Here is a 56,417-nt window from a genome sequence, read left to right on the forward strand (position 1 = left end):
TGCTGGCCTTTGTGCTGTCGGCGGCGCTGGCCGGCCTGGCCGGGGCCACCAAGGCGCTGGTGTTCGTGTCGGCCACGCTGTCGGATGCGACCTGGCAGATGTCGGGGATGGTGATCCTGATGACGCTGATCGGCGGCCTGGGTACGTTCACGGGTCCGGTGCTGGGCGCTTTCATTGTGGTGATGCTGGAGAACAAGGTGGGCGAGTTCGGCCGCTTCCTTAGCCAAGCAACGGGGGTGCAGTGGTTCCAGGTACTGGGCGAGTCGGTGACGATTGTGATCGGACTGATCTTCATCATCTGCGTGATGGCGTTCCGGCGCGGGATTATCGGGGAACTGGTGCATCGGTACAAGAAGGCCTGACTTTTACGTTTCCATAAGCCAATGATTAGGGGCGCCTGTTTTTAAATGGGCGCCTCTTTTCTATTTGGAATGTCTTCTGGATTGAGTTTCTACTTTTTGGTCCTCAGTGGTTCTCAAATGGGCGTTCCCGGCGCGGCTAGCAGGTCGGTAGGCCTTCGCTATTGCGTTGCGTTTTCCTGGTTTCTTAAACGGCGTGGCGGGTAAGCCGGGACCGTGCTCCCATCGCCGCGGCCCCTGCGGGGCTGCCCTTGCCATTGCCTCAAGACGGAGGCCGGGCGTGAACTCATGAATTTTCAGCCGCCTGTGGGCTGAAAATCCATTCAAACAGCACGCCCTCTTACGCCTCCGTCTTGAGGCAATGGCCGCGGCTTGCTCAAAGGTCGCCCGCCCCCGGCTTACCCGCCACGCCTTCAAGGTCCATGAAGTGCAAACATCCATGGCGAAGGCTGGGAGCTTATTCGCATCAGTATGATGCATAGGGGTGGGAGCGCGACGACTTGAATCATGCGCTTCCACTAAATCCGGTTGAAGTGTGCCCCCATGCTTGCGGCACCGCAGTGTTGAGGGCTTTCTGATTCCTCGCGCGGGCACGGCTGGCGGGCCTGGGGACGGGCGACCTTTGAGCAAGCCGCAGGCCTTGCTTCGGGGCGGGAGCGTAAGAGGGCGTGCTGTCTGAGCCGGATATCAGCCCACAGGCGGCTGATATCCGGCGAGTTCACGCCCGGCTCCCGCCTCGAAGCAAGGACAAGGGCAGCCCCGAAGGGGCCGCGGCGATGGGAGCACGGCCCCAGGCCCGCCAGCCGTGCCTTGAAGAACGACATGATGCGAGACCGGTAATGTCCGTAGCTGCGACTATTTCAGGCGCGAGCGGCTTCCTTCTTGGCGTTACCAAGGCCCAGATAGCTTTCAATAACGCGCGGATTGCCGCTAAGCTCCTTGGCCTTGCCTTCCAGAACGACCTCGCCCGTCTCCAGCACATAGCCGTAATCGGCCACCTGCAAGGCGGCGCGGGCGTTCTGTTCGACAAGCAGGATGGCCACACCTGTACTGCGCAGGCGGGCGATGATCTGGAATATCTCGCGGACAATGCGCGGTGCCAGGCCCAGGCTGGGCTCGTCGAGCATCAGCAACTGGGGTTGCGCCATAAGCGCGCGGCCCACGGCCAGCATCTGGCGTTCGCCGCCGGACAGGGTGCCGGCCTGCTGCGCCTTGCGTTCACGCAAACGCGGGAACAAGTCGTAGACTTCGTTGATGGTTTCCTTCCAGCCGTGCTTGCCGGCCCGGTACAGGCGGAAACCGCCCAGCAGCAGGTTGTCTTCGACGGACATGCTGCCGAACAGCTCGCGCCTTTCGGGCACCAGCGAGATGCCGTCGGACACGCGGCGTTCGACTTGCCATGAGCCGATTTCAGCGCCCAGATACTGGACGGATCCGGAGCAGTTGCCGGTGGCCGGCAAGGATCCCATGATGGAATTGAGCAAGGTGGACTTGCCCGCCCCGTTGCCGCCGATGACGGTGACTATGCTGCCGCGCGTGACGGCAATGTTGGCGCCGACGACAGCGTTGACCTTGCCGTAGCGGGCCGAAAGGTCGGTCACCTGCAAGATGGGATGCTTGGGTTTGCCGGTGCTCATGCCATGCCTCCCGCGCTGGATGCCGTGGCGGCGCCGTGGCCGGGAATGGGCAGGTCGTCAAAATTGAAATCGTCGTCAATGCCGCCCAGGTAGGCCTCCAGCACAGCGGGGTTGCGCTGGATGTCGGCGGGCAGGCCTTCGGCCAGCTTGATGCCGAAGTCCATCACGACCAGGTGATCGGTAAGATTCATCACAAAATCCATATCGTGCTCGACCAGCAGGATGCTCATGCCTTCCTGGCGGAGCTGATCCAGAACTTTGGCCAGTTCCTGCTTTTCTTTGTAGCGCAAGCCTGCGGCCGGTTCGTCCAGAAGCAGCAGGATGGGGTCGGCGGCAAGCGCCCGCGCAATCTCGAGTATGCGCTGCTGGCCCAGTGCCAGGTTGCCTGCCTGCTCGTACAGGTAATCGCCCAAGCCTACGCGCTGCAACTGCTTGGCGGCTTCGTGCAGCAGCTCGGCTTCGTCGCGCCGCTCGGTGCGCAAGGCGGCGGCCAAGACCCCCACCTTGTTGCGCAGATGCGCGCCCAGGGCCACGTTTTCGAGCACAGTCATGGTGGGCAGCAATTGCACGTGCTGGAAGGTGCGTCCGACGCCAAGGCGGGCGATCTCGCGCGAGGGCAGGACATCCAGCCTTTCGCCAAGGAAGCGAACCTTGCCCCGCGTGGCGGGCAACACGCCGGTGATCAGATTGAAGGTGGTGCTTTTACCAGCGCCGTTGGGGCCGATCAGGCCCATGATTTCGCCCGCCTTCAGCGAGAAGCTGATGTCGTTCACGGCGACCAGCCCCCCGAATTCCTTGCGGATGGAGTCGACTTCGAGCACCAGCGAACCCTTCTTGGGCCTGGGCCGCTGAAGCAGGTCCGGGGCCTGGGGCGGAGCCGCGATGCGCCGCCGTTCGGACTTGCCGGTCAACGCCAGCCACCACGAGGACAGTATGGGCCAAACGCCGTCGCGCGCATATTGCAGCACCAGTATCATCAGGACGCCGAATACGATCAGTTCAAAGTTGGAGCTGGTGTCGAGGATCTTAGGCAGCACGTTCTGCAACTGATCCTTGAGCGTAAGGATAAGCCCCGAGCCCAGCACGGCGCCCCACACGCTGCCCGCGCCGCCCACCACCGCCATGAACAGATACTCGATGCCGTAGTTCAGGCCGAATGGGCTGGGGCTGACCGCGCGCTGCATATGCGCATACAGCCATCCTGAGACACACGCCAGCAAGGCGGCGTACACAAAGATGATGACTTTGTATCGGGCCATGTCGATGCCGAAGGACTCGGCCATGCCGCCGCCGCTTTTCAGGGCGCGTATGGCGCGGCCCGGACGGGAATCGAGCAAATTGCGGGTCGCCAGCATGGAAAGCAGGACGAAGATCCAGATCAGGTAATAGATATGGCGGCCCTTGCCCAGCGACCAGCCGAAGAATTCGATGGGTGCGATGCCGGCAATGCCATCGTATTGGCCCAGGAAATCCAGGTTGCCGAACAGGTAGTACAGGGACAGGCACCACGCTATGGTGCCCAGGGGCAGATAGTGCCCCGACAACCGCAGAGTGATCGCGCCCAGGACATAGGCCACCAGGAAGGTAAGCAATAGGCCGATCAGCAGCGCCACCCAGGGCGACCAGCCCACAGAGGTGGTCAGCCAGGCCGTGGTGTAAGCGCCGATGCCGACGAAAGCGGCCTGGCCGAACGATGTCAGGCCGCCTATGCCCGTCAGCAAGACCAGGCCAAGCACGACCAGGCTCGCCAGTCCGATGTAATTGAGGTGCGTGATCCAGAACTCGGGAGTTCCCGGAATCAGGGGAAGCGCGGCCAAGGCCAATACGACGACGGCGAGCAATAAACGATTCATCTGCTTACTCCTCATCATCGGCATGATGCACGCCGAAAGAACGCCACAACAGCACGGGGATGATCAGCGTAAACACGATGACCTCTTTGTATGCGCTGGCCCAGAACGACGAGAACGCTTCAAGTATGCCGACGAACAGGGCTCCGCCCGCGGCAATGGGGTAGCTGATGAGTCCGCCGAAGATGGCCGCCACAAAGCCCTTCAGGCCGATCAGGAAGCCGGTATCGTAGTAAATGGTGGTAACCGGTGCGATAAGCATGCCGGACAAGGCGCCGATGGCGGCCGCCAGCGTGAAGGTCAGGCTGCCCGACATATTGGTGCTGATGCCGACCAGCCGCGCGCCGCGGCGATTGACGGCGGTGGCGCGCAACGCGCGGCCATACAGGGTCTTGCCGAAGAATATCCAGAGGCCCAGTATGAGCAGGACGCAGGTGCCCAGCACAAAGAAGGTTTGCGCCGACCAACTGACCACGCCCATATGCACTTCGCCCTCCATGAAGGGCGGCGTGCGCCAGCCTTCGGCGCCGAAGAACACCAGTGCCAGCCCCGTCAGGGCAAAATGGACGGCTACCGAAATAATAAGCAGGACCAGCACGCTCGCCTCGGCCACCGGCTGGTACACCAGGCGGTAAAGCATGGGTCCCAGCGGCACGACCAGGGCCATGGAAAACAGGACGTTGATCCACAGCGAGGTATCCTTGCTGACGATATAGGGCGCAAGCAGGTAGAGCCCCAGGGGCAGCAGGACAGACCATGAAAACGTCTTGGCCATGCCGTTCCAGTTGCTGCCGCGCAGCGCCGCCAGGACTTCGACCAGGAAGACCAGCACACCCACGATAAGCAGCAAATTGACCGTTCCCGGAATGCGTCCATTTACCATGAACGCCAGAGTCAGCGCGCCAAAGGCGACGAATTCGCCTTGCGGTATGAAGATGACGCGGGTCACCACAAACACAAGCACGAGCGCCAGGCCCAATAGCGCATAGATGGCGCCATTCATGACGCCGTCCTGCAGCAGTATCAATACTATTGTTGTATCCATTTCCGGAAAGCCAAGAAGTCGGGGCGCAAGAAACGCCTTGCGCCCCTACAACGAATCGACGTGGAATGCATGCCGGCGCCGCGCGGCGCCGGCATGCGTCACGGTATTACAGGTCGGGCTGGTATGTCCATTTGCCGTCGACCACTTTGACCATTACGCGCGCACGCTTGTCGAAACCGGCGTGATCGGTGGCCGACATGGAAAACACCCCTTGCGATGCCGGCAGGTCTTTGATCTGCTCGATGGCGTCGCGCAAGGCCTTGCGGAACTCCGCCGTGCCGGGCTTGGCGCCCGTCTTCAAAGCATGGGGAATGGCCGTGGAGATCAGCAGGCCGGCATCCCACATATGGCCGCCGAAGGTATTGATGGTGCCCGCGCCGTACTTGGCTTCATACTTGGTCTTGTATTCGAGCGCGCTTTTCTTGACCGGATTGCTGTCGGGCAGTTGGTCGGCCACCAGCAGCGGACCCGCGGGCAGGATCATGTCGTTGCAGTCTTTGCCGCAAACGCGCAGCACGTCGTTGTTGGCGGCGCCGTGCGTTTGATACATGATGCCTTTGTAGCCGCGGCTTTTCAGTTCGCGCTGCGGCAAGGCCACCGGCGTGCCCGAGCCTGCGACCAGGATGCCGTCCGGCTTGGCCGCCACCAGCTTCAGGGCTTGGCCCGTTACGCTGGTATCGGTACGGCCATAACGCTCGACCGCAACCATCTTGATGCCCTTGGCCTTGGCGGCTTCGGTCATGACATTGAGCCAGCCTTCGCCGTAGGCGTCGGTATAGCCAATGAAGCCCAGAGTCTTGACGCCCTGCTTTTCCATGGCGTCAGCCAACGCGCCGGCCATCAACTGGTCGTTCTGGGGCGTCTTGAACACCCACTGGCGCGCGCCTTCGACAGGCTCGACGATCTTGGCATTGGCGGCCACGCTGATCATGGGCGTCTTGGTTTCGCCCGCGACGTCCACCATGGCCAAGGAGCCGGGGGTAACCGAGGTGCCGACCACCACGTCGACATTGTCGTCGGTGATCAGCTTGCGCATGTTCTTGACCGCGACCGTGGTGTCGGTGCCGTCGTCCAGAACGATGTATTCGATTTTCTGGCCGGCGACCTCGGTGGGCAGCAAGGCGACGGTATTGCGCTCGGGAATGCCCAGCGACGCGGCGGGTCCGGTGCTGGCGACCGTGATGCCGACCTTGATTTGAGCAGAAGCCATCAGGGGCAAGGACAGGGCGATCGCGCCGGCCAATACCGAAAGTCGAGCTGACTGATTAATATTCATTGCTTGTCTCCATGGTAGACATGATATTCGCCGTCCCGGGAAGTGGCGAATCCTAACGTTATACAAAAACCAGCCCGTTATTCAAATAAACGTATCATTTTTGACCGGCAAAAAACAATCGTTTTTGGCTGCGATAGTTTAAGGTTCTAGCGATTATGGCGGTTGATTGGAAATTATCGACAAAAACGGATACAAAGTCTTTTAGGGGATTCCCTGCATAGACAGGCCAAAAAATAGACTTCTAACAGTTTGGGGAACCACTTGTCCCCCGCAAAGTCGATTAACATGGTAGTTAATGCAAGCCTGTTTTCCTATAGGTACACACATGGACAAGATTGAAAAGACCGACGCCCAGTGGCGCGCGGAGCTGACCCCGCAGGAATATGCCGTAGCGCGCCAAAAAGGCACGGAACGCCCGTTTACCGGACGCTATTGGGATACCCGCGAACATGGCATTTATCGCTGCGTGGGCTGCGGCACCGCCCTGTTCGCCTCCGACACCAAATTCGATGCCGGCTGCGGCTGGCCCAGCTATTTCGAGCCTCTCGATCCAGCCCATGTCCGCGAAGAAACCGACACCTCCTTGGGCATGGTGCGAACCGAAGTGCTTTGCAATGTCTGCGACTCCCATCTGGGGCATGTCTTTCCCGACGGTCCTCCCCCCACCGGCCTGCGCTATTGCATCAACTCCGTTTCGCTGAAGTTCGAGCCCGCATAAATGAAGAAATTCCTGTTTGACCTGTTTCCGCTGATCCTGTTTTTCATAGCGTTCAAGTTTGCCGACATTTTCACCGCGACGGCGGTGGCCATTGCTGCTGGCATAGGCCAGTTCATCTGGCTGAAGGCCACCGGCAAGGCCATCGAGGCCACGCACTGGATCAACCTGACCGTAATTGTCGTCTTCGGCGGCGCCACGCTGTTCTTCCATAACGATGCCTTCATCAAATGGAAGCCCACGGTGCTGTACTGGCTGTTCGCCGCCATACTGGTGGGCGGCAAGCTGTTCTTCGGCCGCAATCTAATGCAAAAGCTCATGGGCTCCAAGGTGGACATGCCTCCCGCCATATGGGACAAGCTTAACTACAGCTGGGCGGCCTTCTTCGCGCTGTCGGGCGCGTTGAATCTGTATGTGGCTTTCTCGGGTGCCTTCACCGAATCGCAGTGGGTCAATTTCAAGGTATTCGGCCTGATGGCGCTGCTGCTGCTGTTCGTGATCGCCCAATCGATATGGCTGGGCAAGCACATGAAGGAAGAGCAGCCCCAGGCCATTACGGGAACCGGGGAACCAAAGGACCGATCCTGATGTCTACAGATCGCATGAAGTTATTGGAAGAGCGCCTGGCACCCCTGGCGCCCACTTATCTGGAAATCATCGATGAATCGCATCTGCATGCCGGTCACGCCGGCAGCAAAGGCGGGGCCAGCCATTTCCGCCTGCTCATCTGGACTGAACAATTCGAAGGGCTTACCACCCTGGCGCGGCATAGGCTTGTGTATGATCGCGTTCACGATTTAATGCCTTATCCCATTCATGCCTTGGCCATCGTCGCCAAAACCAACCCTTAAAGGAATTACATGAAACGACTTGCTGTATTCGCCGCCGCCTGCGTGATAGCCCTGCCCGTCTATGCGCAAACGGTCGCCACCGTGAATGGCCAGTCCATTTCACAAGAAAAACTGGATCAGTTCGTGGCCCTGCTGATCGCCCAGGGCGCGCAGGACACGCCCGAGCTGCGTACGCAGGTCAAGCAGGAAATGGTCAACCGCCTGGTCGCCGTGCAGGCTGCTGAAAAAGCGGGCATCGACAAGCAGGCCGACGTCAAGCAGGAAATCGAACTGGCACGCCAGAGCATCCTGGTTCGCGCCCTGATGGCCGACCACCTGAAAAAGAATCCGGTTACCGACGCGAAGATACAAGCGGAATACGACCAGATCAAAAAGGAACAGGCCGGCAAGCAGGAATACAAGCTGCGCCACATCCTGGTCAAGGACCAGAAAGCCGCCGAAGACCTGACTGCGTCGATCAAGGCCAAGAAGGTAACGTTTGAAGCGGCCGCCAAGAAGGATTCGCTGGATCCAGGCAGCGGCAAGAACGGCGGCGAACTGGGCTGGGGCCCCGCCACCAACTACGTGCCCGAATTCGCCGAGGCGGTGCAGAAGCTGAAGAAGGGCCAGATGACGGACAAGCCGGTGCAAACGCAATTCGGCTGGCACATCATCCAGGTTGAAGACACACGCGATGTGAAATTCCCTGATCTGGCCGAAGTGAAGCCGCAGATTGAAGAAATGATGCGGCAGCAGCAGTTGGCCGAGTTTCAGCAGAAGCTGATCAAGGACGCAAAAATCAAGTAAAGGATGGATGGGTGGAGCTTCGCTCCACCTTTCGATCTCGTCGGCGGCGTACAGGGCTTTATTGCTTCTGTGACGCCGCTTTTTTGCTTTTGAAGCGTTGCGTTTAAGGCCGCTGGTGCTACGTGGCTGTCGAGACGGCGTGGTTTAGATCTTGGTGTCTCTTGCTGTCGAGACGCCGCAGGTGGGCGGGTGTGGCGCGGGCCGGCCCGTCAAGCGGTCGCGCCGCTACGCGGCCCGACTCCCCGCATCTGCCTCGTCCAGCCGGGCGTCGGCCGAACTCCCTACGCTGCGCTCCGGTCAGACAGCGGCCGCCGACCACCCCCGGCCTCCCTTCGTCAGCATGCGGCGCTTGCCGAAGGCCTTGCCCGCGCCACACCCGCCCACCTGCGGCTGCATCGTAGTCAATTGGAATAGCACGCTTCCTAAGTGATCGGCTTACATGGTTGCCACGCGTTGCTACGAATCGGCACTTCATAAACCGCTATCGTTGAACATACCTATCACACGCCCTTGTACTTGGACCGTGGATGATCACACTTATTCAGGTCCGTGTGCCTGGGCCCCAGACAGGCGGTTCGCAGGCGCCGCTCGATTGTGCGGAATCGAGGATGCAAGGACGCGTTGTTCGAGCGGGACGTTTTCGGACAGCCGGTGGCTGTCCGACCCGCGAGTTCGCGGACGCCTCGATTCCGTGCGATCGGGCGGGAAGTCATGGCTTGCCATGACCGCATGCGCTTAGCCTGGCTGGGGCCCAGGCACACGGACCGGGGCAAGAACCGAGTAAGAACCAAGAGCCAAGAGCCAAGAGCCAAGCAAGTGATCACATCACACGCTGAAGCAGAAAAACCGCTAAGCCAGATACGCCTGTATCCGTTCCTTCAAACCCGGCACCGACAGCGAACGGACCAGCATCGCCATGTCCCTATCGTAGTCGTGGTCCGCCAGCGCTTCGTACAACATCGCACGCGCCACGGGGCTCAGGTTTACTGACGTATCCAACGCCGCCTTCACGATCTCCGGCCAGTCGCCCTTCTCCGCGACCTGCGTGGCAAACTCCATGGCCTGTGCCTGGACCGCATCGAAGGTTTCCGAGCTGTCCAGAATCTGAGTGGCTTTTTGCACACCCACCAGGGCGGCAAACCGCGTGCTGCCCAGCACCAGGCCAAACTTCAGCCCGGGCATGCGGAATGTGGCGTCCGGCGTGCATATCCGCCAATTGCATGCGGCGAACAGGTCCACGCCGGCGCCGAAGTTCCGTCCATGCGCCAGTGCGACCGTCAGCACGGGCGACGTTCCCAGCCTTTGCAACAGCTGCTGGATGCGGACGAACCGCCAGCATGTCTGGGCATGCGTTTCGTCTTCGATGCCCGTAAAGTCGAAGCCCGCCGAAAAATTCTTGCCATTGCCTTCCAGAACGACGAGCCGCAAGGAACTTCCTTCGGCGGCATTGAGCGCAGCGTGCAACTCTTCAACCAACTCCGCGGAAAGAGCATTTCTTTTCTCGGGCCGATTCAGCTTTATGTGCAATACCGCTGCATCCTGCGTGACGATTTCAAGACTATTCATCCCGCAGCTCCTTGGCGGCCAGGGATGCTTTCAGCTCCGCAGTGTGTTCTCCCAGCGCGGGCGGCCGCAAGCACGCTTGCGGGGTTTGGCCATTGAAGCGGATCGGAGACATGAAGCTGCGCGTCATTTGGCCATTCGGCAGCTCAAGCTCTTGCACCCAGTCCATATGCTGAACCTGTGGGTCGTCAAGGATTTCAGAATAGGAGTTGATGGGGGCGCATGGTACGCCGGCGGCCCTGAATACTTCCAGCCAATGCTCGCTGCCCTCGTTCTGGAAAACGTCCTCGAGTATCTGCAGAAGTTCACCTTGATTCTTGGCGCGGTCGCCAGGCGATCCAAACCGGTTGTCGTCCAATAGGTCGGTCCGCGCTATGGCGTGGCATACATTGCTCCAGAGGGCATTGTTGCCCGCTGCCATCCCGAAATAGCCATCGCGGCAGCGAAAAACCTGGTATGGCGCATTCCTGGGATGCGCCGAACCCAACTTCCGGGGATTCTTGCCGCTGCCGAAGTACTCGGAAGTTTGCAAAGCGGCAATGGCAAGGGACGAACCCAGCATGGACACGTCGATATGCATGCCTTTACCAGTCGATTCGACCTGGCGCAATGCGCTGACTGCGGAAAAGGCGGCATAGAGCCCGGTTGCGAAATCGGAAACCGGAACCCCGCATTTGACGGGAGGCCCATCGGGCGTGCCGGTGACGCTCATGATGCCGCTCATCGCCTGCATGGTCAGGTCGAAGCCCCCTTCCTGGGATCGCGGGCCTGTTTGGCCATAAGCGGAGAGAGAGCAATAGACAAGCCGGGGATTGATTTTTTTCAGGTCTTCGTAACCCAGGCCCAGCCTGTCCATGACGCCCGGGCGGTTGTTCTCGATCAGGATATCGGCCGTGCCGACCAGCTGCAGCACAAACGATATGTCGACCGGATCCTTCAGGTTGGCGGTGACCGACTTTTTATTCCGATTAAGGGATGCGAAGTTCTCGCTATAGCCTTCGGTCAACGGCGGCCAGCTGCGCAGGGTGTCGCCACCCTGCGGATTTTCAACCTTGATGACTTCAGCTCCCATATCGGCTAATAGCATTCCGCAAAACGGACCTGCTGCCACATTACATACTTCCAGGACCGTAATTCCTGCCAGGGGTTTGCTAGACATGCTGTTATACCTTTATGCAACTTTGCGGCCGGATTTTCCTTTCCGGCCCATATTTAATTGATCTTGATATTCGCCTGCTTGGCAAGCGCTTTCCACATTGGCACTTCAGTCTTTATGACCTGATCCAATTCCGCAGGGGTGCCGCCGACGGCAACCGCTCCCTGTGCCAGGAACGCATCCTGTATTTTTTTATCTTTGGCCGCCGCCGCAACGGCAGCCTGGATTTTATTGATGATTTCCGGTGGCGTGTTGGCTGGCGCGAACATCGCATACCACGAATCCACATTGAAGCCGCTGATGGTTTCCGAGACGGATGGCACATCGGGAAGAACAGGAGTGCGGTCCTTGGTAGAGACAGCCAGCGCCTTCAGACGACCGCCTTTGATATGCTGCGTAACCGAGGGCAACGAAACCCACAGCAAAGGTATGGTGCCGCCCAATACGTCTATCGTTGCGGGACCGCCGCCCCGATAAGGAATATGCGTAAGATTCAGGCCGGTCTTCATTTTGAAGAGCTCGCCCGCAATATGGCTGGGAGAACCGGTGCCGGCCGAGCCATAGGGAACCTCGTCGGGGTGCTTCTTGCTGTACTCGATCAGTTCCTTCAGCGACGAGGGAGGAAATTTCGGATTGGCCACCAGGATCTGCGGCGCCGAAGCCACCATCGAAATCGGGCTGAAATCCTTTTCCGTGTCAAACGGCAAGTTGGAGTAAATAGCGGGATTGATCGTGTGGGAAGATAAGGTGATCAACAAGGTGTAGCCGTCGGGCTTCGCCTTGGCGACGATTGCCGTGCCGATGGTACCGCCCGCGCCGCCTTTGTTCTCCACCACCACCGGTTGCCCCAGGGCCTTGGACAAGGGATCCTGCAAGATCCGCGCCGACACATCGACGCTACCGCCCGCGGGATATGAAACTATCAGGGTTATCGGCTTGCTCGGATAGGTTTCGGCGCTCGCCGTCGAGAATGCGGACATGCCAAGGCATCCGCCCATTGCCGCGGCAAAAATAGCGCCCCGTGCCATGCGCCCCAATGGGGAACGGACTGCCTGGCGGGAATTACGCGTAGTAATGAACATAGTGTCTCCTTTTTATAATGAACGGACACAGGAATGTCCGCTTTTTCTATGCTTTAGATAGAAAGTTCGATCAGGCACTATTTTATGGGTTCTGAAATCTATAACAATGATTCTAAAATACAGAATTCGAATAAGAAAATACGCATATGAACAATACCCTTCGGGACGGCCTGAGAATCATGGATTACCTGGCCTATGCCGATCGCCCCATGTCGCTAACCGAGATTTCAGAAGCATTGGAATTGGGCAAGAGCAAAACGCATCGATTGCTTCAGACCCTGATTCAGGCCAACTATGCCTTCCAAAGCGAATCTTCGAAATACATGGCATCCATCAAGCTTTGGAAGCTGGGATCCGCCATGCTGCGCCACGCCACTTTGCGCTCCATGGCGGAAGCGGAGATGCAAAGCTTGATGGAGCAAACCGGGGAAAGCGTGCACTTGTCCGTGCTGGAAGACATGGAAATCGTGTATCTGCACAAGATAGACAGCGACAACCCCGTGCGCGCATACAGCCAGATTGGCGGCAGGATGCCCGCATTTCAGGTCGCCACCGGAAAAGCCATGCTGGCTTTCAAAAGCGATTCGGCATTGAAGGAGCTTTACAAGGCTTCGATTGCCAAGGGCTTCGCGCTGCAAAAAAGCGAAGAACAGTGCCTGAATGAAATGAAGGAAATACGCCAATCCAGAGTCGCCACCAATCGGGGGGAATTTCGGGCGGACGTATATGGCGTAGCCGCCCCTATTTTTGACCGCATCGGCAATGCGATCGCGGCTATCGGCGTTTCCGGACCCGCGCATCGCTTCAGCGCCGACCGGCTGGATTTTTTTGCTAGCCAAGTCAAACGCAGCTCCGAATTTATTGCCGACAAGCTATTCGGGCAGCCCCGGAATAGCCCCTGGCCATGAACCAGGCATAGCCGCAGGACCAGCAGCCAAGGGCTGGCCCGCCGCAGCGACGCCCCATTCCGCAGGCCAAGCAGGCCCATTCCACGCAGCAATGCAGCGAAGCGGCGATGCAGCAAACAGCTATCCCGACCATTCACCGTAGCCCGGATCGTGGATACATACCCCTATCCAGGCCCGTGTGCGTGGGCCCCAGCCGGGCGGTTCGCAGGCGCCGCTCGATTGCACGGAATCGAGGATGCAAGGACGCGTTGTTCGAGCGGGACGTTTTCGGACAGCCGGTGGCTGTCCGACCCGCGAGTTCGCGGACGCCTCGATTCCGTGCAGTCGGGCGGGAAGTCATGGCTTGCCATGACCGCATGCGCTTAGCCTGGCTGGGGCCCAGGCACACGGGCCGGGGCAAGAACCATCGATCCCTCCGCTCGAACCCCATAAGAAAAAATAGTAAAACTACATAAAAAAACAAACCCAGTGATTACACCCATCATTGCCGTACACCCTGTGCAACTGACATTACCCTCCAACTACAAAAACACAGCCATTTCTCAAGCAAACAAGCCCACCATTACGCTCCTAACATTGCCCATAATATGTAGTTAAACTACAATACCACCTCAAGCAGCCCGTCACCCTCACCGGAGGAGCACATCGTCATGGCATTGAACAGCGCCGTCCACACCGTTACTGAGCGGATCATTGCACGCAGCCGCAAGACCCGAGACCTTTACCTGGCCCGCTCGCGCGCCGCCTACGGCAAGAAAGTAGAGCGCAGCCACCTGGGCTGCACCAACCTCGCCCATGCCTTCGCCGCCATGCCCAACGCCGAAAAGCAAAGGCTGAAGGAAGCCTCGCGCCCCAACCTGGCTATCGTATCCTCGTACAACGACATGCTCTCGGCCCACCAGCCGCTGGCCGCCTACCCCGCCCTGATCAAGCAAGCCGCCTTCGCCGTCGGCGCCACCGCCCAGTTCGCCGGCGGCGTGCCCGCCATGTGCGACGGCGTCACCCAAGGGCAGACCGGCATGGAGCTCAGCCTGTTCTCGCGCGACGTCATCGCCATGGCGACCGCCGTTGCGCTCAGCCATCAGATGTTCGACGCCGGCCTATTCCTGGGCGTGTGCGACAAGATCGTTCCCGGCCTGCTGATCGGCGCGCTCAGCTTCAGCCACCTGCCGGCTGTCTTCGTCCCCGCCGGCCCCATGGGCACCGGCATCTCGAACAGCGACAAAGCCCATACCCGCCAACTGTACGCACAAGGCAAGATAGGCCGCGAAGAACTGCTGGAATCCGAATCCCAGTCCTATCACGGCCCAGGCACCTGTACCTTCTACGGCACCGCAAACTCCAACCAGATGCTCATGGAGATCATGGGCCTGCACCTGCCCGGCAGCGCCTTCATCCCGCCCAATACCGCCTTGCGCGAAGCCCTGACGCGCGCCGCGGCGCAGCGGGCGGTGCAAATCAGCGCCCAGGGCGAGGAGTTCACGCCGCTGGCCGAAGTCATCGACGAAAAAGCCATCGTCAATGGCATTGTCGGCCTGCTGGCCACCGGCGGCTCCACCAACCACACCCTGCATTTGGTCGCGATTGCCCGGGCGGCGGGCATCGCCGTCAACTGGGACGACTTCTCCGACCTGTCGGCCGCGGTGCCCTTGCTGGCGCGCGTCTACCCCAATGGCGGCGCCGACGTGAATCATTTCCATGCCGCGGGCGGCATCGGCCTGATCATTGCGGAACTGCTCAAGGCCGGCCTGCTGCACGAAGACGTAAAAACCGTGGCCGGGGACGGCTTGGCGCATTACACGCAGGAACCGTATCTGGATGAGGGCAAGCTGGCCTGGCGGCCCGTCACGCCTGTCTCGCTGGATATCCAGGTCATCCGGCCGGCCGATGATCCGTTCAGTCCCGATGGCGGATTGAAGCTGCTGCGCGGCAACCTGGGCCGCGCCGTCATCAAGGTATCGGCGGTCAAGCCCGAGCATCGTGTCGTCGAAGCGCCCGCGCGGGTGTTCAACAGCCAGGACGAGCTGCTGGACGCTTACAATAAGGGCGAATTGGCACGCGACTTCATCGCCGTCATCCGCTACCAGGGGCCCAAGGCGAACGGCATGCCGGAATTGCACAAGCTGACTCCGGCGCTTTCCGTGTTGCAGGACCAGGGATTCAAGGTGGCGCTGGTCACCGATGGGCGCATGTCGGGCGCCTCGGGCAAGGTTCCCGCCGCCATCCATGTGTCTCCCGAGGCCCTGGCCGGCGGGCCTCTTTCCCGGCTTCAGGACGGCGATATGCTGCGGCTGGACGCCGGCACAGGCGAACTGGCGGTGCTGGCTCCTGCGGACTGGGCGCGGCGCGATCCGGCCCGGGTCGATATCAGCGCTCACCAGGCGGGCTTCGGGCGCGAACTGTTCGCCTCCTTCCGCCTGCATGCCGACGTCGCCGAATCGGGCGCCGGCACCTTCGAGCATCCCGATTGGATCACCCCGGAAACCATTACTGTCTTATAGCGAGCAATGAACAAATGAATGCACTTGAACTGCTGGAACAAAGCCCCGTCATGCCGGTCATTGTCATCAAGGACATCGACACGGCCGTGGAACTGGCGCAGGCCCTGGTGGCGGGCGGCGTGCGCAGCCTGGAAATCACCTTGCGCTCCGATACCGCGCTGCAAGCCATCAGCCTAATCAGCCAATCAGTTCCTGACGCCCTGGTCGGCGTAGGCACGGTACGCAGCGCCAAACAGCTTGAGGCCGCCGTCGCCGCGGGCGCCCGCTTCGGCGTCAGCCCCGGCCTGACCGCCGAGATCGCGCAGGCCGCGCGTACCTCCGGCATTCCCTTCCTGCCGGGCGTGGCCACCGCATCCGAATCCATGTATGCGGCCGACCAGGGATTTACCGTGCAGAAGCTGTTCCCGGCCGAAGCGGTGGGTGGCGTGGCATTGCTCAAGGCCTTGCAAGGCCCTCTGCCCGATATCGTGTTTTGCCCAACCGGCGGAATCAATGCCGCCAATGCCGGGCAGTATCTGGCATTGTCCAATGTGAAATGCGTGGGCGGATCGTGGCTGACACCCGAAGCGGCGGTCGCCGGCCGGCAATGGGACGAGATCACGCGCCTGGCGAAACAGGCCTGCGCGATCCGCTAAAGACGGCCGCTGGCTTGACGCGGGCGCGGCTTACGTCGCGGCGCCCGCCGTGTCGTAAGCCGCCAGCGGCTTCTTGCCTTGCAAGGCAAGAAGCAGGTTGTCGACGGCCATCACCGCCATCGCCTGCCGGGTTTCATGCGTAGCCGAGCCGATATGCGGCAAGGGCAGCACTTTAGGGTGATCGCGCAGCGGCGAATCCTGCGGCAAGGGCTCGATATCGAACACATCCAGGCCCGCGGCGCGCAAGCGGTCCTGATCCAGGGCATCCAACAGCGCCGTTTCCTGCACGATGGGACCGCGCGCGCCGTTGATCAGTATGGCACCGGGCTTCATCAACGCAAATTCCTTCGGGCCCAGCATGCCCTCGGTCTGCGCGGTCAGGGGCAGCACCACCACAATGAAGTCGGACTGCCGCAGCAACTCGTCCAGCGTCGCGGCATGCGCCTTGCCGTCCGGCAAACCGCTGGCGACCGGAGTGCGCGTGTGATACAGCACCGGCATATTGAAGCCCAGAGCCGCGCGCTGGGCCAGCGCCTGGCCGATACGGCCGTAGCCCAATATGCCCAGCGTCTTGCCATGCACGTCCCAACCGTATAAGTCCTGGCCGATACTGCGCTTCCAACGGCCTTGCTGCACATACCGGCCCAGCTCCAGGATGCGGCGGCTGGTGGCAAGCATCATGGCGAAGAGCAGATCGGCCACGGTCTCGGTAAGAACGCCCGGGGTGTGGCACAGGACGATGCCACGACGATGCAAGGCATCGAGTTGGTATTTATCGACACCCACGGAAATACTGGAGACGACCTCCAGATGCGGCGCACGTGCCAACACCGCCTCGTCTATAGGGTAGCTGGAACCGATCAGGCCCTGGGCCTGCGGCAAAGCGTCCAAAAAGGCTTGCTCCTGCCCGGCAACGCGCGGGTCGGCCACCACGACATCGTGTTCCCGCCGTATCCGCTCCAATTGCTCGTCCGGCAAGGCCCGGTAAACCAATACCTGCTTTCGATTCATTTTCGTGGACTCCCCAATAAACAGACATGTCGGCGCCCGGCGGCCCGAACTCGGGTTCAGCGGCCGGCCTGCTCCAGCTCGTGGCGCGTGGGCAAGCCTTCGGTGTCGCCCAGCACCTGAACGGCGCGCGCGCCTATCCAGCTGCCGCGCTCGACCGCCCGCCGCAAAGGCAGGCCGGCCAGCAAGGCGCTGATGACGCCAACCGCGAATCCATCGCCGGCGCCCACAGTGTCGATAACTTTTTCAACCGGGAAGCCCGGCACATAAGCCTGCTCGACGCCATTGTCGAAGTAGGCGCCGTCGGCGCCCAGCTTGATGACGACCAGGCTGGCGCCGTGCTCGCGATAGTGGCGCGCGATTTCCTCCGGCGTATCCAGTCCCGTCAGCAAGCGCCCTTCTTCGAGTCCCGGAAACACCCAGTCGGCGCCGTAGGCAAGCGCGTTGATTCCCTCGCGCATGGCGTCGGTCGACGGCCATAAGGTGGGCCGCAGATTGGGGTCGAAGGACACGGTCTTGCCTGCCGCGCGCATCAGGCTCATGGTCTTGCGCGACACCTGGTAGCAGTTGTCGGATATGGCGGCGAATACGCCGGTACTGTGCAGATGCCGAGCGCTGGCAAGCCAGGGCTCGTCGATGTCGGCCGGCTGCATCTGGCTGGCCGCCGAACCCTTGCGATGGTATTCGACCGGGGGATCGCTGCCGTCCGTGACGCGCCCCTTGAACTGCATGGCTGTGCGCTGCTGCGGATCGCAGATCACATGCGAACAATCGATGCCCTCGCGCTGCATTTCGGCCAGCAGGTAGCGCCCCGGGGAATCGGCACCCAGGCGGCTGGCCCAGCCCACCTTCAGGCCCAGGCGCGACAGGCCGATGGCCACATTGGTTTCCGCACCCGCCGTGCGCTTGTAGAAGGCCTGCGCCTCTTCAAGAGGCCCGGGCCGATCGGCCACAAGCATCATCATGGCTTCGCCGAAGGTCACCACATCCAATGCCGTGCTCACAATCCATTCTCCAGATTTCGCAATTGTTGCACGGCCCCGCGCGTGACGGCCAGGAGATCGTCGCCAATCAGCGGATACTCGATGGCGCAAGGAAGGCCGCGAGGCATGGCGCGGAACACCGCCCGCCATGGCGCCGCCGAAGCCTCCAAAGGCACGGCGACCCAGCGTGCCGGCGTGCGTTGAACGCCCTTGCAGTGCACATACCGGACACGCGGCGAAAGAGCCTGCGCCGCCTGCAAGGGGCATTCGCCCAGCCAGTGCCAGTTGCCCATATCGAAGGTCATGCCCAAGGTGAGCCCGGCGGTGTCCAGGCCCTCGAAAAATCTCTGCAAGGCTGACAGCGTTCCGGCGCTCTCGGTCTGGTCGTTCTCGATAAGCAGACGCAGGCCCTGCAAGCGCAAGCGTCCCTCCAGGTCCGCCAGGCCGGCGGCGGAGGCGGCGTTGAATCCGCCTATGGACATTTTCAAAATCGAGGCGCCCAGGGCTTGGGCGCGCGCCACGCCCAGCTCGAGCGCCGTGGCGGAAAACCGCCCATCGGCGTCCCACAGCATATCGGGGCTGGAATAGAAGCAGGCCAGTCCGGTCTCGCGCACGACGGCCGCCAACTCCGGCAGTTCGCTGTCGGTGTCGCGCAGCAGTTCGCCACGCACTTCGATGCCATCGGCGCCCGCCGCATGGCACAGCCTGGCGAACCAGGCCTGCCCATGGCGCTTCACTTCGGAGGCGCCAAAGGATGATAAGGATACGATGATCTGATGCGACGAATTCATGGTTCCGCTTCGGCCGCCCGTGCGCGGCCCAGTCCCTGGACAGGGAAAAAGACAAAGGCAAGCCTAAGGCCTGTCGACGCTAAAGGAAAAACCGCAGTGGCCCTAGTGGTTCAGTATCTGGCCCAGGAAGTTGCGGGTCTTCTCTTCCTGCGGATTGCTGAAGAACAGCTCCGGCGTAGCCTGCTCGACGATTTTCCCGTCAGCCATGAAGATCACGCGATTGGCCACGCTGCGGGCAAAACCCATTTCATGGGTCACGCACAGCATGGTCATGCCGTCCTCGGCCAGCCCTATCATGGTGTCCAGCACTTCCTTGACCATTTCCGGATCCAGCGCCGAGGTGGGCTCATCGAACAGCATGACCTTGGGCGTCATGCACAGCGCACGCGCGATGGCCACCCGCTGCTGCTGCCCGCCCGACAACTGGCTGGGATACTTCAAGGCCTGGTCGCCGATGCGTACGCGCGTCAGGTACTTCATGGCCAGCGCCTCGGCCTCGGCCTTGCTCGTGCCGCGCGAACGCATGGGCGCCAGCATGCAGTTCTGCAGCACCGTCATGTGCGGAAACAGGTTGAACTGCTGGAACACCATGCCCACTTCCTGGCGCACGGCGTCGATGTTGCCGGCCTTGGCCGTCAGGTCGATGCCATCCACCACGATGCGGCCCTTCTGGGCTTTTTCCAGCCCGTTGATGCAGCGGATGAGCGTCGACTTGCCCGAGCCCGAAGGGCCGCAGATGACGATGCGTTCGCCGGCGGCAACGGTCAGGTCGATGTCGGTCAGGACGTGGAAGGCGTCGTACCACTTGTTGAGCGCCTCGATCTCGATAATCGTCCCGCCCAAGGCGGGACGATCCGGATCGACAGCAGGCGCGGTCTGTCTGTCTGTCATGATCAATCGCTATGCAATCAGGATTTCTTCAGCTCGGGCAAAGGAGTGCCCAGCCATTTCTGGAACAGCTTGCTGAATTCGCCGTTCTGGATGTTCTTGTCGACCAGTTCGTTGACTGTCTTGAGCGTATTGGCTTCGCCCGGACGCATGGCCACAGCCATTTCCTGCTGCAACAGAACGAATTTATTTTCAAAACGGTCCGGCGAACGCTTGGCGATCTGCGCGGCGACCGTGGTCGAGCAGCCTATGGCATCCACCTGGCCCGACAGCAAGGCCTGCATGGCCGATGCGTCGTCATCGAAGCGGCGGATATTCGCGTCCTTGGGCGCGACCTTGGTCACGGCGATATCCTGGGTGCTGGCGCGCGCCACGCCAATCCGCTTGCCGGCCAGGTCTTCAGCCTTGGCTATCTTGGTGTCCTTGCCGCCGAACACCACGATCTGGGCCGCCGAATAAGGATGGGAGAACTGCACTTGCTTGGCGCGCTCGGGCGTGATCGCCAGGGAAGCAACCAGCATGTCGACCTTGTTGGTCAGCAAGTAGGGGATGCGGTTGGGGCCGGTCACGGGGACGATGTTCACCTTCACACCCAGGTCCTTGGCCAGTTGCCTGGCCACGTCGGCGTCGTAGCCGTCGGGCTTGTTTTCGGTGTTAAGGATGCCGTAGGGCGGGAAATCGACGAGCATGCCGATGGTGAGCTCGCCCTTTTCCTTGACCTGATCGATGGTTTCCGCGGCGGCGGATGTTGCGCCAAGCGCCAGTGCGGCGCAACCGGCCAGCACAGTTGCGCCGACGAGCTTGCGCATCTTCTTCATAACGAACATATCATGTCTCCAAAGTCGGATAAAAACAGTGATAAAAAAAGGGAATGAAGGATTCCCGAACCCTAATCAACGCGACAATGACAAGGCCAGGCGCCGTTCCATATAGCCGGCCAGCAGCGACAACGGCCAGCACAGCAGGAAATAGATGACGGCAACGACCGAGAAAACCACCATGGGCTGGAAGGTGGCGTTGTTGATGATCTGTCCGGCGCGGGTCAATTCGGTAAAGCCGATAATCGCCGCCAGCGACGTGCCCTTGACGATCTGCACCAGGTAGCCCACCGTGGGCGGAACCGCGATCTTCAGCGCCTGGGGCAGCACCACGTCGCGCATCTTGTGCCGGTACGACAGACCCAGCGCCTCGGCCGCTTCCCACTGTCCGCGCGGAATGGCCTCGATGCACCCGCGCCAGATCTCGCCCAGGAACGCCCCGCTGTTCAGCGTCAGCGCCACCGCCGCCGCCGCCCACGGATTGACATCCAGGCCGATGACGGGCGCACCGAAAAACACCAGGAACAATTGAAGCAGCAGCGGCGTGCCGCGGAACAACTGGATAAAACCAACGGATAAGTTGCGCGCCAGCCGGCTCTCGGACGTGCGCGAAAGCGCCACGATCAGCCCCACCACTCCGCCGCCGGCAAAGGCGATCAGCGAGAGCAGCACCGTCCACTGCGCCGCCTCCAGGATGAACCAAAAATCGGTATAGCCAAACGTACGCATTATCGACGGTCCGGGTAGTTGAGGCTCCACTGGAACACCAGCCGGAACACATAGGAAAAAGCCAGCGTCAGCAACAGGTAGATCACCGTGATCACAATGTAGATCTCGAAGCTGCGAAAGGTCTCGGACTGCAGGTTCGCCGCCACCGAGGTCAGGTCATCGGCCGAAATCACCGAGACCACGCTGGAAGCCAGCATCAGCAGGATGAACTGGCTGGTCAGCGCCGGGTAGATGGCCTTCAGGGCGGGCTTGAGGATCACAAAGCGGAAGATGTCCAGGCGCGACAGGTTCAGCGCCAGCCCGGCCTCAATCTGCCCCTTCGGAATGGATTCGATGCCGGCGCGCACGATCTCGGTGGCGTAGGCGCCCAGATTGAACACCATGGCCACCAGCGCGGCCGTGTACGGCGACCAGCGCACCCCGACCGCCGGCAGGGCGAAGAAAAAGAAGAACAGCTGCACCAGAAAGGGCGTGTTGCGGATGACTTCGATGTAGGCGTTGATCAGCCAGCGCAACGGGGCCGGGCCCGCCGTCTTGCCCCAGGCGCAGACTATGGCCACCAGCAGCCCGAACAGCATGGCCAGGAAGGACAGCTGTATCGTCATCCACGTGCCATGCAGCAGCAGGGGCCAGGCCTCGAAGACCGGACCGAATTGAAAGGAATAATTCACGTTGTGCTTGAACCTTAGGCATTACCGGCGATAAAAGCATACCGCTGGATCTGAAAAACACCTACTTGAACCGGAGTTATGAAACCGGTTTCAAAGTTTAACCAATGAAGGCTGAAATTATATCAGGACTTACCCGAGGGAAATTTCAAGGCGGGAATTCCAGCGGGCCGCAAGCCCGCAAAGAACAGGTGGGCGTCTAGGGCTGTGTGGAGCCCCGGGCCATCAGCGTACCGGGCAACAGTATCTTGCGCGCCGCGACCATTGATCCGGCAAGCCGCTGCATGAGGCATTGCGCGGCCAGCCGTCCCAGTTCCCCGGTGGGCTGCGACACGGCGGTGATGCCCGGGCCGACATACGGCGCCCAGGGCGTATCGTCTATGCCGACCAGGCCCACATCCTTGCCCAGCCGCCATCCCAGTCTGGCGACGGCCTCGACCACGCGCAAGGTCACCACCGCGTTGCTGGAGATGACGGCCGGCCGGGCTTGCGTCCGCTTGCGCAGCGCACGCAATGCCTGGTCCAGCAACTCGGGATTCTCCGCCCTGCTTTCCATTGCGCCACCGGACACCGGGAGCCCCTGTTCGGCGACAAAGGCCTTGAACGCCTGCGCGCGTTCGATACGCGAGCTGACCGTGCCCAGGGGCTCGGTGACCAGCAGCAGATCGCGATAGCCCGCATCCAGCAAGTGCTGGCCGCTAAGGTCTATGGCCTGCCGATTATCCAAAGAGACAAAATCCACGTCCAGGCCGTCATGCAGGCGGTCGACCAGCACGACGGGCTTGCCTTGCCGAGCCGTTTCCAGCACGGCGCCGGCATCGCGGCCCATGGTGTTCAGGATGAAGCCTTCAACCTTGTACGAGGTAAGCGCGCGTATGCCTGCGCTTTCCCTTTCGCTTTCATTGCCCAGATTGAACAGCATGACCAGATAGCCCGCTTCGCGGCAGGCTTGCTCGGCTCCGCGCAATACGGCAACCGAGTAAGGGTTGGTGATGTCGGCCACAACCAGGCCTATCAGGCGCGAACGGCCGCGCTTCAAGGCTTGCGCCATGGGGCTGGGCACATAGCCCAATTCCTTCACGGCCGCCTCGACCTTGCCGGCGATTTCAGGCGAAAGCAGGGTATCGCGATGATTGAGAAAACGCGAGACGGTGGCTTTGGACACGCCGGCCTGGCGCGCCACATCGGCGATCGTGCTGCGGCCCTGGGGTTTGCTCATGGTTTCCTGTCGTAAAAACGGCGGCTTTCCCGCCGTGGCGGGCCAGCTATTGTAGCCAAGCCGTTCAGTCCGGGTCGCGCGCGTCGTCCAGACTGACCCAGGCGCTGCCGCGGCGATGGCTCTGGAGCACGGAAGCGATGAAGCGGTGGCCCGCTACGCCGTCCTCGATGCCGGGCAGGACGGGCAGATCGGACAGATCGGTTCGTCCGGCGTCCAGCGCAAGAATGCGATCGGCCGCGTCGCGATACAACTGCGCAAAGGCTTCGATATAACCCTCCGGATGTCCGGGAGGAATACGCGTCGCCCCCACTGCCGCAACGCTGGCCGCGCGGCCGCGAGTGATCCGCTGCGCGGCTCCGCCCTGAGGGGTCAGCCACAAGACATTGGGCTCTTCCTGTTCGAAACGCAATTGGGCCCGGCTGCCGTACAGCCGCAAGGACAATGCATTCTCGCAGCCCGTCGCCACCTGGCTGGCCCACAATGTTCCGCGCGCGCCGTTGGCGTAGCGCATCATGACCTGCACATGATCGTCCAGCCGGCGTCCCGGCGCAAAGGTATGCAGCTCGGCGGCGATTTCATGCGGCTCGCAGCCGCTGACGTAGCTGGCAAGCTGGTAGGCATGTATGCCGACATCACCCAGCGTGCCCGCGGGGCCGGCGATGGCCGGATCGCCTCTCCAGCCTCCGTCCGCCACGGCAGACGCCTCGGACCACCAGTCCTGCGCATACTCGACCTGCAGCAGACGCAGCTCGCCGATGGCGCCCTGCGCCACCAGCGAGCGCGCGTGGCGCACCATGGGATAGCCGGTATAGGTGTGGGTCAGCATGAAAAGCGCGCCGCTGCCGCGGGCCAGATCGCGCAGCTCCAGCGCCTCGGCCAGCGACACCGTCAGCGGCTTGTCGCAAATGATATGTATGCCTTCCGCAAGGAATGCCCGCGCAATGGACGCATGCAGATGGTTGGGCGTCACGATGGATACGGCGTCGATCCCGCCCCGCCCTTCGCGCCGCAAGCGGCCTTCCGCGCGCGCCATGTCACGCCAGTCGGCATAGCAGCGTTCCGGTTCAATGCCGACATCGGCCGCGCTGGCCGCCGCCCGCTCCGGATCGCTGGACAAGGCGCCCGCCACCAGTTCATAGCGGTCGTCCAGCCGGGCGGCCATGCGGTGTACCGCGCCGATAAACGCGCCGCGGCCGCCGCCCACCATGCCCAATTTCAATCGCTTACGCATGTCTTGCACTCATTCAGCCATACCCAATAACCGCCGATGCTGGTCCCGGGACGCGCCGCTGCTCGCAAAATCATCGAAGGCGCGATCCGCCACGCGAATAATGTGGTCGGCGATAAACGGCGCGCCCTCGGCGGCGCCCTGCTCGGGATGCTTCAGGCAGCATTCCCATTCCAGCACGGCCCAGCCGGAATAATCGTACTGTGCCATCTTGGTAAAAATGGCCTTGAAATCCACCTGGCCGTCGCCCAGCGAGCGAAAGCGGCCGGCCCGATCGGTCCAGCCGGCATAGCCGCCGTACACGCCCTGCCTGCCATCGGGGCGGAACTCGGCGTCCTTTACGTGGAAGGACGTAATGCGTTCGTGATAGATGTCAATGAACGCCAGGTAATCCAGCTGTTGCAGCACGAAATGGCTGGGGTCGTAAAGGATATTGGCGCGCGGGTGACCGCCGACCGCGTCCAGGAAACGCTCGAAGGTCAGGCCGTCGTGCAGGTCTTCGCCGGGGTGCAGCTCGTAGCCGACATCGACGCCGGCCTCGTCGAAGGCATCCAGTATCGGGCGCCAGCGCCGCGCCAGTTCGGCGAACGCCTCTTCGACCAGGCCTGCCGGACGCTGCGGCCAGGGGTACAGGTAGGGCCAGGCCAGCGCCCCGGAAAATGTCGCATGCGCCGTCAGCTCCAGGCGCCGCGACGCCTGGGCCGCCAGCAGCAATTGATCATGCGCCCATTGCCTTCGGGCGGCGGGATCCCCGCGCACGCCGGGTGCCGCAAACCCGTCGAACAGGGTGTCGTAGGCGGGATGCACCGCCAGCAATTGCCCTTGCAAGTGCGTGGAAAGCTCGGTGACTTCCAGGCCGTGGCCTGCCAGCATGCCGCGTACGTCGTCGCAATAACCCTGGCTTTCGGCCGCAAGGCGCAAATCGAACAGGCCCGTATCATTGGTGGGGATCTGCACGCCTTTGTAGCCCAGGCTTGCGGCCCAGCCGGCCAACCCGTCAAGGCTATCGAACGGCGGCTCCTTGCCGGCGAATTGCGCCAGGAAAATACCCGGCCCTTTTATGGTCTTCATGATGATGCTCGCTTTACGGCCATGCCGTCGCGTCCCGGCCGGCATCGCAAGGCGGTGCCGGCTTTCGGGCCTATCGACGGCTTAGAACGGAGAGTCGGGGAAATAAAAGTCCTTGGCGTTTTCCTTGGTGATCAGGACCGAGGGAATAATAGTGGTCGCGGGCAGCTTCTGGCCCTTCAGGCGCGCCTCGGCGGTCAACTTGATGGCGTCGTAGATGAACTTGGGCGAATAAGAGACATCGGCCTGGATCAGCGGATTGCTGCCGTCGATAATGGTCTTGACCATGCCCTTGGCGCCCGCGCCGCCGAAGACCTCCTTGATGTCGCTGCGCTTGGCCTGCTCGATGGCCCTGAGCACGCCGAAGGCCATGTCGTCATCGGCCGCCCACACCGCGTCGATATGCTTGAAGCGGGTCAGGTAGTCCTGCATGACCTTGAAGGCATCGTCGCGGTTCCAGTTGCCGTAGCGGGCATCCAGCAGCTTGATGTCGGGGTACTTCTTGATGACGGCATTGAAGGCATCCATGCGCTCGTTGTCCAGCGTCGTGGCGATGCCGCGCAGGGCCACGATATCGCCCTTGCCGTTCAGCTTCTTCACCAGGTATTCGGCGGCCAGCCGGCCGAACGCCGTATTGTCCCCCGATACATAGGCGTCCTGCGCACTGGTGTCGGTCAGCCCGCGATCGACCACCGTGACATAGACGCCCTTTTTCTTCAATTGCGCCACCGGCTGAGTCAGCGACGCCGATTCGAAAGGCATGATGACCAGCGCATTGATGCGATTGACGGTAAGCAGATCCTGCAGCTGATTGGCCTGTTCCGGCGCGCCGCTGGAGGTTTTGACCGTGACCTTCAGGTTGGGATGGGCCTTTTCCAGCTCGGCCTTGGCCTGGTTGGACCACCACACGACGCCGGCCGTAAAGCTATGGGTGGCGGCGGGTATGGACACGCCCAGGTTGACCTTCTCTTGCGCCATGGCGCCCGACGACAGGCCCATGGCGGCCATGGCGGCAATGCCGGCGGCCAGTTTACGTAGCGAATGATTCATTTCTTGTCTCCGGGTTGAATGCGAAAAAACACGACGAAACGGCGATCAGGAACGCCGGCGCTGCAGGAAAGCCACGATGATGATGACGAAACCCTGCACCGCCGCGTTCAGGTAGACGCTGATGATGCTGGTCAAGTTAAGGATGTTGCCGATGACGGACAGCAGGATGGCTCCGACCACGGTGCCCGTCATGGTTCCCGCTCCGCCCTTCAGCGCCGTCCCGCCCACGATCACGGCGGCGATGGCCTCCAGTTCCCACAGCAACCCGGTGGTGGGGCTGGCCGATCCCAGGCGCGGCACATACAAAACGGTTGCGATGCCCACGCACATGCCCAGCAGCACGTAGGTCAGCGTCTTGGTCTTGTCGACATTGACGGCGGCGTATCGCGCCACTTGCTCGTTCGAGCCTATGGCCTGCACGTAGCGCCCGAAGGCCGTGCGGTTCAGCACCAGGCCGCCCAGCAGCGCAATGGCGATGAACACCCATACCGGCACGGGGATGCCCAACAGGCTGCCGTAATACACCGGGCTGTAGGCATCGGACACGTCCATGTTCAGCGTGATGGCGCCGCCATCGGACAGGTAGGTCAGATAGGCCCGAAAGATGCCCAGCGTGCCCAACGTCACGATGAAGGGTTCGATGCGGCCGCGTGTGATGAGCAAGCCATGGGCCAGTCCCAGCAAGGCGCCCAGCGCCAGGGCGAAAAGCATGCCCAGCACAATCACCAGCATGGGCGCCATCGCGAAGGCGGTCAGCGCGTTCATGACCAATATCATGCTGCCCGCGATCAGCGCCGCCATCGAGCCCACCGACAGATCGATGCCGCCCGATATGATGACGAAGCACATGCCGACCGAAATGATGCCGATGAAAGCGGTCCGGGTCAGCACATTCATGATGTTGTCGATGTCTGCGAAGCTGCTGTTCAGCAGTGTGCCGGCGATGCACAAAAGCACCAGGCCCGCTATGGGTCCCAGCGCGTGCAGGCGTCCGCGCCATGACGGGGCGGTATGCCGCTCGGCGCGCCCGCCCGCTTGCGCGGCGGGGGCTTCAGGCAGGCTGCTCTGTTCCGGTTGCATGGGCAATCAGCTCCTTCTCATTCAGTTGTTCAGACTGGAGCACAGCCTGCAGATGTCCGGCCCGCATCACCGCCACGCGATGGCACAAGCCGATAAGCTCCATGAGTTCCGAGGAAATCACGATGACCGCCAGCCCTTGCCGGGCCAGGCCCTGGATCAGGAAATAGATATCGCGCTTGGCGCCGATATCGACGCCCCGCGTGGGCTCATCAAGGACCACGACGGATGGATCGGGATGCAGCACCTTGGCCAGTGCCAGCTTTTGCTGGTTGCCGCCGGACAGGGCTGATGCCAGATTGTTTGCATTGCCCGTGCGTATGCCGAAATCGCGTACGGCCGCGTCCAGCGCCTGCCGTTCCAGATCGGGGTCGAGCAATGGTTTTGCATAACGCTCCAGCGCCATGAGCGTCACGTTCTGCCGCATGCCGAAGGCAAGCAGTATGCCCCTGCCCTTGCGGTCTTCACTAAGATAGGTCAGGCCATGGCTGGCCGCCTGGCGGGGATTGCGCAGCTTGCGCTCCCGGCCTTGCAGATAGATATGGCCCGCGCTGCGTTCGCGCAGGCCCAGTATTCCTTCGAACAATTCCGTGCGGCCCGCGCCCACCAGGCCGGCAAAGCCCAGGATCTCGCCCGGACGCACATCGAAGCTGATGTCCTGGGCCCAGCCGGGCACCGACAGGCCTTCGACCCGCAAGGCGGGCAACGCCGCGGGGTCGGCCATCACCTTGGGCGGGAACAGGTCCGCCAGCTCGCGCCCCACCATCAGGTTGGCCATTTCCCGGCGCGACACGCTGGACGTCGGCGCCTGCGTCACGTAGCGGCCATCGCGCATGACGACGATCTGATCGGTAATGCGCTCGATTTCGTCCAGCTTGTGCGAAATGTAGATGACGGTGACACCGTCACGCTTGAATTGGCCGATAAGCGCGAACAGGCGCTCGGTCTCGCCGGGCGTCAATGTGGCGGTGGGCTCGTCCATGACCAGCAGGCGTGCACGCTTGGCCAGGGCCTTGGCGATTTCCACCAATTGTTTTTCGGCGACGATCAGACTGCCGACCCGCGTATCCGGATCGGCCCGCAAGCCCACCTGCGCCAATAGCTCGGCAGCCTGGCCGCGCATGGCCTTGTTGTCCAGGAAGGGGCCGCGCTTTTTTTCGTGGCCCAGGAAAATATTCTGTGCAATGGTCAGGTCGTCGGCCAGATTGATTTCCTGGTGAATCAGCACGATGCCCTGATGCTCGGCCTGCCGCGATGAATCGAACACGCAAGGCTGGCCATCGATCAGCACGACTCCTTCGGTCGGCTTCTCGTAGCCGCACAGTATCTTCATGAGCGTGGACTTCCCGGCTCCGTTTTCACCCAGCAAGCCATAGACGCGCCCCTTGGGCAGCGTCAGGTCGACATCGTGCAGGACCCGGACCGGACCGAAGTCCTTGCTGACAGAGCGGAATTCCACGGACAGGCTCATCAGGCGCTCTCCCTTAGCACCACTCGATGCGGCAACAGCACGCCGCTGATGCGCGAACGCGGGTCGTCCAGTTGCCTTAGCAGCAAATAAGCGGCCTGTTCGCCCAGGGTGCGCATGGGTTGGGCGACAGTGCTGAGCGCGGGGCAGGTCTGCTGCGCCAGCGAGATGTCGTCGAAGCCCATGACGGCCATGTCCCCCGGCACGCTCTGGCCCGCCTCGTGCAGGCCCCGGATGACGCCGATAGCCAGCGTGTCCGAGACGGCGAAGACGGCAGTGGGCCGCTGGTCCAGAGCCAGCAAGGCCTGGGCGGCGCGCTTGCCGGCGGCGAAATCCAGGCCGTCGACGCCGACGCAGTACTCTTTCCGGAAGGCGATATCGGCTTGCGCCAAGGCATCGGCATAGCCCAGGCTGCGCTCGCGGGCATACATGAAACGGGTATCGGAATTGACGAAGGCAATGCGACGGTGCCCTTTGCCTATCAGGCAAGACACCGCATCGCGGGCCGCCGCCCGGTTGTCTATGCCCACGTAAGGCACGGCCACCTGGCTGTCGAACTCGCAGCAGGCCACCCAGGGAAAACGCAGGGCCTGGCCATTCAGCGCCTGCTGCACGGTATCCGGGTCCAGGCAAATGGCGCCGTCGGCGCGGCGCGACTCCAGCAGATCGAAATAGCGCCGCTCGCGGTTGGCATCGCCGCCCGTTTCGCAAAGCAGGACGGAATAGCCTTTGTCCTGGACCACGCCGTTGATGCCCTGGACGATCTGCGCGTAGAAAGGGTTGCCGATGTCGGGCACCATGACCAGCAGTAGCCGGCTTTCATCGGTGCGCAAACTGCGCGCCATCTGGTTGACGCGGTAACCCATGGCCTGAATGGCTTCCGCCACGCGCAGGCGCGTGGCTTCTTTGACAGTTTGCTTGCCGTTCAGGACACGCGACACCGTGGCGACCGAGACGCCCGCCCGCGTGGCGACCTGGGCGATCGACACGCTGCGTTCGGCGCCCGCGGCGCCCGAGGAATCAACAAAAGACCTGGCCATGAAAGCTAGCGCCGAAAAATGTAATCGATTACATTATTTCATCGGCATGCCATGCATTCAATTGAGGGCTTACCCTAGAACCCTCTGGCTTTACAAGACTTAAAACATGTAGCTTAATTACATAAAACCGCGTAATGCCCGGCGCGGACAAGACTGCTGCGGAACCATTCAAAAGGAAGCGTTCATGGCCACCACCCCCCCTTTCGACATCGTGTTTTTTGGAGGCACCGGCGATCTGGCCCTGCGCAAGCTGATACCCTCTCTTTATCAGGCTCACAAAGCGGGCGCGCTGAATCAGGATGGTCGAATTTTCGCGCTGGGCCGCAAGGCCATAGGCCTGGAGGGATATATGGAGCTTCTGGAACAGCGGGTCAAGCCAAGACTGGGCCTGGACTACGACGAGGCTTCGTGGGCAAGCTTCCGGGACCGCCTGCGCTTCCATACCCTGGACGCCGGGCGCGCCGCCGACTACGCCGGACTGGCCGATACCCTGGGCATTACGCCGGAGCGGGTTACTGTTTGTTATTTGGCTACAGCGCCGCATTTGTTCATCACCATCTGCCAGAACCTGGCGAAGGCGGGACTCAATCATTCAAATGTGCGCGTGGTACTGGAAAAACCGCTGGGGCATGACCTGGAGTCGTCCAATGCCATCAATGCCGCGGTGGGGCGGAACTTCGCCGAAAACCAGATTTATCGCATCGATCACTACTTGGGCAAGGAATCGGTGCAGAACCTGATGGCCATACGTTTCGGCAATATGCTGTTCGAACCGCTGTGGCGCCGCGAATGGATAGACAATATCCAGATCACCATCGCCGAAGAGCTGGGCGTGGAAGAGCGCGGCGAATTCTACGATCGCACCGGGGCGCTGCGCGACATGCTGCAAAGCCATCTGCTGCAACTGCTGTGCATCGTCGCAATGGAACCGCCCGCCAGCCTGTCGGAAGACGCCGTGCGGGACGAAAAGCTGAAAGTGCTGAAGGCCCTTAAACCCTTCAGCAATGAAGACGTGCTGACCAAGACCGTACGCGGCCAGTACCGCAGCGGCGCCATCAACGGCATGCCGGTGGCCGGATACCGCGAAGAGCACAAGGTCGATCCCGACAGCAACACGGAAACCTTTGTCGCCTTGCAGGCGGAAGTGGCCAACTGGCGCTGGGCGGGCGTCCCTTTTTTCCTGCGCACGGGCAAGCGCATGCAGGAACGCGTGGCTGAAATCGTGATCAATTTCCGCAAGGTGCCACATGCCGTTTTCCCCATGCCCATAGGCCTGCATTCCGCCAATCGACTGGTCATACGCCTGCAGCCCAAGGAAAGCGTGCGCCTGTACTTCATGGCCAAAGAGCCCGGCGATGCCATGAACCTGCAATCGACCTATCTGAACCTGGATTTCCACACCATGTTCAAGGCCCGCTGGGCCGACGCCTACGAACGCCTGCTGCTGGACGTCATCCGCGGACGGCTGGCGCTGTTCATGCGGCGCGACGAGCAAGCGCAGGCATGGAGCTGGGTCGAACCCATACTGGAATGCTGGAGCCGGCATTCCATCGCGCCCAAAACCTATACCGCCGGCAGTTGGGGACCGGCCGCGTCCAGCGGCCTGCTGTCCCGCGCCGGCGTGGTCTGGCAGGAGGAAACCTGATATGTGGCACGAATTCAATTCCGGCGAAGAATCCGTCCAGGCCATGGCGCGCGACATATCCGCCGTCCTGCGCCAGGGCATCGCCGCCAGCGGCCGCGCAGGCCTGGCCGTTTCGGGCGGCCGCTCTCCCCTGCCCCTGTTCGAGGCGCTCAGCGCCACCGACCTGCCCTGGAAGGACGTGCATGTCACGCTGGTCGACGACCGCTATGTGGCGCATGATCATCCGGACAGCAATGAATTGCTGGTCCGGACTCATCTGCTCAAGGGCAAGGCAAGCGCCGCCGCGTTTACCGGGCTGACCGGCGATGGCCGGAGCATCGAGGACGCCGTCGCACAGGCCAACCTGCAAACGGGCGAGATCACCCTGGCGCTGTTGGGCATGGGCGAGGACGGCCATACGGCGTCCCTGTTTCCGGGCGCGCCGCAACTGGCGCGGGGCCTGGAACCCGGTCTGGCGGACCGCTATATCCATATCACTCCGCCCAGCGCGCCGCATGAGCGCATCAGCATGACGCTCGCCGCCCTTCTGCAAGCGCGGCACATCATGCTGGCCATCTCGGGCCGGAAAAAACGCGATGTCTTCGAGCAGGCCAGCCGACAGGCCACGCCGGCCATGCCTGTAAGCTATGTCATCGCCCAAAAAGGAGCCCCTTTCGATGTCTACTGGCACGCATGAACGCCCGCGCCGCCTGATCGCCGATATCGGCGGCACCCATGCCCGGTTTGCGCTTTGCACTTCGGTCGCCGATATAGAAGAAATCGGCATGGTGAACAGCGCCGACTTTCCCACCATCGTGGATGCCGTCCGCCACTATCTGGGTCGCCATGGCAACCCGCCGGTCAGGCACGCCGTCATCGGCATCGCCAACCCTATATTGGGCGATCATGTCCGCATGACCAACTTCCAGTGGGAATTTTCCATTGAGCAAGCCCGCCAGGCGTTGGGGCTGGACACGCTGCATGTGATCAATGATTTCACGGCTCTTGCACTGGCGCTGCCTTACCTGCCCGCCGATGAATTGACCCGCGTCGGGGGCGGCCCCGCCGTCCCCGGGTGTCCCATGGGAGTGCTGGGCCCGGGTACCGGGCTGGGCGTGTCGGCGCTGATTCCCGCACCCGCCGGCAAATGGATTCCCCTGGCGGCCGAAGGCGGGCATGTCAGCTTCGCGCCCGGCGACGACCGCGAGCTGATGCTGTGGCAGGCCGCAAGGCGCGAGCTCGGGCATGTCTCCATGGAGCGGCTGCTTTCAGGTTCCGGCCTGCAGTTCATTCATCGCAGTCTGTGTGAAAGCCGCGGGCTGGCCGCCCCGGATCATTCGCCCGCGGAAATCAGCCGGCGGGCGCTGACAGATGGCGATGCAAGCTGCCTGGAGGCGCTGGATACGTTTTGCGCCATACTGGGCACCGCCGCCGGCGACCTGGCCGTCACGCTCGGTGCGCGCGCCGGCATCTACATAGGCGGAGGAATCATTCCCAAGCTGGGGGATTATTTTCCGAAATCTCCATTCCGCGCGCGCTTTGAAGACAAAGGCCGTTTTTCGGGTTATCTTGCGGCCATCCCCGTTTTCGTCATTACCAGCGCCTATCCAGCCTTGCTGGGGGCTGCCGCCCATCTGGACATATATCCCAATGAATGAATCCATGCTGGCGCTCATAGAAAAGCGGCTTGCCAGCCTGAGCGCCGCCGAGCGCAAAGTCGCCCAGCTTATCCTGGCCCAGACCCGCGACGTGGCCAAGTCCGCCCTGGGCGATGTCGCCAGGCAGGCGCAGGTCAGCGAACCCACCGTCATCCGCTTCTGCCGATCGATGGGCTACAAGGGATGGCCGGACTTCAAGATCAAGCTGGCCGCCAGCCTGATGGTGGGGGTGCCCTATGTGCATTCGTCCTTGAGCGCCGGCGACGGCACCGCCGTACTGGCGGCCAAGGTGCTGGACAATGCCGTATCCGCCTTGCTGCGCATACGCAACGACATCAGCGCCGACCATATCGACAAGGCCATCGATTTGCTGATAGGAGCGCGCCGCATCGAGTTTTACGGCGTCGGCAATTCCGGCATCGTGGCCGCCGATGCGCAGCACAAGTTCTTCCGCTTCGACCTGGCCACCGTTGCGTATTCGGACAGCCACGTGCAGCTCATGGCCGCATCGCTGCTTGGAGGCAAGGACGTGCTGGTGGCCATTTCGCATTCGGGGCGATCCCGCGAACTGCTGGATGCCGTGAAGCTGGCGCGCAAGAACGGCTGCCCCATTCTAGCCATCACAGCCAGCAACACTCCCCTGGCGGAACTGGCCACGGTCCTGCTGCGCGCCGACACCCAGGAAGACACCGAAATCTACAGCCCCATGATTTCACGGCTGGCGCATCTGGCCCTGATCGACGTGCTGGCGCTGGGTGTGGCGCTGCGGCGCGGCAAGGAAGTCAGCCGCGTACTGGAGAAAACCAAGAAAAGCCTGGCGGATCGGCGGCAGGCCTAGAGCATTTTCGGTTCAGGTGCTTACGTGCTTGTTGGTTCTGTGTTCCCTGACGCGAGCTTCTTGTGTGCGACGGTGCCACTATGGACTGCGGGGCGAATTCCGTGCAAGGTATGCTCTGACGCGTGCCGGGTGGCGGGAGCCGGTCTTGCTCCTCGTGCCCGGTTCGGCGCCCTGCGCGCCGAACGCCGCTGCGCCTGGCTCCTGCGCCCCTTCGGGCTGCGTTCGCCGACGGCTCGCTCGGCCCCGAAAGTCGCCGCGTCCGGCCCCCGCCACCCGACCCGCTGCGGTGTTTTGCGTTAGCGGCGCCGCCGGGGCGGTTTGGGTGCTTGGCCTTTTTATGCGGCGCTCGGTGCTGCTGGAAGGGGTCTTGCGCCGTCCCGGCCTCGCGCGCCTGCCGCGCGGGCCAGGACATTCGAGCTTGACGGATGATCCACCGTCAACGGTGCCCATCGCCAACTGTGTCCGTCGCTAAGGGGTTCATCGCCAACTATGCTGCCAAGGCACAGCCGGTGGGCAGGGGCGGGGCGAGGTTTGAGCAAGCCGCCGCAGCGGCTTTGCGGCGGGGGCGTAAGAGGGCGCGCATGTTTGAGCCGGCCATCAGCCCACAGGCGGCTGATGGCCGGCGAGTTCGCGCCCGACCCCGGCGCAAAGCGGCTGCAAGGGAACCCCGAAGGGGCGAAGCGATAGGAGCCCGGCCCCTGCCCACCGGCTGCGCCGGTTGTACAAGCGGTTGTACAAGCTAAAGCCACACGCTCACAGACCATAAAGCCTGCAAACACCTACAACGAAAATCCGATAGGCCTGCGCAACGTCCCGTTCGACCACGGCGGCGCCCGCCGCAAAGCCGCCTACATGCAGGCCGTCATGCCGCCGTCCACGACCAAGGTCTGCCCCGTGACGAAGCCCGACTCGCGCGAGGCCAGGAATACCAGGGCCGCCGCGATGTCCTCGGGCTCGCCCCACTTCTTCTGCGGCACCCTATCATGCAGCCAGGCGGTGAATTCGGCATCGTTCCACAGGTTCCGGGTCAGTTCGGTCTTGATATAGCCCGGCGCAATGGCATTGACGGTGATGCCGTCGTCCGCCAGTTCGGCGGCCCATTGCCTGACCAGGCCATGCAGGGCCGATTTGGCGGCGGTATAGGCCGTAATGCCCTTTCTGCCGGCCAGCGCCGTAATCGATCCGGTGAAGATAATGCGCCCATAGCCCTGCCGGGCCATGCCCGTGGCAATATGCCGGCCCAGCGCCCACTGCGAGGTCAGGTTGGCAAACAGCACCCGTTCGAAATCCGCCAGTGGAAAGCTCAGCAGCGGCTCGCGATGCTGGATTCCGGCATTGGAAAAGAAAATGTCAATCCGGCCCAGCCGGTCCAGCACCTCGTCCACGGCCCGGGTCGCCTGGCCAACGTCGGCGATATCAAAGGGCAGCGCATGCGTGTCCACGCCTTGGCCGCGCAAGACTTGCGCCGCCTGCTCGAGCGCGGCGGCATCCCTGCCGTTGAGAATCACGGTAGCGCCCTTGCGCCCGAGCGCGTGGGCCGCCGCATAGCCTATTCCGCGCGACGAGCCGGTAATCAGCGCCACCCGGCCAGAGAAATCGAACATATCCGTCTCCGTGGATTGGATCAGAACGCGACCTTGTCGGCGCCCTTCAGATGCAGGATGGCGCGCGCTTCATCGGGTGTCGCCACCTGAAGGTTGAGGGCTTCCAGGATCACCCGCATGCGCTTTACCTGTTCGGCATTGGACGAGGCCAGTTCGCCCGGGCCTATCCACAAGGAATCCTCCAGCCCGACACGCACATTGGAACCCATGGCCGCCCCCATGGTCGCCAGAGGTATCTGGTTGCGGCCAGCACCCAGTATGGACCATTGGTAATCCTGGCCGAACAGCCTGTCGGCGGTGCGGCGCATATGCATCAGATCTTCGGGATCGGGGCCTATGCCCCCCAGGATGCCGAAGACCGACTGGATGAAGGGCGGGCTTTGAACCAGGCCGCGATCCATGAAGTGCGCCAGGTTGTACAGATGGCTGATGTCGTAGCATTCGAATTCGAAGCGCGTGCCGTTTTCCGCGCCCTGGCGCAATATGGTTTCGATATCCTTGTAGGTGTTCTTGAAGATCAGGTCGCGGCTGTTTTCAAGATGCTCTCTTTCCCATTCGTGCTCGAAAGTCTTGAAGCGCTGCAGCATGGGAAACAGGCCGAAGTTCATTGAGCCCATATTCAGCGACGCCACTTCGGGCTTGAAGGTCATGGCCGGCCGCATCCGCTCCTGGACGGTCATGTGCGGGCTGCCGCCCGTGGTAATGTTGACCACCGCGTCGGTGGCGGCCTTTATTTTTCCAAGAAAAGGCCTGAAGAAGTCGGGATCCTGGGTCGGCCTGCCGTCTTTCGGATCGCGCGCATGCAAGTGCAATATGGCGGCTCCCGCCTGGGCCGCCGCGATGGCCGCCTCGGCGATTTCATCGGCGCTGACCGGTAGATGGGGCGACATGCTGGGCGTGTGTATGGCGCCGGTCACCGCGCAGGTGATAATGACTTTTTTCTTGCTGGCCATGGCTTTCCTTCAGTTGACGGTGGGTTGATCCGAGCCGGCGGCATCCGCCTGGTTCTTGTGCCGCAGCAAGGCCATCAGGCGCTCGTCGCGCCACAGGCGGCGCTTCAGCAATTCCGCTTTGGGAAGCAGGCTGCGCCGCTGCTGCTCCACGGCCTCGACCAGGTCCGCTGACCAGGGGCCGGTATCGGTCTGCTCGGTGGAAATCGACTGGAACATGCCGCCGTAGCGCGCACAGTAATCCTGCAAGCCATCGGGCGCATTCAAATCGATGGTTTCGAACGGTCCCATGAAGGACCAGCGCAGGCCCAGGCCGTCCTTGACGGTTACATCCAGATCCTCGGCGCTGACGGCGCCGCTTTCCACCAGGCGGAAGGCTTCGCGCAGCAACGCGCCCTGCAGGCGGTTCAGCACAAAGCCTTCCAGTTCCTTGTTGACGGTCACCGGCTTCTGCCGCACATCCAGCATTAACTTTCTGGCCCGCTCGATAACGGTCTTGTCCGTCCAGGGCGCCCCGCACAGCTCGACCACCGGGATCAAATAAGGCGGGTTGACCGGATGCGCCACCAGGCAGCGCTGCCGGCCCGGCAGCGACTCGGTGAAGGCGGAAGCCGGGATGCTGGACGTCGAACTTGCCAATATGGTTCCGGGCGCGCTTAGCGTATCCAGCTTGCGGAAGATCTCCTGCTTGATCTCCAGGCGTTCGGGCAGGTTCTCCTGCACATACTCCGCGCCCTCCAGGGCATGCTCCAGCTGCGCCGACACCTGGATGCGCGACAGCACGTCCTGGGCATCGCTCAGCAGCTCCTGCTTGCGCAACTCGCGGACTTGGCGGGCGATGAGTTCGTGCGCGCGTGCCAATGCCTGGCTGTCGCCATCCCATACCTTGACTTGGCAGCCTCCCCGCGCAAAGACGATGGCCCATGCCTGGCCTATAAGCCCCGCGCCTATGATTGCTATTTTCATTTCCCTTCCCGCTGTAGCGTTAAACCAATGATTGAGTGTGGCCGTCCACCACCAGGGCCTGGCCGCTGACGCTGCCGGCCGCGGGACTGGCGGCGAACAAAGCCATATTGGCGATATCGCGCGCGGTAACCATGCGCCCCAGCGATGCCTGCTGCTCATAAGAACGCGCAAGCTGATCGACCGGCGTGCCCATGGCCTGCGCCTTGGCCGCAATGACCGCGCGTATGCGCGGGCCTTCCACCGCCCCCGGCAAAATGGCATTGACGCGCACGCCGAACGGACCCAGCTCTATGGCCAGTGTCTTGGTGAAGCCGACCACCGCCCACTTGGACGCCGAATATGCGGAACGGCCGGCAAAGCCAAGATGCCCCGCCGCCGACGACAGGTTGATCATGACACCCGCGTCCGACGCCTTGAGCAATGGCACCGCCAGCCTGGCGCACAGGAACTGCCCGGTAATATTGACGGCCAGCGTCTTGTCCCAATCGGCGCGGCTAAGGGTTTCGACATAGCCGGTGGGACCGGCAATGCCCGCATTGTTGATCAATACATCAAGCCCGCCAAAGGCGGACTGGACCTGCGCGAACAGCTCCGCCACGCTGGCTTCATCGGACACATCGGCGATCGCCCCGTGCACCTGTGGAAGCTCGGCTTTGACGGCGGCCAGCGCCTTTGCATCGACATCGCAAACAAACACATCGCACCCGGCCGTGGTGAACACCCTGGCCATCTCCAGCCCCAGGCCGCTGGCGCCCGCCGTGATCAGCACCTTCCTGCCCGCCATGCTTACGTCTTCGAACATAATCGCCCCCTTCCTATATCCACAGTTTTTCTTTACGGAAATCCAGGTTCACCAGCAGTTCATGGGCGCTGCCCCTATGGGCCACCTTGCCCCTATCCAGCACCAGGGCGGTATCTGAAAGTGCCAGCGCCAGGTCCAGGTTGTGGTCGACGATCAGTATAGTCAAGCGCGTCTTCAGGGCCAGGATGGCATTGAAGACTTCCTCGGTCATGGCGGGCGACAAGCCCTCGAAGGGTTCGTCCAGCAGCAAGACTTCGACGTGCCCGACCAGGGCCCTGGCAATCGCCACCATCTGCTGCTCTCCGCCTGACAGCAGTGACGCGTCCACGTTGTACCGTTCTTTCAGGCGCGGAAACACCTGGAAGATTTCCTCGTCCGTCCAGCCATTGGAATCGCGGCCCGAACGCTTCAAGCGCCCCAGCATCAGGTTGTCTTTCACCGACAGGCCTGAAAATAGCCTGCGGCCCTGGGGAACGAAGGCAATACCCAATCGCGCCATGGCCTCGGGCACGGGAGAGGCAATGTCCAGTCCCGCTATCTGGATCGAGCCCGAACCTATCCTGGCCAGGCCCAGCATGCTTTTCAGCAGTGTCGACTTGCCGGCCCCGTTCCTGCCAAGAACCGCCACTACTTCTCCCTTGCGCGCCTCGAAAGAAATATCGGACAGGATATGGCTCTTGCCATAGAAGGCATCCAGCTTGTCCACGCGCAAGGCCAGTTCCGCGGAAAGCTCGGCTTCCCGGACCCGGGCGGCCAGCGCCTCGCTGCCCGAGCCGATATAAATTTCGCGCACTTCCGGATTGCCGCGCACCATGGCGGCATCGCCCTCGACCAGCACGCTGCCCTGGTTCATGACCGTAATCTTGTCCGCCATGGAAAAAACTCGATCCACATCGTGTTCGACCAGCAGAATGCCGATGCGATCGCCCAGCTTGCGGATAAGAGTGCCTATGCGGTCGCGCTCGGCGGCCGCCAGGCCCGCCAGCGGCTCATCCAGCAGCAGGATGCGCGGCGCGGCGCCCAGCGCCAGACCCATGTCGACCACGCGCTGCCCGCCATAGGATAAATCTTCGGCCATGGCTTCTTCCATGCCTTGCACACCCAGGTACTTCACCAGCTCATCGGTCTGCGACTGGGTGTCGCGCAATGCATCCAGCCTTTTCAACAGCGAAAAACGATGCGCATCGCGGCTGAGCACGGACAGACACAGGTTATCGCGCACGGTCAGGCCCTTGAACAGATTGGTAATCTGAAAAGACCGGGCCAGGCCGCTGGCGCATATCCGCTCGGGGGGCAGCTTGTCCAGGCTGGCCTGCCCAAGCTTCAGCTCGCCCCGGTCCGCCGGGAAAAGCCCCGATATCAGATTGAATAGTGAGGTTTTTCCCGCGCCGTTCGGACCGATCAGCGCATGGACGCCTTTGCCGGCCACCTCCAGGTCGACGCCGTTGACCGCCTGGATGCCGCCGAAGCTCTTGCTGATGCCCTGGCAGCGCAAGGTCTGATCGCCCTCCGCCGCGAGAAACGAGGGAAAGAAACCCGGATCGGTCGGCATCACCCGATTGCCCATGGCGGCAGCTGTGGTTTTCTCGGGCACGACCAGACGGAACAGACGCATCCCCACACCGCTCAAGCCGGAAGGCGTCACCAGAATGAAGAAGATGAATACCAGGCCGAAGTACAGCAGCCAGTCGGCGGTATACATGGACAGGTACTCGCGGAACAGTATGTAGAACACCGCCCCGAAAATAGGCCCGGAGAAGCTGCGCATGCCGCCGATCAGGACAATCGCCAGCAGCTCGCCGGAAAATGCCAGCGACATGCTCTCCGCCGATGCAATGCGATGGCTCAGCACGGCCAGGCTTCCGGCCAGGCCGGTAATGGCTGCCGACAGGACAAAGGCCAGCAGCTTGTACGAATCCACATCGAAGCCGATGAAGCGCGTCCGCAGTTCGTTCTCGCGGATGGCGGTCAGCACCCTGCCGAAAGGCGATTGCGTCAGCCGCAGGAGGAAAGCGGCGACCAGGAAGGCGATCACGGCGACGAAAATATAGAAATTCCGGGAATTATCCAGATCCAGTCCCAGCACCGTATAGCGTTCAATTCCCCCCAGGCCGTTCTCTCCCCCCGTCAGCGCGGTCCAGCGATAGGCCACCGCGAAGCACAGCGCGGCAAAAGCCAGGGTCAGCAAGGAAAAATAAACGCCCCGGCGCCGCAATATCAGCAGGCCGATGATCAGCGCCACGGCCGCCACCAGCGCCAGCGCCGCAAGCAGCGGGACCAGGGAGGATTCTGTGAAGTAGCGCTGCTGCAGAATGCCTACGGCGTAGCCGCCGATGCCGAACCAGGCGCCGTGTCCGAAGGACACCAGCCCGGTATAGCCCAGCAAAATATTCAAGGCCAGTCCCGCCATGGCCAGGACGATGCACTCCACCGCCGTGCTGTAGGTCAGCCCGCCCAGATCCAGCGCCATGGGCAAGACGATCAGTCCCAGCGCGATCCAGCCGAGTTTCTTGAGTTCTTCCATTGCCATATGCCCTTACTCCAGCCGTTCGAACTTTTCACCCAGCAATCCGCGCGGGCGCAGCACCAGAATGAGCAGCATCAGAAGATACAGGGAAGCCTCGGATGCCGGCGGATAGAAATAAGAAGTCAGGCCGCGGATGATGCCCACCAGCATGGCCGCCACCACCACGCCCCAGAAGCTGCCCAGCCCCCCTATGACCACGACCACAAAGGCCGCCGTCAATATCTCCTGCCCCATGGCCGGCTGCACACCCGTAATGGGAGCCAGCAGCACACCGGACAGGCCCGCCAGCCCTATACCCAAACCGCAGACCGCCGTCATCACGGGGTTCAATGAAATCCCCATGGCCCTGACCATGTCGGGATCATTGATGCCCGCTTTCACGATCTTGCCGAATGCCGTCCTGTTAAGCAGCAGCCAGGTTCCGGCCACGGCGGCGACCGCCACGAACAGCATGCCTATGCGATAGATGGGATAGAAGAAATCCCCCACAATGACCTGGCCGTGGGCGAACTCGGGAATGGAAAATGAAAGAGGGGAAGCCCCGAATATCATGCGCAACGCCTGCTCGATGACCATCGAAAGGGCAAACGTGAACAACAGGCTCAAGGTGGGGTCCGCCCTGTAGAACCGGCGGAAGAAAAAGCGCTCCACGATCATGCCCAGCACGGCGACCACTACCGGCGAGACGACAAAGGCCAGTCCGTAGCCCAGGCTGTCGCTTAGAAAAACGATCAGATAGGCGCCTATGGCATAGAACGCGCCATGCGCCAGGTTCACGATACCGCCCAGGCTGAAAATTATGGACAGGCCCAAGGCGATCAAAAGGTAATAAAACCCCAGCAGCAAGCCGTTGGCCACTTGCTGAATAATGAAAATCAGTTCCGTCGGCAAAACGCAATCCCCGGCAAAAGCCAGGCACGGGATAAGCGCCGCGCCTGGAAATCAAGCAAATCAGGCAAACTTGCACATGTTTTCTTGCTGGGTCGGCGCCAGCACCTCCAGGCTTTCGCCCGCGGCGGGCACCGGCTTGCTGGTCACCATGAAGTCGTCTTTTCCGGCATTTTTATCGTTGCTGGGCTGGACCGTATACATTTCATACAGCAGCTGATGATCCCAGGGACGGAAATAGCCCTGCCGGTCGCGCAGCACATCGAACTTGTTGTCGCCTTCCAGGAAGGCAATGATTTTGTCGGCCTGCGCCGACTTGGTCTTGGTCATGGCTTCGGCCAGTATTCTGATGGCCAGATAGTCATTGACCGCCTGGTTCTCCGGCAGTTTTTTCCACCGCTTCTGGAAACGGGCGACGAATTCCTTGGCCGAAGGCGCCTGCACCTGATGCGTCCAGATGATGGGCCATACGCCGCTGAATCCATTCTTGCCCGCGCCCCAGATGCTGGTCATGTTCATGTCGGCGCCCGCGAATGGAATATCGATATTGAACTCGTTGTACTGCTTGGTGAAGTTGGTGGTCTGGTTGCCGGCCAGGTTGCTCATCACCAGATCGGGCTTTTGCTGCCGGATCTTCAGCAGCGATGCGCTGAACTCGGTCGCATCGGTGGGCAACATGTCGTTGGACACAAAGACGGCCCCGTTCTCATCCATGAATTTCTTGGTCTGCTTGAACAGGTCATGTCCAAACGCATAATCGGCGGTAAAAGCCATCCAGCGCTTGCCCTTGACCATGCCGTCGCGCAGCAGGGCCTGCCCGATGGTGCGCACGTACATGGTGTTGCAGGCCTCAAGGTGGAACATATAGCGGCTGCAATTCTTGCCGCGCAGCTCGTCGGAATTGCAGCCCGTCTGCATAAAAAGCGTCTTGGCGCGCGTGGCGACCTGTGCAATGGCCAGCCCCGACGCGGAACTGATTTCCCCCACCAGCGCATCGACCTTGTCGCGCTCCACCATGCGTTGCGCCTTGGTCGAGGCGGTCTGCGGATTGACGCTGTCTTCCGTCAGCAGCTCGATCTTGCGGCCCAGCACGCCGCCGGCCGCATTGACCTCTTCGACCGCCATCGTTGCGCCCAGCACAGCATATTCCCCCATGGGTCCCAGGAAACCGGTACGGGGCGTCAGATGACCGATGCGGATGGGATCGGCGCCCTGGGCGCGTACGAAACCCGGCATCGCCAGTCCGGCGGCAAAAGCAGCGGAACCTTGCAGCAACAGCCGGCGCCCGGGAAGGGACGCCGAAGTTTTCTTGTCAGTCATGCTTGTCTCCTGTCGTTCTACACTGTGGGATTATTAATCGTTATACTATCCAACTGTGATCACAGATCACACCTAGCAATTACCCTAATCGCCGATACATGCCTACACTTCTTAGCCCGGCGCCCCGTCGCGAAACCCTTGGTGCGAACGTCTTGTTTCAAATCAAGGAACTTCTGCTTACCGGCCAATTGATGCCGGGCGAACAGCTGTCCCTGCGATCGACGGCCGAAGCGCTGGGGGTCAGCGTCATGCCGGTGCGCGAAGCCGTCTATCAACTGGTCGCCGACCAAGCCCTGGAAGTCGCTCCAAACCGATCCGTGCGCGTGCCCATCATGAGCGCCGGGCAATTCCAGGAAATCACTAAAATCCGATTGCAGATCGAAGGCTACGCCGTCGAGCAGGCAGCACTGAATTCACCGCCGGAGCTCATCGCCGCGCTGCGGCGGCTGAACGACCAGCTTTCCGACGCCATGGAAGCGGCGGGTGAGAACAAGGCGGCCGTCGTGCTGATCAACAAGGAGCTGCACTTTCTTATTTACGCGGCGGCCGCCATGCCCATGTTGGTCAAGATCATAGAAAGCCTATGGCTTAGAATAGGCCCGGTGCTGAATTACGACTTGCGGGCCGGATCGGAACGGACTCAGAAGAAGATTGCGGTGGAGCACCACGCCCGCATGATAGCCGCGCTGGAAAAGGGCGACGCGCGAACCGCGCGCAAAGCGCTGCATAGCGATATCGAAAGCGCGTTCAAGCACATTCTGGCCAAACAATTTTCTTGATAAGGAACGCGATGGACGCGGCAGTCTCCCCAGCGGCATCTTCCTTGAGCGACTTTGTCCGCCGCCTCCCCAAGGCCGAATTGCACTTGCACATCGAAGGCACGCTGGAGCCCGACCTTATTTTCAGCCTGGCGCAGCGCAACGGCATCGCCCTGCCTTACGCCTCGGTCGACGCCTTGCGCCAAGCGTATCAGTTCAACGACCTGCAATCCTTCCTGGACCTGTACTATGCGGGCGCCAGCGTGCTGATCACCGAAGCCGACTTCTACGACATGACCATGGCTTACCTGCAACGCGCCCAGTACGACGGCGTGGCGCATGCCGAACTCATGTTCGATCCCCAAACCCATACCGGACGCGGCATCGCCATGGAAACCGTCTTCGCCGGCATGGCGCGGGCGTTGCGCGATGCGCGCCGCTTGATGGGCATCAGCGGCTATATGCTGCTGAGCTTCCTGCGCCACCTGACGGAAGACGACGCCCAAGCCACGCTCGATGCCGCATTGCCGCTACGCGAGCAATATAAGGACTTATGGATAGGCATAGGACTGGATTCGGCCGAACGCGGCAATCCACCCGAAAAATTCGCCCGCGTCTATGCGCGATGCAAGGCCCTGGGCTTTCGCCTGACGGCGCATGCGGGCGAGGAAGGCCCGGCGTCCTACGTGCGCGACGCCCTGGACATACTTGGAGTGGAGCGCATAGACCATGGGGTGCGCAGTGAAGAAGATCCCGCCCTGATGCAGCGCCTGCTTACCGGCCGAATCCCGCTGACGGTCTGTCCGCTATCCAACCTGAAGCTGTGCGTGGTGCAAGACCTGCAGCAGCACAATCTGGCCCGCCTGCTGCGTCAGGGCCTGATGGTTACAGTGAATTCCGACGATCCCGCTTATTTCGGCGGTTATATCGCCGACAACTACATTGCCAGCGCGCAGGCGCTGGACCTGAGCCGCGAGGAACTCGCCGCCCTGGCCCGCAACAGCATAGAAGCCTCCTTCTTGCCCGATGAGCAAAAGCGCGCGTTGGCCGCAAGCCTGGATGCGGCGCTGGCGGCCGCCTGAAGGGGCCCGGCAATGCAGAGAGGAAAAGAATTCCCGCCGATCAGCCCCGAGGCATAAAAGCCTGTTTGAAAATCACCGAGCCTTTAAACCTTTAAGCAACAGGCAATAAAAAACCCACCGCGAAGGTGGGTTTTTTCAATCTGGCAAGTTATTAGATAACTTGGATCGATTTGGCTTGAGGGCCCTTTTGGCCTTCGGCCGCTACGAACGAAACACGTTGGTTTTCTTCGAGCGATTTAAAGCCGGTGCCGATGATGTCGGTGTGGTGCGCGAACAAATCCTTGCCGCCCGATTCAGGCTTGATGAAACCAAAGCCCTTTTCGTTGTTGAACCACTTTACAATACCAGTTTCTGTTTCCATTTTTGCAATCCCTAAAATAAACGAGCGATATGCCCTATAGAAGACTGTCAAGGTGTAGAGATTTGAGCAAAAAAGTACTATTACTGGTACTGGATTGTACTAACTTCAACGAACTTGAAAATCTAGGTCGTATATTATAGACAAGCCAAATCCAAGTCAACACATTATTTTCGTAAAATTGCCAGGAACGTGGCATTTTGGTATCAAGTTATAACAACACCCTCCCACACAGCAGCATGCAAGCATTACCCCGCAGCTTTTACGACCGGGACACCGTACTGGTCGCCCACGATCTATTAGGTAAATTCCTGGTCCACCGCCACGAGGGCGTGGAACGTATCGGAAAAATCGTCGAAGTCGAAGCCTACCTGGGGCCCCATGACCTGGCGGCCCATACATCCAAAGGGATTACTTCCCGTACCCGCGTCATGTTCGGGCCGCCCGGGTATGCTTATATCTACCTGATCTACGGCATGCACCACTGCATGAATGTCGTCACCGAGGCCGACGGCACGGGGGCGGCCGTGTTGCTGCGCGCCCTGGAGCCGGTCGCCAATCTTTCCAACAACACGAACGGCCCCGGGCGCCTGTGCAAGGCCATGGGAATCGACCGCGGCCATTACGGCCACGATCTTTGCAGCGATGATTTCTTCATTACCGAAAATCCGGACGAGAAAGACATAAGAATTGTGGAACGCCCCCGCATCGGAGTCGACTATGCGGGGGAATGGGCGGCCAAGCCCTTGCGCTTCTATATAGAAGGCAATCGCCATGTATCCAAGAAATAGGCGGCTGATGCCTGGCGCACAAGACAAGACAAAAAAACCATGTTATAGTTACGCCTCTTTTGCAGCGGCTGTAGCTCAGTTGGATAGAGTACTTGGCTACGAACCAAGGGGTCGTGGGTTCGAATCCTGCCAGCCGCGCCAGAATTTACCAGGGTTTACAACTGGTTAGAACCGCCTAGGGGCCAACAACCTAGGCGGTTTTTCTTTGGGCGCCGCTAATGTGATGAAGGGCAAAGCCTAAAAGCGGGGCCAAGCCTAAAACCGTTCATGGCCCAGCAGATAGCGCCACTTGCCGGCAGGCAGGCCCGCCATGGGCAGGCGGCCGATGCGAATGCGCCTGATATCCAACACCCGCAATCCCACCTGTCCGCACATATCGGCAATCAGGCCAGGGGGCGGGTTCTTCAGGGCGAAGCGCAGCCGGGTTTCGCTCTGCCAGCTGACCTTGATGGGCGGCAAGGCAACGCCTTGCCAGGACAATCCATGATTCAGCCGTTTCAGTCCATCGCCAGGCAACTCCCCCGCGACCTCCACCAGGTATTCCTGCTCGATACGGGCAATGTCCTCGGTAAGCTTTCGACCTATGGCGAAGGCCTGCGTATAAATGACCAGGCCGCTCGCTCCCGGCTCCAGCGGCATGACGGATTCCAGGCCTTTGAGGTCTCTTTTTACAAAATGCCGATCCGACGAGCCGTTGGAAACCTGATTCGCCGGCACAATCAGATCCGATACCGGGCGGCCCTCCGCGGCAAGATCGTAGCCGGAAGGCTGATGCAGCAGGATGGTGGCCGGCTTGTGGTCTTCGGCGCTCGCGCCCTCGGCCAGTTCCACCGCCAGAGGGGGATGCACACGAAATCCCGGCTCTTCGACGACCTGCCCGTTCACACGCACCCAGCCGCCTTCTATATAGTTCTCGGCCTCGCGGCGAGAACACGGCAGCAGCCCCGCAAGGTATTTGCTCAAGCGTATGGATTCATTCATGGTTGGAAGCGCGCACCCGGGAAACCTTCATGCAGGCGCAGACTGTACCGCTGGCGATGGCCCGGGTCAACCGGGCCGGCTTGCGGCACAGGCCTTGCTGACGTCGATGTTGTTTGACCTCACGCCTCCAGGGAGACTCATATGGCAACATCCAGGACACCCACGTCCGGCCGCCCGCCCAAACAGGCATCCGTCGACACCGCTTTCGGCAATACCGACAGCGGCCCGGCGCTGCCGCCCGATCCCAAGAACAAGAACCCCTCTGTCGCCAAGGCCGCCGAAGTGGACGCCATGGCGCGAGCCATGCCGTACAACCCCACAAAAGAATACGAGCATGGTCATGACAACGCCCTGGCCCCGAAAGCGGGCGCCGTGTCGCCGCCGGGTTCGGCCGACGCCACAGGCAGCACGCCGTCGGAAAAGAATCAAACCGCGAAGTATGGCGGGCAGGCCCAGTCTGGCCGAAATGCCGTGGGCGGTTCGCTGGATCGGGTACGAGCCGATGCCGACGGTCAGATGCTTACGACCAACCAAGGCGTGCGCATCGCCGATAACCAGAACTCCTTGAAAGCCGGCCTGCGCGGACCGGCGCTGCTGAAAGATTTCATCCTGCGGGAAAAAATCACGCACTTCGATCATGAGCGCATTCCAGAGCGGATCGTACACGCGCGCGGATCGGGCGCGCATGGCTATTTCGAATGCTATAAGCCCTTAAGCGAATTGACCCGCGCATCGCTGTTCGCCGAGGCGGGCAAAATCACGCCGGTTTTCGTCCGCTTCTCGACGGTGGCGGGCGAGCGCGGCTCCAAGGACACCGCGCGCGACGTTCGCGGGTTCGCGGTCAAGTTTTACACCGACGAGGGTAATTGGGATCTGGTGGGCAACAATATGCCGGTGTTCTTCATCCAGGACGCCATGAAGTTTCCGGACCTCGTCCATGCGGTCAAACCCGAGCCCCACCATGCCATGCCGCAAGCCGCTTCGGCGCATGACACCTATTGGGACTTTGTGTCGCTCATGCCCGAATCCACCCATATGCTGATGTGGCAGATGTCGGACCGGGCGATTCCCCGCAGTTTCCGCATGATGCAGGGATTCGGCGTGCACACCTTCCGCTTCGTCAACGAGGCCGGCCAGTCGGTATTCGTCAAGTTCCACTGGAATCCCAAGCTGGGGACGCACTCCCTGGTCTGGGACGAAGCGGTAAAGATCTCAGGCGCCGATCCGGACTTCAACCGAAGGGATCTGTGGGAGGCCATCGATGCGGGCGAATACCCGGAATGGGAGCTGTGCGTACAGACCTTTACCGAAGAGCAGGCAGCCAGCTTCAGTTTCGACGTCCTGGACGCGACCAAGATCGTCCCCGAGGAGCTCATTCCGGTACAGCCCGTGGGCCGCATGGTGCTGAACCGCAATCCCGACAACTTTTTCGCCGAGACCGAGCAGGTCGCCTTCTGTGCCGCCCATATCGTGCCTGGCATCGATTTCAGCAATGACCCATTGCTGGCCGGCCGCATCCATTCCTATGTGGACACTCAGATCTCCCGCCTCGGCGGCCCCAATTTCCACGAAATCCCCATCAATGCGCCTCTGGCCCCCGTCCAGAACAACCAGCGCGACGGCATGCATCGCCAGACCGTGCATCGCGGCCGCGCGGCTTACGAACCCAATTCGCTGGGCGGCGGCTGTCCCTTCCAGGCGGGAACAGCCGGATTCACATCCTTTCCCGAACCGGTGGAGCAGGACGAAATACGCGGCAAGCCGGAAAAATTCGCCGAGCACTACAACCAGGCGACCCTGTTTTACGAAAGCCAGACCGCCTTCGAGAAGAAGCATATCGCGGATGCCTTCCGCTTCGAGCTCAGCAAGGTAACGGTGGCGCCGGTAAGGGAACGAGTCGTGTCCATGTTGCGCAACGCCTCCGAGGAACTGGCGGCGACCATCGCCCTGGGGCTGGGCATGGAGCTGCCGCCGGCAATGCCTCGCGCGCTACCGGACCCGCCGCAGCCGGAGATAAGCGATTCGCCCGCGCTTTCGCTTCTGGCGCGACCCGGGGACGGCAGCGTCAGGACACGCAAGGTCGCCATCCTGGTGGCGGACGGCGTGGATGCCGCGTCGACTTGGTCCATGGCGAACGCACTGCAAGCGGAAGGAGCAATTGTCCGCCTGGTCGGACCACGCGTGGGACCATTCAAGGCATCCGACGGCTCTCTGATCGACGCCGATGCGTCCCTGGAAAACCAGCCCGCCGTACTGTTCGACGCCCTGGTCGCGCCGGACGGCCCACAGGCCATCGAAACCCTGGTGTCTGATGGCCGCGCCCGGGAATTCATACAGGACCAATACCGCCATTGCAAAACCATCATGGCGGTCGGCAACGCGGCCATGCTGCTGGAGGCCGCGGGCCTTCCGGTGGACACCGAGGATGCCGGATTGATGGTCACACAGGAATGCGACGCGTCGAGCGCGGCATGGTTCGTCCAGGCGCTGGCCAAGCACCGCCATTACGAAAGGGAATCCGACCCGCCCCTGGTGTAAACAGCCTTTCGCTTTTCTTTTTCTGTTGCCTGCCGCCCTACGCCCAAAGCGCCGGGGCGGCTTTTCTTGGCGTGGCGGCGTAAAATCGTATCGAATCCCTTGGTTTTCCGGCTCTCCCTATAGCACTATGCATGCCCCGCCCCTGGCTGTGAACCGCAGCGCTTTTCCCTACGACTACGCCCGCATCGAATCCGTCGTTTCGGAATTCCTGCCTCGATGGCGCGACATGGGCTTCGATGCCGTCGTAGCCATTGCGCGCGGGGGCCTGGTTCCGGCGCTGATGGCGTCCACCGAATTAAGCGTGCCCCTGCATGCGCTTTCGTATTCCCGCGCGGACCGCCGCGTATCGTGGTTCACCGTCAGCCAACCCCCGGCAAAATCCAGACTGCTGCTGGTTGAAGATATCGCGGGACGGGGCACGACCTTGTCCGACTGCATCGAGTTCCTGCGCCGGCAGGGATACGAGTTCAGCGTCTTCACCCTGGCCTACGATGCCGACTCGCGCGTCCAGCCCGATTTCGGCATGGAGATCCCCATGGGGTTCCGGGCCTGGTTTCCATGGGAAAGAACGTCAATAACAGAGTCGTTCGGGCAAACCCGCAACTGCCCGGACCAGCCGGAGTATCGCTACGCGTCATGGGCCATCGATCTGGACGGCGTGCTACTGATGGACTTGCCCGAACAGCAATACGCGCAGGCGCTGCACGAAACTCTGGCGCAACGCGACCTGCTGCTGCCGGCCGAGGTCCTGCCCGGCCTGGATTTGACCGATATCACCATCATTACGGGCCGGCCCGAACAGGACAGGACTCGCACGCAGGCCTGGCTGAACCGCCATGGATTCCACGGACCGCTGGTCATGCGCGACGAGCGCCGCCATACGGCTGAACAAACGCCGCAACACAAAGCCGAGTCCATCCTTGCCCGCTGCCACACCCACTTCATAGAAAGCGATCCCATCCAGGCGCTGGACATTGCCCATCGCGCCAAGGTGGCCAGGGTCATATGGTGGAATGGCGGCCAGGCGCTGGCGGTTTACGCCAATCCTGTCGCATCGTTGCACCTGGCATAGACACAAGCTTTACCATGCCTGCATAACATCGGCGGCACATGCGAAAATCGTGGCCGGGAATTTGTTGTACTTTTAATTAAAATGAAGCATTCCGCCTAGTCCGATATTGATTCCATACTAATAAACCAGGAGCCAGACTTGCCTACGCCTTCCAAAATGACTTGCGTCGAAGACTTCCGCCAATTGGCGGAACGCCGCGTGCCCCGGATGTTCTACGATTACGCCGATTCCGGCTCTTGGACTGAAAGCACTTACCGCGCCAACGAGGAAGACTTCCAGAAGCTGAAATTCCGTCAGCGGGTGGCCGTCGACATCGAGAAGCGCACGCACCGCTCTTCCATGATAGGCATCGATGTGGCCATGCCGGTGGCGATCGCCCCCACCGGCCTGACCGGCATGCAACACGCCGACGGCGAAATCCTGGGCGCCAAGGCGGCTGAAAAATTCGGCATACCTTTTACCTTGTCCACCATGAGCATCTGCTCCATCGAAGACATTGCCGCTCATACCAGCAAGCCTTTCTGGTTCCAGCTGTATGTCATGCGCGACCGCGACTTCATGGAGCGCCTGATCGACCGGGCCAAGGCGGCGAATTGCTCGGCGCTGGTGCTTACCCTGGACCTTCAGGTACTGGGCCAGCGCCACAAAGACATAAAGAATGGCCTGTCCACGCCGCCCAAGCCCACGTTGGCGAACCTGATCAATCTGGCCACCAAGCCGCGCTGGTGCCTGAACATGCTGGGCACCAAGCGGCGCAGCTTCGGCAATATCGTCGGCCATGCCAAAGGCGTAAGCGACCTTTCCTCGCTGTCCTCCTGGACGGCCGAACAGTTCGATCCCTGCCTCAGCTGGAAAGACATCGAGTGGATCAAGGAAAGATGGGGCGGCAAGCTGGTCCTGAAAGGAATCATGGACGAGCAGGATGCGCGCCTGGCCGTGGAATCGGGCGCCGATGCGCTGCTGGTATCCAACCACGGCGGGCGCCAGCTTGACGGCGCCCCTTCATCGATATCGGCCGTACCGCGCATTGCGCATGCCGTGGGCAAAGAAATTGAAGTCTGGATGGATGGCGGAATACGTTCCGGGCAAGACGTATTGAAGGCCATAGCGCTGGGCGCCAAAGGCACCATGATAGGCCGCTCCTTCCTGTACTCGCTGGGCGCCATGGGCGAGGCCGGCGTCTACCGCTGCCTGCAGATGATCGCCAACGAACTGGACATCACCATGGGCTTCTGCGGGCATACCGACATCCATAATATCGACCGCTCCATCTTGCTGAATCCGGAGATTTTCGATTGATGAACTCTCCTTCCCAAACCCACGCCGTCGTCGTCGGCGGCGGCAACATGGGCGCCGATGTGGCGGTCGTCCTGTTGCGCGCGCAGTGCCGCACGACCATCGTCGAGCCGGACGCCTCCCGGCACGCGAATATCGCGGGGCGCATAAACGCCAGCCTGGCCCATCTGGATTGCGCCCAGAACAAGCGTTACGCCACCATCGTTTCTTCGCTGGAAGATGCCGATTGGGCTGCCGCCCGGCTGGTCATCGAATGCATCCCCGAACAGCTTGACCTGAAGCAAAAATTGTTCGGCAAGCTGGTGGACCTGTCCACCCCAGACACGGTCCTGTGCAGCAACAGCTCCAGCTACCCTATCAGCCAGATCGCCCAAGGGCTGCCCACGCAGAATCGCATGCTGGGCCTGCACTTCTTCATGCCCGCGCACATTATCCCCCTGGTCGAAGTGGTGTTGGGCCCCGATACCGACGCAAGCCTGGGCGATGCGCTGGCGGCCTTCATGCGCCGCTGCGGCAGCGTCCCGGTCCTGGTCAAAAAGGACGTCCCGGGCTTTCTGGCCAACCGCCTTCAGCACGCCCTGGCGCGTGAAGCTTATGCATTGATCGAGCAAGGCATTGCCAGCCCCGAAGATATCGACGCCGCCGTGCGTTTCGGTTTCGGTTTCCGCTACCTGGCCGCCGGCCCCGTGCTCCAGCGCGACCATGGCGGCCTGGACGTGCACTGCGCCGCTGCCCGCACCATGTATCCCACCCTTTGCAATGCCGACTCACCCGCCTCCATACTGGCCGAACGCGCCGATGCGGGGAAAACCGGCATGAAGGCGGGCGAAGGCTTCTACAAGTGGACACCTGAAAGCATCGAAGCCGAGCGCAAGCGCTACGATGCGCTGCTGCGAGCCGGACTGGAACTGCTGGCCGCCGAGCTGCCTGAAATCAAGCCCTGAAACGCCGTGGCGCGAATCAAGCCGAAGGATCGGTCGTTTCACCGCTAAGGCGCGGCCGATCCGCTTCCTCGCGGCTCAAAGGCTGCACTTCCCGCATGGATTGAAGGCAGCGGGTCGTCAGGCGCTGATACTGCCGTGTACCGAAAGATTTATGGGCAATATCGGCATCGGTCAATTCCCGTAATACCCGCGCCGGCGCCCCCACCACCAAGCGGCGCGAAGGAACCACCAGACCGGCTTTCACGAAGGCCATGGCTGCGACAATGCTCGATTCGCCGATCACCGCCTGGTCCATCACAACCGCATTCATCCCGACCAGCGCATTTCGCCCTATCGTGCAGCCATGCAGGACGGCGCCATGCCCTATATGCCCATCCGCTTCGACCACCGTGTCGTTTTCGGCAACGCCGTGGATGACACAGGTATCCTGCACATTGGAACCCTCTTTCAGGACGATGCGCCCGAAGTCGCCGCGCAGACTGGCCAGCGGCCCCACATAGACACCCGGCCCCACGATGACATCGCCTATCAATACCGCGCTGGGATGCACGTAAGCGGACGGATCAACCACGGGCGTGATTCCATCGATGGCATAGACTTTCAGCATGGTATGGTCTCCGGAGTTTTATTGGTATACGGCGTCGCACAAGGCCAAGCTGCAATGTACCAGCAAGAAAGCATGGCCATCAACGCCAGCCGTCCATCGCATCACGCCCGCTGCTGTGATTAAATTGCCCCTACACAGGAACGGCAAGGAAACGGAATGGCGCAGCACGTATTGGTAACAGGCGGCAGCAAGGGCATAGGCAAAGCCATAGTGGAGCGACTCTCGCAGGATGGGCTTCACCCCATCAACCTGGACATCAATCCGCCCGCGGCCCTTTCCCCGAATGAACTATATGTTCCCATCGACTTGCTGGACACGGAATCCCTGCGTACTTGCTTGAGCACGCTGCAGTCCCGGTATGCCATTACCCGTTTGGTCAACAATGCCGGGATGGTCCAGCCTGCCTCGCTGGAGGAAACCGATATCAAGGCATTGCGCAAGGTCGCCCGGCTGAACCTGGAAGTGCCCCTGCTCCTGACGCAAAGCGTGCTGCCCACCATGAAGTCGGCCGGATTCGGCAGGATAGTCAACATCAGTTCGCGGGCCGCGCTGGGCAAGGAATTGCGCAGCGCCTACTCCGCCTCGAAAGCCGGCCTGATCGGCCTGACGCGCACTTGGGCACTGGAGCTGGCGCGCCACGGAATCACCGTCAATGCGATCGGCCCCGGCCCCATAGCCACCGAACTGTTCATGAACGCCAACCCACCCGACGCGGAGCGAACCCGCCAGATTCTGGCCAGCGTACCCGTGCAAAGGCTGGGCCGGCCGGAGGAGGTCGCGCACGGCGTGGCCAGCTTCATGGACGAGCGCGCCGGCTTCATCACCGGCCAGGTGCTGTACATATGCGGAGGGATAACCGTCGGTTTGTGCGGCGCCTGACAAGCCGCAAGGCACGATATTTGCCCCTTCTCGGTTTTATCGCGGGAGGCAGGTATGAAACGAAAGCACGATGTCCCCAGGTCGGCGAGCCGCGCGATATTCGGCTTGGGCGCGGCGGCGGGGCTGGCGCTGCTAAGCGCTTGCGCGGGGTCCTCCAAATTGCCCGAACAGGCCAGCTTCGGCCCTGAACCGCAACTTCCCAAGCCAAGCAAGGCGCTGCTGCCCACGATCAAGATGGCGGAAGCGATTGGCTGGCGAGACGGCGCCGCCCCCGGAGCGCCTGAAGGCTTCAAGGTCAGCCGCTATGCGGAAGGCCTGGACCATCCCCGCTGGGTCTATGTGCTTCCCAACGGCGACGTCCTGGTGGCCGAATCCAATGCGCCGGAGCGCCCCGTTCGGAACGATAAGCTGCGGCTCAGAACCATGAGCTATTTCATGCAGAAGGCGGGAGCGGGCACGCCCAGCGCGGACCGCATCACGCTTTTGCGAGACGCCGATGGCGACGGCCGAGCGGAAATCAAGCAGCCCTTCCTGGAAGGGTTGAATTCACCCTTCGGCATGGCCTTGGTGGGCGATCACCTATACGTCGCCAATACGGATGCCATCATGCGCTTTCCCTATAAGCAGGGAGACATCCGCATCAGCGCATCCGGAGAGAAACTTACCGACCTGCCGGCCGGCCCTTTGAATCATCATTGGACAAAAAACATTCTGGCATCGCCCGACGGCAGGCGCCTTTATGCCACGGTCGGCTCCAACAGCAATGTGGGTGAGAACGGCCTGGACAAGGAAGAAGGCCGGGCGGCCATCTGGGAAGTGGATCTTTCGAACGGAGAAAAACGCTTGTTTGCCACCGGCCTGCGCAACCCCAACGGCATGGACTGGGAACCCGCTACGGGCACGCTGTGGACGGTGGTGAACGAACGCGATGAGCTGGGGAGCGATCTGGTTCCAGACTACCTTACCTCGGTGAAGAAAGATGGCTTCTATGGCTGGCCGTACAGCTACTTCGGCGGCATCGTGGATGCGCGGGTAAAGCCGCAACGGCCCGAACTGGTGGACAAGGCGATCAAGCCCGATTACGCGATGGGAACGCACACCGCCGTGCTGGGTCTCGTTTTCTATCAAGCAAACCTATTCCCGCCGCACTATCGCGGCGGAGCCTTCGTGGGCATGCACGGGTCCTGGAACCGGAAACCGCCCAGCGGCTATAAAGTGGCATTCGTACCGTTCAACAATGGCAGGCCCGACGGCATGCCGCAAGACTTTCTGACCGGCTTTCTGAATGACAAGGGACAAGCCCGGGGCCGGCCGGTGGGCGTGGCCGTGGACAGCCGGGGCGGACTGCTGGTTGCGGATGATGTGGGGAATATTATCTGGCGTGTTGCGCCGGCGTAAGCTCAGCCGGGAGCTACCGCCCCGCCGCTTCTCGCCACTGGCTGAATTTCGTCTCTGTTGCCGGCTCTGTGGCCGGATACAAACCAAGAATCGACTCTCCGTTCAGGACTTGCTCGGTAACGAAATCCTCAAAGACC

At 61.5% G+C, this 56,417-nt stretch carries 53 protein-coding genes, 1 tRNA gene and 1 pseudogene (1 of these 55 running past the window's edge); 22 read left to right on the forward strand and 33 right to left on the reverse strand.

What is annotated here, in order from left to right; genetic code table 11:
* The coding region (locus V0R37_RS21000) for an ABC transporter permease subunit (protein WP_420376370.1) at window positions 1-362 on the forward strand (362 nt) is incomplete at its 5' end.
* 857 nt (window positions 363-1,219) lie between these two features.
* Here the strand turns inward: V0R37_RS21000 and V0R37_RS21005 are convergent.
* From V0R37_RS21005 to V0R37_RS21020, 4 genes are all read right to left on the reverse strand, one after another.
* Window positions 1,220-1,996, reverse strand: coding sequence for an ABC transporter ATP-binding protein (locus V0R37_RS21005; RefSeq protein ID WP_420376371.1), 777 nt, complete (start codon window positions 1,994-1,996; stop codon window positions 1,220-1,222).
* Window positions 1,993-3,849 (reverse strand): branched-chain amino acid ABC transporter ATP-binding protein/permease, encoded by a 1,857-nt coding sequence (locus tag V0R37_RS21010; protein WP_420376372.1) that lies wholly within the window; start codon window positions 3,847-3,849, stop codon window positions 1,993-1,995. Before V0R37_RS21010 ends, V0R37_RS21005 begins: the two co-directional genes overlap by 4 nt.
* A 4-nt stretch (window positions 3,850-3,853) precedes the next feature.
* On the reverse strand, window positions 3,854-4,891 hold the full coding sequence (locus V0R37_RS21015; RefSeq protein WP_420376373.1) for a branched-chain amino acid ABC transporter permease: 1,038 nt from the start codon (window positions 4,889-4,891) through the stop codon (window positions 3,854-3,856).
* 106 nt (window positions 4,892-4,997) lie between these two features.
* A complete protein-coding gene (locus tag V0R37_RS21020) occupies window positions 4,998-6,167 on the reverse strand; it encodes an ABC transporter substrate-binding protein (protein ID WP_420376374.1) in 1,170 nt (389 codons plus the stop codon).
* A 325-nt stretch (window positions 6,168-6,492) separates the two neighbouring features.
* Between V0R37_RS21020 and msrB the strand changes: the two genes are divergently transcribed.
* Genes msrB through V0R37_RS21040 form a run of 4 tightly spaced genes read left to right on the forward strand, consistent with a single transcriptional unit; the run spans window position 6,493 to window position 8,519 of the window.
* Window positions 6,493-6,885, forward strand: a complete 393-nt coding sequence (gene msrB, locus V0R37_RS21025) for a peptide-methionine (R)-S-oxide reductase MsrB (protein ID WP_420376375.1) — start codon at window positions 6,493-6,495, stop codon at window positions 6,883-6,885.
* Window positions 6,886-7,470 carry a septation protein A gene (locus V0R37_RS21030; protein WP_420376376.1) on the forward strand — a complete coding sequence of 195 codons (585 nt, stop codon included), beginning with the start codon at window positions 6,886-6,888 and terminating at the stop codon, window positions 7,468-7,470.
* Window positions 7,470-7,733 (forward strand): BolA family protein, encoded by a 264-nt coding sequence (locus V0R37_RS21035; protein ID WP_420376377.1) that lies wholly within the window; start codon window positions 7,470-7,472, stop codon window positions 7,731-7,733. Before V0R37_RS21030 ends, V0R37_RS21035 begins: the two co-directional genes overlap by 1 nt.
* Window positions 7,734-7,742: 9 nt before the next feature.
* Window positions 7,743-8,519 (forward strand): peptidylprolyl isomerase, encoded by a 777-nt coding sequence (locus V0R37_RS21040; protein ID WP_420376378.1) that lies wholly within the window; start codon window positions 7,743-7,745, stop codon window positions 8,517-8,519.
* Window positions 8,520-9,368: 849 nt separating this feature from the next.
* Here V0R37_RS21040 and V0R37_RS21045 read toward each other — a convergent pair.
* The 3 genes from V0R37_RS21045 to V0R37_RS21055 are packed head-to-tail and all read right to left on the reverse strand — an operon-like array spanning window position 9,369 to window position 12,320.
* Entirely contained in the window at window positions 9,369-10,085 is a 717-nt protein-coding gene (locus V0R37_RS21045) for an enoyl-CoA hydratase/isomerase family protein (protein ID WP_420376379.1), read from the reverse strand.
* Window positions 10,078-11,241, reverse strand: coding sequence for a CaiB/BaiF CoA transferase family protein (locus V0R37_RS21050; protein WP_420376380.1), 1,164 nt, complete (start codon window positions 11,239-11,241; stop codon window positions 10,078-10,080). The genes V0R37_RS21045 and V0R37_RS21050 overlap by 8 nt, the downstream gene beginning before the upstream one ends.
* A gap of 53 nt (window positions 11,242-11,294) precedes the next feature.
* Window positions 11,295-12,320: a Bug family tripartite tricarboxylate transporter substrate binding protein gene (locus V0R37_RS21055; RefSeq protein WP_420376381.1), complete on the reverse strand. Its 1,026-nt coding sequence runs from the start codon at window positions 12,318-12,320 to the stop codon at window positions 11,295-11,297.
* A gap of 146 nt (window positions 12,321-12,466) precedes the next feature.
* Between V0R37_RS21055 and V0R37_RS21060 the strand changes: the two genes are divergently transcribed.
* The 3 genes from V0R37_RS21060 (at window position 12,467) to eda (ending at window position 16,364) form a co-directional block, all read left to right on the forward strand.
* Entirely contained in the window at window positions 12,467-13,228 is a 762-nt protein-coding gene (locus tag V0R37_RS21060; RefSeq protein ID WP_420376382.1) for an IclR family transcriptional regulator, read from the forward strand.
* A 650-nt stretch (window positions 13,229-13,878) separates the two neighbouring features.
* Window positions 13,879-15,729 carry a phosphogluconate dehydratase gene (edd, locus tag V0R37_RS21065; RefSeq protein WP_420376383.1) on the forward strand — a complete coding sequence of 617 codons (1,851 nt, stop codon included), beginning with the start codon at window positions 13,879-13,881 and terminating at the stop codon, window positions 15,727-15,729.
* Window positions 15,730-15,743: 14 nt separating this feature from the next.
* Window positions 15,744-16,364 carry a bifunctional 4-hydroxy-2-oxoglutarate aldolase/2-dehydro-3-deoxy-phosphogluconate aldolase gene (eda, locus tag V0R37_RS21070; RefSeq protein ID WP_420376384.1) on the forward strand — a complete coding sequence of 207 codons (621 nt, stop codon included), beginning with the start codon at window positions 15,744-15,746 and terminating at the stop codon, window positions 16,362-16,364.
* 30 nt (window positions 16,365-16,394) lie between these two features.
* On the opposite strand, the gene V0R37_RS21075 is transcribed toward eda, so the two are convergent.
* From V0R37_RS21075 to V0R37_RS21145, 15 genes and pseudogenes are all read right to left on the reverse strand, one after another.
* Complete coding sequence (locus V0R37_RS21075) at window positions 16,395-17,375, reverse strand: 2-hydroxyacid dehydrogenase (RefSeq protein WP_420376385.1); 981 nt, start codon at window positions 17,373-17,375, stop codon at window positions 16,395-16,397.
* 56 nt (window positions 17,376-17,431) lie between these two features.
* The gene (locus V0R37_RS21080) at window positions 17,432-18,376 is read right to left on the reverse strand and encodes a sugar kinase (RefSeq protein ID WP_420376386.1); all 945 of its coding nucleotides are present in this window, start codon (window positions 18,374-18,376) and stop codon (window positions 17,432-17,434) included.
* Entirely contained in the window at window positions 18,373-19,146 is a 774-nt protein-coding gene (locus V0R37_RS21085; RefSeq protein WP_420376387.1) for a sugar phosphate isomerase/epimerase family protein, read from the reverse strand. The genes V0R37_RS21080 and V0R37_RS21085 overlap by 4 nt, the downstream gene beginning before the upstream one ends.
* 102 nt (window positions 19,147-19,248) lie before the next feature.
* A complete protein-coding gene (locus V0R37_RS21090) occupies window positions 19,249-20,037 on the reverse strand; it encodes an amino acid ABC transporter ATP-binding protein (protein ID WP_420376388.1) in 789 nt (262 codons plus the stop codon).
* Window positions 20,038-20,054: 17 nt separating this feature from the next.
* The gene (locus V0R37_RS21095) at window positions 20,055-20,861 is read right to left on the reverse strand and encodes a transporter substrate-binding domain-containing protein (protein WP_420376389.1); all 807 of its coding nucleotides are present in this window, start codon (window positions 20,859-20,861) and stop codon (window positions 20,055-20,057) included.
* A 66-nt stretch (window positions 20,862-20,927) separates the two neighbouring features.
* A complete protein-coding gene (locus V0R37_RS21100; RefSeq protein ID WP_420376390.1) occupies window positions 20,928-21,581 on the reverse strand; it encodes an amino acid ABC transporter permease in 654 nt (217 codons plus the stop codon).
* Window positions 21,581-22,252 (reverse strand): amino acid ABC transporter permease, encoded by a 672-nt coding sequence (locus V0R37_RS21105; RefSeq protein ID WP_420376391.1) that lies wholly within the window; start codon window positions 22,250-22,252, stop codon window positions 21,581-21,583. Before V0R37_RS21105 ends, V0R37_RS21100 begins: the two co-directional genes overlap by 1 nt.
* 196 nt (window positions 22,253-22,448) lie before the next feature.
* A complete protein-coding gene (locus V0R37_RS21110) occupies window positions 22,449-23,468 on the reverse strand; it encodes a LacI family DNA-binding transcriptional regulator (RefSeq protein ID WP_420376392.1) in 1,020 nt (339 codons plus the stop codon).
* Window positions 23,469-23,532: 64 nt separating this feature from the next.
* Window positions 23,533-24,699 carry a Gfo/Idh/MocA family protein gene (locus V0R37_RS21115; RefSeq protein WP_420376393.1) on the reverse strand — a complete coding sequence of 389 codons (1,167 nt, stop codon included), beginning with the start codon at window positions 24,697-24,699 and terminating at the stop codon, window positions 23,533-23,535.
* Between the two features lie 9 nt (window positions 24,700-24,708).
* The gene (locus tag V0R37_RS21120) at window positions 24,709-25,767 is read right to left on the reverse strand and encodes a sugar phosphate isomerase/epimerase family protein (protein ID WP_420376394.1); all 1,059 of its coding nucleotides are present in this window, start codon (window positions 25,765-25,767) and stop codon (window positions 24,709-24,711) included.
* Between the two features lie 81 nt (window positions 25,768-25,848).
* Window positions 25,849-26,772, reverse strand: coding sequence for a substrate-binding domain-containing protein (locus tag V0R37_RS21125; RefSeq protein ID WP_420376439.1), 924 nt, complete (start codon window positions 26,770-26,772; stop codon window positions 25,849-25,851).
* Window positions 26,773-26,859: 87 nt separating this feature from the next.
* Window positions 26,860-27,894 (reverse strand): ABC transporter permease, encoded by a 1,035-nt coding sequence (locus V0R37_RS21130; RefSeq protein WP_420376395.1) that lies wholly within the window; start codon window positions 27,892-27,894, stop codon window positions 26,860-26,862.
* On the reverse strand, window positions 27,866-28,873 hold the full coding sequence (locus V0R37_RS21135) for a sugar ABC transporter ATP-binding protein (RefSeq protein ID WP_420376440.1): 1,008 nt from the start codon (window positions 28,871-28,873) through the stop codon (window positions 27,866-27,868). Before V0R37_RS21135 ends, V0R37_RS21130 begins: the two co-directional genes overlap by 29 nt.
* Window positions 28,868-29,362 (reverse strand): annotated as a pseudogene (locus tag V0R37_RS21140) (ATP-binding cassette domain-containing protein); the annotation flags it as partial. The pseudogene V0R37_RS21140 and the gene V0R37_RS21135, both read right to left, overlap by 6 nt.
* Window positions 29,362-30,399 carry a LacI family DNA-binding transcriptional regulator gene (locus V0R37_RS21145; RefSeq protein WP_420376396.1) on the reverse strand — a complete coding sequence of 346 codons (1,038 nt, stop codon included), beginning with the start codon at window positions 30,397-30,399 and terminating at the stop codon, window positions 29,362-29,364. The gene V0R37_RS21145 and the pseudogene V0R37_RS21140, both read right to left, overlap by 1 nt.
* A 184-nt stretch (window positions 30,400-30,583) precedes the next feature.
* On the opposite strand from V0R37_RS21145, the gene zwf reads away from it, so the two are divergent.
* From zwf to hexR, 4 genes are read left to right on the forward strand one after another with little or no spacing between them, the layout of a single operon-like run.
* Window positions 30,584-32,044, forward strand: coding sequence for a glucose-6-phosphate dehydrogenase (gene zwf, locus V0R37_RS21150; protein ID WP_420376397.1), 1,461 nt, complete (start codon window positions 30,584-30,586; stop codon window positions 32,042-32,044).
* A 1-nt stretch (window position 32,045) separates the two neighbouring features.
* Entirely contained in the window at window positions 32,046-32,720 is a 675-nt protein-coding gene (gene pgl / locus V0R37_RS21155) for a 6-phosphogluconolactonase (RefSeq protein WP_420376398.1), read from the forward strand.
* Window positions 32,701-33,681 carry a glucokinase gene (locus tag V0R37_RS21160; protein ID WP_420376399.1) on the forward strand — a complete coding sequence of 327 codons (981 nt, stop codon included), beginning with the start codon at window positions 32,701-32,703 and terminating at the stop codon, window positions 33,679-33,681. The genes pgl and V0R37_RS21160 overlap by 20 nt, the downstream gene beginning before the upstream one ends.
* Window positions 33,674-34,519: a transcriptional regulator HexR gene (gene hexR, locus V0R37_RS21165; protein WP_420376400.1), complete on the forward strand. Its 846-nt coding sequence runs from the start codon at window positions 33,674-33,676 to the stop codon at window positions 34,517-34,519. Before V0R37_RS21160 ends, hexR begins: the two co-directional genes overlap by 8 nt.
* Window positions 34,520-35,367: 848 nt before the next feature.
* Here the strand turns inward: hexR and V0R37_RS21170 are convergent.
* Genes V0R37_RS21170 through V0R37_RS21200 form a run of 7 tightly spaced genes read right to left on the reverse strand, consistent with a single transcriptional unit; the run spans window position 35,368 to window position 43,576 of the window.
* Window positions 35,368-36,123, reverse strand: a complete 756-nt coding sequence (locus V0R37_RS21170) for an SDR family NAD(P)-dependent oxidoreductase (RefSeq protein WP_420376401.1) — start codon at window positions 36,121-36,123, stop codon at window positions 35,368-35,370.
* 20 nt (window positions 36,124-36,143) lie between these two features.
* Complete coding sequence (gene kce / locus V0R37_RS21175; protein ID WP_420376402.1) at window positions 36,144-37,076, reverse strand: 3,5-dioxohexanoate:acetyl-CoA acetone transferase; 933 nt, start codon at window positions 37,074-37,076, stop codon at window positions 36,144-36,146.
* A gap of 9 nt (window positions 37,077-37,085) precedes the next feature.
* On the reverse strand, window positions 37,086-38,039 hold the full coding sequence (locus V0R37_RS21180; RefSeq protein WP_420376403.1) for a 3-hydroxyacyl-CoA dehydrogenase: 954 nt from the start codon (window positions 38,037-38,039) through the stop codon (window positions 37,086-37,088).
* Between the two features lie 19 nt (window positions 38,040-38,058).
* Window positions 38,059-38,841, reverse strand: a complete 783-nt coding sequence (locus tag V0R37_RS21185) for an SDR family oxidoreductase (protein WP_420376404.1) — start codon at window positions 38,839-38,841, stop codon at window positions 38,059-38,061.
* Window positions 38,842-38,854: 13 nt separating this feature from the next.
* A complete protein-coding gene (locus V0R37_RS21190) occupies window positions 38,855-41,371 on the reverse strand; it encodes a branched-chain amino acid ABC transporter ATP-binding protein/permease (RefSeq protein ID WP_420376405.1) in 2,517 nt (838 codons plus the stop codon).
* 6 nt (window positions 41,372-41,377) lie between these two features.
* A complete protein-coding gene (locus V0R37_RS21195; RefSeq protein ID WP_420376406.1) occupies window positions 41,378-42,259 on the reverse strand; it encodes a branched-chain amino acid ABC transporter permease in 882 nt (293 codons plus the stop codon).
* Window positions 42,260-42,319: 60 nt separating this feature from the next.
* Window positions 42,320-43,576, reverse strand: a complete 1,257-nt coding sequence (locus V0R37_RS21200) for an ABC transporter substrate-binding protein (protein ID WP_420376407.1) — start codon at window positions 43,574-43,576, stop codon at window positions 42,320-42,322.
* 98 nt (window positions 43,577-43,674) lie between these two features.
* Here V0R37_RS21200 and V0R37_RS21205 point away from each other — a divergent pair, with 98 nt between their 5' ends.
* A complete protein-coding gene (locus tag V0R37_RS21205; protein WP_420376408.1) occupies window positions 43,675-44,355 on the forward strand; it encodes a GntR family transcriptional regulator in 681 nt (226 codons plus the stop codon).
* 11 nt (window positions 44,356-44,366) lie between these two features.
* A complete protein-coding gene (locus V0R37_RS21210) occupies window positions 44,367-45,416 on the forward strand; it encodes an adenosine deaminase (RefSeq protein WP_420376409.1) in 1,050 nt (349 codons plus the stop codon).
* 151 nt (window positions 45,417-45,567) lie between these two features.
* Here V0R37_RS21210 and V0R37_RS21215 read toward each other — a convergent pair whose 3' ends face one another.
* Window positions 45,568-45,777, reverse strand: coding sequence for a cold-shock protein (locus V0R37_RS21215; RefSeq protein WP_420376410.1), 210 nt, complete (start codon window positions 45,775-45,777; stop codon window positions 45,568-45,570).
* 236 nt (window positions 45,778-46,013) lie between these two features.
* On the opposite strand from V0R37_RS21215, the gene V0R37_RS21220 reads away from it, so the two are divergent.
* A complete protein-coding gene (locus V0R37_RS21220; protein WP_420376411.1) occupies window positions 46,014-46,565 on the forward strand; it encodes a DNA-3-methyladenine glycosylase in 552 nt (183 codons plus the stop codon).
* 64 nt (window positions 46,566-46,629) lie between these two features.
* Window positions 46,630-46,706 (forward strand) — tRNA-Arg (locus V0R37_RS21225).
* A gap of 114 nt (window positions 46,707-46,820) precedes the next feature.
* Here V0R37_RS21225 and V0R37_RS21230 read toward each other — a convergent pair.
* Window positions 46,821-47,546, reverse strand: coding sequence for an RNA pseudouridine synthase (locus V0R37_RS21230; protein WP_420376412.1), 726 nt, complete (start codon window positions 47,544-47,546; stop codon window positions 46,821-46,823).
* Window positions 47,547-47,687: 141 nt separating this feature from the next.
* On the opposite strand from V0R37_RS21230, the gene V0R37_RS21235 reads away from it, so the two are divergent.
* From V0R37_RS21235 to V0R37_RS21250, 4 genes are all read left to right on the forward strand, one after another.
* A complete protein-coding gene (locus V0R37_RS21235) occupies window positions 47,688-50,084 on the forward strand; it encodes a catalase (RefSeq protein WP_420376413.1) in 2,397 nt (798 codons plus the stop codon).
* A 127-nt stretch (window positions 50,085-50,211) separates the two neighbouring features.
* Window positions 50,212-51,156 carry a phosphoribosyltransferase family protein gene (locus V0R37_RS21240; RefSeq protein WP_420376414.1) on the forward strand — a complete coding sequence of 315 codons (945 nt, stop codon included), beginning with the start codon at window positions 50,212-50,214 and terminating at the stop codon, window positions 51,154-51,156.
* 138 nt (window positions 51,157-51,294) lie between these two features.
* Complete coding sequence (locus V0R37_RS21245) at window positions 51,295-52,455, forward strand: alpha-hydroxy acid oxidase (RefSeq protein ID WP_420376415.1); 1,161 nt, start codon at window positions 51,295-51,297, stop codon at window positions 52,453-52,455.
* The gene (locus V0R37_RS21250) at window positions 52,455-53,396 is read left to right on the forward strand and encodes a 3-hydroxyacyl-CoA dehydrogenase family protein (RefSeq protein ID WP_420376416.1); all 942 of its coding nucleotides are present in this window, start codon (window positions 52,455-52,457) and stop codon (window positions 53,394-53,396) included. The genes V0R37_RS21245 and V0R37_RS21250 overlap by 1 nt, the downstream gene beginning before the upstream one ends.
* A gap of 16 nt (window positions 53,397-53,412) precedes the next feature.
* Here the strand turns inward: V0R37_RS21250 and V0R37_RS21255 are convergent, their stop codons facing one another.
* Window positions 53,413-54,003 carry a phenylacetic acid degradation protein PaaY gene (locus V0R37_RS21255; protein ID WP_420376417.1) on the reverse strand — a complete coding sequence of 197 codons (591 nt, stop codon included), beginning with the start codon at window positions 54,001-54,003 and terminating at the stop codon, window positions 53,413-53,415.
* Between the two features lie 156 nt (window positions 54,004-54,159).
* On the opposite strand from V0R37_RS21255, the gene V0R37_RS21260 reads away from it, so the two are divergent.
* On the forward strand, window positions 54,160-54,882 hold the full coding sequence (locus tag V0R37_RS21260) for an SDR family oxidoreductase (protein WP_420376418.1): 723 nt from the start codon (window positions 54,160-54,162) through the stop codon (window positions 54,880-54,882).
* 54 nt (window positions 54,883-54,936) lie between these two features.
* Window positions 54,937-56,280: a PQQ-dependent sugar dehydrogenase gene (locus tag V0R37_RS21265; RefSeq protein WP_420376419.1), complete on the forward strand. Its 1,344-nt coding sequence runs from the start codon at window positions 54,937-54,939 to the stop codon at window positions 56,278-56,280.
* Between the two features lie 13 nt (window positions 56,281-56,293).
* Here the strand turns inward: V0R37_RS21265 and V0R37_RS21270 are convergent, their stop codons facing one another.
* Window positions 56,294-56,417 carry the final stretch of a ribonuclease activity regulator RraA gene (locus V0R37_RS21270; protein ID WP_420376420.1) on the reverse strand. The gene runs 596 nt beyond the window's last position, so only the last 124 of its 720 coding nucleotides appear in the window; the start codon falls outside the window, past its right edge; it ends in the stop codon at window positions 56,294-56,296.

Origin of the sequence: Pollutimonas rozaliensis (genome assembly GCF_048751585.1) — a bacterium.
Classification (GTDB): Bacteria; Pseudomonadota; Gammaproteobacteria; order Burkholderiales; family Burkholderiaceae_B.

Bases quoted from the DNA above. Each gene is read 5' to 3' on its own strand.
- V0R37_RS21005 (WP_420376371.1), bottom strand. From the start codon at position 1,996: ATGAGCACCGGCAAACCCAAGCATCCCATCTTGCAGGTGACCGACCTT.
- V0R37_RS21010 (WP_420376372.1), bottom strand. From the start codon at position 3,849: ATGAATCGTTTATTGCTCGCCGTCGTCGTATTGGCCTTGGCCGCGCTT.
- V0R37_RS21015 (WP_420376373.1), bottom strand. From the start codon at position 4,891: ATGGATACAACAATAGTATTGATACTGCTGCAGGACGGCGTCATGAAT.
- V0R37_RS21020 (WP_420376374.1), bottom strand. From the start codon at position 6,167: ATGAATATTAATCAGTCAGCTCGACTTTCGGTATTGGCCGGCGCGATC.
- msrB (WP_420376375.1), top strand. From the start codon at position 6,493: ATGGACAAGATTGAAAAGACCGACGCCCAGTGGCGCGCGGAGCTGACC.
- V0R37_RS21030 (WP_420376376.1), top strand. From the start codon at position 6,886: ATGAAGAAATTCCTGTTTGACCTGTTTCCGCTGATCCTGTTTTTCATA.
- V0R37_RS21035 (WP_420376377.1), top strand. From the start codon at position 7,470: ATGTCTACAGATCGCATGAAGTTATTGGAAGAGCGCCTGGCACCCCTG.
- V0R37_RS21040 (WP_420376378.1), top strand. From the start codon at position 7,743: ATGAAACGACTTGCTGTATTCGCCGCCGCCTGCGTGATAGCCCTGCCC.
- V0R37_RS21045 (WP_420376379.1), bottom strand. From the start codon at position 10,085: ATGAATAGTCTTGAAATCGTCACGCAGGATGCAGCGGTATTGCACATA.
- V0R37_RS21050 (WP_420376380.1), bottom strand. From the start codon at position 11,241: ATGTCTAGCAAACCCCTGGCAGGAATTACGGTCCTGGAAGTATGTAAT.
- V0R37_RS21055 (WP_420376381.1), bottom strand. From the start codon at position 12,320: ATGTTCATTACTACGCGTAATTCCCGCCAGGCAGTCCGTTCCCCATTG.
- V0R37_RS21060 (WP_420376382.1), top strand. From the start codon at position 12,467: ATGAACAATACCCTTCGGGACGGCCTGAGAATCATGGATTACCTGGCC.
- edd (WP_420376383.1), top strand. From the start codon at position 13,879: ATGGCATTGAACAGCGCCGTCCACACCGTTACTGAGCGGATCATTGCA.
- eda (WP_420376384.1), top strand. From the start codon at position 15,744: ATGAATGCACTTGAACTGCTGGAACAAAGCCCCGTCATGCCGGTCATT.
- V0R37_RS21075 (WP_420376385.1), bottom strand. From the start codon at position 17,375: ATGAATCGAAAGCAGGTATTGGTTTACCGGGCCTTGCCGGACGAGCAA.
- V0R37_RS21085 (WP_420376387.1), bottom strand. From the start codon at position 19,146: ATGAATTCGTCGCATCAGATCATCGTATCCTTATCATCCTTTGGCGCC.
- V0R37_RS21090 (WP_420376388.1), bottom strand. From the start codon at position 20,037: ATGACAGACAGACAGACCGCGCCTGCTGTCGATCCGGATCGTCCCGCC.
- V0R37_RS21095 (WP_420376389.1), bottom strand. From the start codon at position 20,861: ATGTTCGTTATGAAGAAGATGCGCAAGCTCGTCGGCGCAACTGTGCTG.
- V0R37_RS21100 (WP_420376390.1), bottom strand. From the start codon at position 21,581: ATGCGTACGTTTGGCTATACCGATTTTTGGTTCATCCTGGAGGCGGCG.
- V0R37_RS21110 (WP_420376392.1), bottom strand. From the start codon at position 23,468: ATGAGCAAACCCCAGGGCCGCAGCACGATCGCCGATGTGGCGCGCCAG.
- V0R37_RS21115 (WP_420376393.1), bottom strand. From the start codon at position 24,699: ATGCGTAAGCGATTGAAATTGGGCATGGTGGGCGGCGGCCGCGGCGCG.
- V0R37_RS21120 (WP_420376394.1), bottom strand. From the start codon at position 25,767: ATGAAGACCATAAAAGGGCCGGGTATTTTCCTGGCGCAATTCGCCGGC.
- V0R37_RS21125 (WP_420376439.1), bottom strand. From the start codon at position 26,772: ATGGCCGCCATGGGCCTGTCGTCGGGCGCCATGGCGCAAGAGAAGGTC.
- V0R37_RS21130 (WP_420376395.1), bottom strand. From the start codon at position 27,894: ATGCAACCGGAACAGAGCAGCCTGCCTGAAGCCCCCGCCGCGCAAGCG.
- V0R37_RS21135 (WP_420376440.1), bottom strand. From the start codon at position 28,873: ATGGACGAGCCCACCGCCACATTGACGCCCGGCGAGACCGAGCGCCTG.
- V0R37_RS21145 (WP_420376396.1), bottom strand. From the start codon at position 30,399: ATGGCCAGGTCTTTTGTTGATTCCTCGGGCGCCGCGGGCGCCGAACGC.
- zwf (WP_420376397.1), top strand. From the start codon at position 30,584: ATGGCCACCACCCCCCCTTTCGACATCGTGTTTTTTGGAGGCACCGGC.
- pgl (WP_420376398.1), top strand. From the start codon at position 32,046: ATGTGGCACGAATTCAATTCCGGCGAAGAATCCGTCCAGGCCATGGCG.
- V0R37_RS21160 (WP_420376399.1), top strand. From the start codon at position 32,701: ATGTCTACTGGCACGCATGAACGCCCGCGCCGCCTGATCGCCGATATC.
- hexR (WP_420376400.1), top strand. From the start codon at position 33,674: ATGAATGAATCCATGCTGGCGCTCATAGAAAAGCGGCTTGCCAGCCTG.
- V0R37_RS21170 (WP_420376401.1), bottom strand. From the start codon at position 36,123: ATGTTCGATTTCTCTGGCCGGGTGGCGCTGATTACCGGCTCGTCGCGC.
- kce (WP_420376402.1), bottom strand. From the start codon at position 37,076: ATGGCCAGCAAGAAAAAAGTCATTATCACCTGCGCGGTGACCGGCGCC.
- V0R37_RS21180 (WP_420376403.1), bottom strand. From the start codon at position 38,039: ATGAAAATAGCAATCATAGGCGCGGGGCTTATAGGCCAGGCATGGGCC.
- V0R37_RS21185 (WP_420376404.1), bottom strand. From the start codon at position 38,841: ATGTTCGAAGACGTAAGCATGGCGGGCAGGAAGGTGCTGATCACGGCG.
- V0R37_RS21190 (WP_420376405.1), bottom strand. From the start codon at position 41,371: ATGGCAATGGAAGAACTCAAGAAACTCGGCTGGATCGCGCTGGGACTG.
- V0R37_RS21200 (WP_420376407.1), bottom strand. From the start codon at position 43,576: ATGACTGACAAGAAAACTTCGGCGTCCCTTCCCGGGCGCCGGCTGTTG.
- V0R37_RS21205 (WP_420376408.1), top strand. From the start codon at position 43,675: ATGCCTACACTTCTTAGCCCGGCGCCCCGTCGCGAAACCCTTGGTGCG.
- V0R37_RS21210 (WP_420376409.1), top strand. From the start codon at position 44,367: ATGGACGCGGCAGTCTCCCCAGCGGCATCTTCCTTGAGCGACTTTGTC.
- V0R37_RS21215 (WP_420376410.1), bottom strand. From the start codon at position 45,777: ATGGAAACAGAAACTGGTATTGTAAAGTGGTTCAACAACGAAAAGGGC.
- V0R37_RS21220 (WP_420376411.1), top strand. From the start codon at position 46,014: ATGCAAGCATTACCCCGCAGCTTTTACGACCGGGACACCGTACTGGTC.
- V0R37_RS21230 (WP_420376412.1), bottom strand. From the start codon at position 47,546: ATGAATGAATCCATACGCTTGAGCAAATACCTTGCGGGGCTGCTGCCG.
- V0R37_RS21235 (WP_420376413.1), top strand. From the start codon at position 47,688: ATGGCAACATCCAGGACACCCACGTCCGGCCGCCCGCCCAAACAGGCA.
- V0R37_RS21240 (WP_420376414.1), top strand. From the start codon at position 50,212: ATGCATGCCCCGCCCCTGGCTGTGAACCGCAGCGCTTTTCCCTACGAC.
- V0R37_RS21250 (WP_420376416.1), top strand. From the start codon at position 52,455: ATGAACTCTCCTTCCCAAACCCACGCCGTCGTCGTCGGCGGCGGCAAC.
- V0R37_RS21255 (WP_420376417.1), bottom strand. From the start codon at position 54,003: ATGCTGAAAGTCTATGCCATCGATGGAATCACGCCCGTGGTTGATCCG.
- V0R37_RS21260 (WP_420376418.1), top strand. From the start codon at position 54,160: ATGGCGCAGCACGTATTGGTAACAGGCGGCAGCAAGGGCATAGGCAAA.
- V0R37_RS21265 (WP_420376419.1), top strand. From the start codon at position 54,937: ATGAAACGAAAGCACGATGTCCCCAGGTCGGCGAGCCGCGCGATATTC.